Origin of the sequence: Atopostipes suicloacalis DSM 15692 (assembly GCF_900129085.1) — a bacterium.
Taxonomy (GTDB): Bacteria; Bacillota; Bacilli; order Lactobacillales; family Carnobacteriaceae_A; genus Atopostipes; species Atopostipes suicloacalis.
Genome location: NZ_FQUF01000009.1, coordinates 1 through 57671 on the forward strand (window position 1 = coordinate 1; position 57671 = coordinate 57671).

The window sequence follows — 57671 nt, forward strand, 5'->3', positions numbered from 1 at the left end:
AACCAGCGTTAATCACATTGTCTACTATTTTACACAAGATTATGGACTTGACACGAGTATTTACATACTAAACTATAATAAGAATATTAAAAGAAAATAGGAGGACTTATTATGCCAAATAAAGACAAGATAAAAGGGAAATTCAATGAAGTGGTTGGAAAAGTAACGGATGATAAATCTAAAGAATTAAAAGGTAAAGCCCAACAAAAAGCTGGAGAAGCAAAAGAAAAAGGAAAAGATATTGCCGATAATGTTGCTAAAGATGTTAACAATCGGTTTGAAGATAACAAAGAAGATAAAACAAAATAATGTTTTTGATTTAATTAAATACTTAAGAAAAAAGAGCGGCTTTTTAGCTGCTCTTTTTCCGTGTCCAAAATATTATCTTTTCATATATTTTTGTACAAATTCCCGTACAAATTCTCGTACAAAAATCGTCAATTTAAGTGACTATACCCCTTAGAAACACTATCATCAAGCTATTTATAGCTTTTTACCCTACAGACCCTTCCAGCAAAAGGTTAGCTTTTTTAAGAGCTTCTGACAAGCTCTAATCATTGGTATATCAGCATTCTACTTTTTCAATGAATACTGCGAAATTCCAGTAATTTTTGTCAATTGTAGTTAGTTTTGATTTAGTTTCAAACTGTTTTAACTAGAAAAAATATGGATATTTTGAATTATTTTTTGTAAGAAAATTGTGAGCTAGAACGAATACTAAAAAATGGATAGAACAGTTCTATTCATTTTTTTATTTCATTTTAAAATACAGAAATTAGCTGTTTAAACTTGCTAGCTTTTATTTTCTTTGCCATAACAATCGGCCTACTCTCATCTAAAAGATAGTCAATAGTTTCAGTGACTCTCTCACTTGCAAGAGGTGTCCTAATAATTTGAAGTATCTCTTTCAAATTATTTGTACGAACTTCGGAATATAAATTATTCACTATAATATCATCTTCTAATTCAGTTAACAGTATCTCTAATTGATCGTTGTTTAGCATAGATAGAAAATTATCGTAATAAGCTTTCGCTCCTGGTGAAACACCTGAGTTATAGGTCACTCCGTTACCAATTCGACATCTTAGTATAGTTTTGATTAGATGTTCTTGTCTATCAATAGGAATATCATTAGACGTATTAAAATAAGACATAATCTTTTTTATTACAGGTCTCTCATGATAAAAATTATCCCAACCATTATGTTTTGCAATCAACTCTTCACAAAGTAAAGTTAGTTCTAGGCTTTTTCTAGAATTGACTTTATAACTATTACCATTACATTCATCAAAAAATGATTCACCCAAACGTTGCTTTTCTTGTTCCAAGTTAACAATATAGCTCTCTATGTTATTCCCCAAGTCAAACTTAATGTTTTCTGGAGAGGCTTGCCAAACCAGAGAAGCAATTGAAAGAATATTCTGTTTTGTAATATTATCTATTTTTGGATCTGTATACATCCCAAAAATAGTTCTTAAAATATTCCCAGCCAATGTAGTTGATAAAAGCTTCAAAGATTCTCCAATTGATTGAATTTCACCACTGGAAAACAAATTGTCTTTTGTCCTTAAGTTTTTGATAAATTGTTGTACTTTTATCGCACCTTCAGAGGGATTATCAGATATTACTTCATTAACACAAATTTGAAGCCAACCTAAAAGTTCAAAACTATTAATTTGTCCAGCATTTGGATGAGAACCACCAATATTATTTCTCATATCTAAAATATATGTTAATTTTTGATGGACTATATTTGAAATTATTTCGAGTTTCAAACAAGTATCAAGTAGAACCCTATCTTTAATTGCTGGAAGATCATCTTCCGAAGTGTATAAATCTCTAATATTTTCTCCAACAGCCGCATCAAAAAAAATATCAAGTCCATAAAGACATACTTTATTTCTTAAATTAAGTACTACTTCATTCCAAAGATCATTAAGAGCAGAATCATACCTACCTATTGCTACACTCGAAACAAATTTTGATAAATAAGTTGCATTTTTCCTTAAAGATTCAGGTATTTGCATTATTACATTAGGAATATTTAACGCCATTTGTTGTTTCTCATGAACTGGAGCTAAAATATTCTGTGATGGAAGTCCCAATTCAATTAAATATGATTCAAAGTTACTATTTGAAACAATACTTAGTTGGTTATCAATCTGTTCAGTATTTAATACATCCCCATTCACAAAAAAACCTCCGTACTATTTATTTAATATACTAACTACCCGTGGTGCTAGTTAATTTTTTCCTAGAGGAAAATGTCTAAACATGTTGGTAAATCAACAAAAAAACGCTTATAGTAGTCTCAAAACTCCCAAGAAATGAGGACTACATATGCGTTCATCAAAATATACTGAACATTATACAGATACTTTTATAACATTCAAGGAAATTATGAGAACTGTTTCTAACATATACCACAATTGTGTACCAGATAAGATTAAAAACCGAAGAAATACTGATCAACTGAAGCAACGCGATACAGTGATTATTGCTTGTGTTATATGGGGTATAATTAATGGCTATACTAGCCAAAGAGCCACGTATAGAGCGGTTTGTTCCGTCTTATTTCCTAATGGTGACTTTCCTAGTAGGAGTCGATTCACTCGCTTAAGTTCAAACTTAGCTTACACTATCAAGATTATTCGATACTTTTTCATCAAGAAGCTCACCAAAGGTGAACTAGTCGGAATTATAGATAGTTTTCCTAGTCCATTATGTAAACCAGTTAGAAATAGACAAGCAAAACTATTGAATCAAATAGCCAAAGTTGGCTATAACTCAACAAAAAAATCTTATTTTTATGGTCTTAAAATTCATATGATCGTTACTAAGACTGGCTTTCCGATTACTTACTCAATCACGAATCCAGGTGTCCATGACGTGAAAGTGTTAGAGACTTTATCGGAAGAAGCGAATCTTCCCAATATCCTAGGGGACAAAGGATATATTAGCCATAAAATCCATGAAAAGCTTGCCCTTAAGGGCATTACTATATCCGTTCCTCCACGTAAAAACATGGATAAATCAGAAAAACTAGACCACAGCTTACTTGGAAAACAAAGAAAAACAGTTGAGACTGTTTTTTCTTCCTTAGAAAAATTAGGTTGTCAAAATTTCAACTCACGTTCTGTTAAAGGGCTAGAGAGTAGATTTGAAAGCATATTACTGGCTTACAGTGTTCTATTAAGTCGAGCACAACGACGTTTTGGAGGAACTTTGAGATATTCTTTAGGATATTAAAATTAACTAGCACCACGGGTACTAACTATATTATACAATAGAATATTTTATTGTAAATCTTTGGATTGATATTGCCTAAATTAAAAAGTTTAGAAAAAGGAGTTGAACCACCCCAGTTGTTCCCATCAATCAGAAGTCCCTCTCCTAACCTAAAAAAACAAAAATAACTCAAGGAGGAAAAGAAACAATGACAATTAAATATAAAAAGCACAAACTAGCCAGCTATCTTGCATTGATAGTAATGATGGCTAGTTTTTTTTTTACTCCTATCACTGCTCTTGCTGCTACCGTCAACTACACAAGAATTGCTGATTACGTTTCTACTTGGTATTTAGCGAATCCTGCTGGTCTTCACTGGACAGACGACGGTGTTCACATGATTAAAGCAGAGGGCGAACCTGCCTTCTGTATTGAACATGGTACCATTTTAAATGGCGGTTCTGGTTTTGATCCATCAGAACTTACAATTGCTGAAAAAGATCGATTGTCTCTGATTGCCTATTATGGCTATAAAACGAATCCTACAAGTGAAAACTATGGAATCACTCAAAATATGATTTGGGAGTCGTTTGGCGATCAGCTACTGTCTACCAACCTTCCCAACTATCAAAATCGGAAAAATGAAATCCTAGCAAAAGTGAATGCGCACAATACCAAACCTTCATTCAATAATCAGACGATCACATTAAATGTTGGCGATACAATCACACTTAATGATACAAACGGTGTTTTAAGTAAGTATGGCAATTTAGCAAGCAATTCTGCTAATTTACAACTAAATAAATCTGGAAACCAATTGAAGTTAACCGCAACCAGTTCATCGAAAGAAACAGGAAAATTACAGTACAATATCGCAAATGCGAATGATGTTGGTACAAGTTTTGTTTTCAACAAACCCAATGAACAAAAAGTAGCTACTTTCAAATTATCTAATGCCGGCTCCTTTCAGCTAAATATCAAAGTCAATTTAAACGGTAATGTCAAATTGAAAAAAGTAGATGAGGATACCGGACAGCCTGTCCCCAATACAAAAATGAAATTTGAGTTTAACGGACAATCCAAAGAAATTGTCACTGATACGAATGGTTTAGCTCAAATAAATGACTTAAAAGCTGGTACCAAAATAAAAATCACCGAAGTAACGGCCAACAATGGCTTTGTAAATAAAGGCGAATCTAAAGAAATTACGATTGAACCCAATAAAACAATTGAAGTGGTGTTTGGAAATAAAGCCCAACAAGGATTGCTTCACCTAAAGAAAACAGGGCAAAAAGCTTCTAGTGTTACAACCAAAGATTCAAAATATGGAAAGCTACATGAAATCACTTTCGATTATGTTCCTCTGGCGGATGTAACTTTCACCATCAAAGCTCGTGAAGATATTAAAGTAGGCAACTATGTTCATGCAAAAAAAGGAAGTGTAGTTGCCACTGTTCAAACAGATAACAATGGTGAACTAATGAATATGCCAAAACTTTATCTCGGAAAATACGAAGCCATTGAAACAGCTGCGCCTGCTGGCTATTTGATGAATACCACCCCGCTTCCTTTTGAATTCACCTATGAAGGACAAAATGTTGAACTTGTATCTCAATCTATTGAAGCAAAAAACGATTTTCAACAACTAAAGATCACTCTCCATAAAAATGAAGAACAGATTCAGGAGTGGAAAGAAAATAAACCAATTGTAGAAGAAATCAAAGCCAACGACAAAATATTCGGTCTGTTCACTAATCAAGAATTTACAATGACAGATAAAACAGTGTTGCCTGCTGATTCTCTACTAGGATTTGGCACAGTAAAAGATGGTGAGCTTACGTTCCCTACGCAACAATTAATGGAAGGAAACTATTATATTAAAGAATTAGATGCTGGTGAAAATCATGATATTGACACTAGCCATCATGAATTTGAGTTTACAGCTGCTGACCACGAATCCGAAAAAGTAATCGACATTTATGCTGCGAAAGAAAACTCGGAGGATAAATCTGTACCACTTCTAAATAAGCTTCACTTCAACCAATTCTTACTAAAAAAAGTGAATGAAGAAGCCACTTTAAAAGAAAGAAGTGGCTATGATTTTGCTTTCACAGGGAATGGAAAAGGTACTATTTTCACTTTAGAAAATGAGGAAAAAGAAGTGATTCAAACGGTCACTGTAGATGAACAATCTCTTGCTACCTTTACCAATATCCCTATGGGAACATTCTATTTGAAAGAAAAACAACCAGCTTCTGAACAGTATGCCCTATCTCCTGAGACCTATCAAATTATCTCTACTCTAAAAGGAATTCAAGCCTATGACAGTAAAGGAACTTTGCTTAGTGAAATCCTTAATGAAGAGAAGCAAGAAGAAAATACACACAAGCAACTAACGAATGAAACTACCCCAACTGAGGAACCACAAACCGATCAAGAGCCACTTCTATTGCTGGAGATTAAAAATCATTTAGTCAAAGGGATTGCTGAACTAACCAAAACGGACATGTCCAATGGAAAAGAGCTGCCAGATACAGGCGTTCGTATTCTTGATAAAGATAAAAAAATCATCATTGAAGGAAAGACGGATCATCAAGGTCGTTTTAGTTTTGAAAACTTACCACGAGGAGTTTACTATTTCCAAGAATATGAAGCCCCTACTGGCTATCAAATAGACGAAACGCCGATTAAGTTTGAAATTCAAGAGGATGGTGAGGTTGTCAAATGTAACATGACAAATAAAATGATTCCAAGTAAAAAAGAAACTTCTGTAACAGGAAGCTTACCACAAACGGGTGAAGTTGTTTCTTTTGCAGGAATTATTTTAGGGAGCTTATTGTTAACTGGAGTTGCTGGTTATTACCTCTACAACAAAAAGAAAAAGCATCACAACGATAATTAAAAAAAACGGAGGCAGTCCTATGTCTCTTTTTTTATTAAAAAAAGAAAGAAGGAAAAAAGATGTCCAATCGTGTCACAAGCATTGTCTTAAAGGACAATCAATTAGGAAATAAAATCAAAGCAACCGTTAAAGAAGAACGAGAAGTTTATGTAGAGGGAAAAAGAATCCCTTGTCGCATTTTTACAGCCTCCTCTGCTCTTCATCCTGACTTTGAAATCATCGTTCCAAATTTACGAAACTCCCTACGTTTTGAAGGTCGTAAAGAAGTCGAGCTGCGTGAAGTTACACTTGTTCCTAGTGCCAAACGAAATAATATTGGAACAGTTAGTCGATCACTTGAATTACAAATTTTTGCTAAACAACTGCTGACACTGAACTAGAAAAGGAGAAAAATGATGAGTTTAAAATTTGAAGACAACATTGTGAAAGATTTTGATACACGTAGAACATTTGGAAAATTATTCTATTTGAATAGCCAAAAAATTTATGAAACAGATACAGAAGGCAACCGAACAGATTTTGTTCGTGAACAACGCATTACTGTCTATTCCGAAGCTAAAAATGACCAAATTGATATTACTGTTCCAGAAACTGTTGACACTACAGCGTTCTCTTATGATGATGAAGTAGTGCTTACAGGAGAAGTCACTGCACTTGCTTGGCTTTCTTCTTATACTGGTTATAACGATTCGATTCAGTCAGAACAAGCCTTCAAAATCCGAGCAGAATCCCTAAAAAAAGTAGAATCAGTTAATGTAAAGCAAGCTAGAGGGGACCAAAATCTGAAAAACTAATTGAATGGAGGCAACTATGAACACTTTCTTTCATTATCGTGGACGTAGAATTCGTCCTCTACATCTATCTGTTTATCGTACCTACATTCTACTGGCTTGGTTTCCTTTTTTATTATTTGCTGGTTACTACAGCTACCTTTTTATCTATCCGTTAATACAGATAATGCAACAAAGACAAATAATTGATTTGGTTGCCCTCTTAGTTCCCATTGGAGGGCTTTTTTTAATACTCTTCTTGCCGTTGTTAGTTTTGCTCATGATTCGCAGAGTTTCTTTTTTAAAAGGTGGTTTCTTCTATCGAGTCTACCAACGACAAATGTTAGCTCGTCTCTTGAAAAGCAATGGATTGTATGAGAAGAAGGAACGAAAATCAAAAGAACAGGCTACTGAAAAAATGGTTTTTCCAAAAGTTTATTACCGTAATACCAAGGAAATTCTTTATTTAACCGTTCCCACAGATGGGATGAAATGGCATGATCGCTTTCAAAAAATTGCAAAAACTTTTGAAGAAATGTACATTGCTGACTTCATTGAGGAACAAAAGGAAATGGGCTTTACCACCTATTTATTAATGATTGATGTGATCAGTAAGCGGATTGGAATTGAAGATTGTATCGTAACAAATGGACAAGTCAAACTCATGGATGGCGTTGTATGGGACTATGCCGAAGTGCCTCACATGTTAGTAACTGGAGGCACAGGGGGTGGCAAGTCCTACTTTCTGCTCACCTTAATCCATGCGCTTATTCAGGTTGGAACAGTTGATGTATGTGATCCAAAAGAAGCAGATTTAAAAGATTTAGAAAGTCTACATTTATTCAAAAATCACGTATTTTACGGAACAAAATGGATCACGAAATGCTTAAAGAATGCTGTAGAAGAAATGAATCGACGTTATGTTTATATGAAGGCTCTCCCTAACTATACAACAGGGAAAAACTTTGCATACTATGGTATTCCTCCCTACTTTATTATTATTGATGAGTGGGCAGCCTTTTTTGGCACCTTAACCTATAAAGAACAGGACGAAATTCTGCGATACGTAAAGGAACTTGTTCTAAAAGCACGACAAGCAGGTGTTTTTCTAATATTAGCAACCCAACGTCCTGATGCAGATAACTTTGGTGGCGGTGTACGTGATAATCTTTTATTTCGAGTTAGCTTGGGAAAGCTATCAGAACAGGGCTATTACATGACTTTTGGATCGGATCAAAAAGGAAAAGCGTTCATCAATAAACGAATGAAAGGCAGAGGCTATTGTGATAGTGGTTCAGGAGTTCCACGTGAATTCTATGCCCCTCTTGTGCCTAGAAAATATGACTTTCTAGCAGCTCTTCAACAAATTGGTTCTATGCAAACGTTAAATATAAAAGAGCTTTTACAAGAAATGACTACTGAGGAAATTAATGAAGCACATTCAGCTTTTGGACTTTCACAGAAAAAGTTAAAGTGAGATCCCCCCACTATATCAATGAAAAAAGGGAAAGGAAAAGTTTTATCTTTCGTTGCCCTTTTTTCGTTGCCTCAGCGGATAGAAGAAGCTGATACTAACCGCTTCGTTTTATGAACAAGGTTTCCTTGTGAAAGCCGCACACTTTGGTGTGTGGCGGTAGAACGAAAAGGAATAGGCAGGTTTCCTGCCTATGACTGTGCGTGGTTAGGGCGAGCAACGCTCGCTCTAACCTGTTACCCCCGCTTAATAACATGGGGGTAACTTTTTGCAAGAAAGACAAAACGGTTATCAAAATCCCTTATTGATAAAGCTTTTCTTTAAGAATAAAGCTGTAAACAATTTTCATTTATTTTGTGAACAACAAGGCAGGTGACCCATGAATAATCAAGAAATAAAAATTTTACGAAAGCGACTACAATTAACACAACAGCAATTTGCCGAAAAGCTTGATTGGAGTAAATCATACCTCTCTATGATTGAAACTGGTAAACGAACGATCACAAAAAAATCCATAGAAAAAATACGCAAAACATTCCATTTGGACGGTGGCTTTCTACCCATGGAAGCAAAAATTGATTTTCTTCGTGTTCGATTCAAAATCCACTCCCCTTCTCAAGTAATTGAGAAAATATTACAAATGAATCCAGATGTATTCATTTACAAAAACTATGGATTTAATCATTATACAGAAAGCTATTGTTTTAGTGACATCTTTGTTTTCTCAAATCCAGAAAACCTAGATATGGGAGTGATGATTGAACTGCGTGGACAAGGCTGTCGAGAATATGAACTGGTACTAGAAGAACAAGAAGAAACTTGGACGACATTCTTTTGGCGGCTTTATCAATCGAATATTTTTGGTGAAGGTCTAATAATTGACACCAAAATTACGCGAATTGATTTGGCTCTGGATGAACATCTCTCTCTTCTTTATCCCAATTATGATTTATTTGAATTGAAAGAAAAAGTTGAACAAGGATTAGTCGATACCACTTTTCGCAATTTTGATTTTACAGGAGGAATTGTTGTTAAGAGTGGGCAGCGGCTCAACAAAGGACTCTCTCTTTATTTTGGTTCCAGACAATCGCCGTTTTATTTAAACTTTTACCAAAAAGATTACGAACTAGCAAAAAAAGAAGAAATATCTGTTGAAATGGCTCGTCAGAAATATGGTATTAAAAATCGTTATGAAATCCGTTTAGCTGACGAAAAAGCCTATCTCTTTGTTGAGTATTTACTTTCTACAGGAGAAACAATTGAATGGATCGTCAAAGAATTAATTGATACTGCCATCAAAGTATATGATTGCGACTCAAATGGACTGCGCACTCATTACAGCCAAAATTGGCGCATGGTCATTGAAAGCATGCAAGAATTGCGATTGACCATGAAGGGTGAAAAACCAAATTATGATAAAGCGTTACGCTGGCTCTCAAACTATCTTGCTCCTACGCTAAAGAAAATTTGGATTATGGATCAAACATTTGGCAGAAATGAGTTAATGTCTAGAATTCAACAAGCAGAGCTAAAAGAAAAAGATCAAGAAGAGCTGGCAAAACTTACAACAACAATAAAAGAATTATTGATACAAGAAGAAACTCAAACAACTACTTCCTCTTCTGTAACTGTTCCACAAGAAGAAGTTGAACAACTATTAGCACAATTTTTATTTAATTGAGAGGTGAAACACATGATTGAATTATATATCGAAAATCTTCATACCAATAAAGGGCGATGGTTTGAACTACCGATTGATTGGGAAGAAGTCAAAGATAAAATTGAATTAGATGATGGACAGGAACATTTAATAACAGACTACATGGCACCATTTACCCTTTCTCACTATGAGAATTTTAATGAAATGAATGAAGTTGCAGAACAACTGGATGAGCATACTGGACACCCAGCAATCCACTATTTAGGGGAACTTGTTGAATACGGATTTTTCAACGATATTTTAGATGCATTTGAACAAATTGATGAAATTCAAGTCTACTCTGACTGTTATTCTTATAAAGACTATGCAGAACAATTAGTGGATGATCTTGGCTATTTATCTGGTGTTCCTGATTTAATCAAGTGGAATGTTGACTATGAGGGAATTGGTGAAGATTTACGCCAAGATGGACGCCTCTATCAAGCAAACGACAATACTATTATTGAGGTATTATCATGAATCAGAAATATCTCAAAGAAGAACTCAAAAAATATGGCTTTTTCTATTTAGAAGGACAAATTCCCGAAAGACAAGCTCGGCAATTTCTCACTGTAAAAAAACTAACTCAACGAGAAAATCTGGTTTTTATTCCTAAAAAAGAAGTCTGTTTTGAACGAATTCTTTCTAAACACACCAGTCTTTATATTGAAGGACTAGAACGTTATAGCGATTCCGGCGTTTATCTTGGTTATTCGTATGATTTTTACAAAGCTACCTATCTATTCAATTCTCAGCCTAGTCGTTTAAAAATTTATGGTACGCAACTTTCTGCAAAGGAACTCCTTTATTTGGTAAAGGGGTTCCTTTTTTTAATAATCGCAAAGGAGTAATTCAATGAAATTTATCAAAGAGAAAAAGAATCATCCCCCAGCTTTACCAAAAGAAGAAAAAGCCGCTAGTATCCGAACGACTCGTACCTTCTTTCTAATCCTAACGCTTTTGTTAATCAGCAGTGGTCCCTTTGCCTTTGTTAAATCTACCCAAATGCAAAGTCTTATTCGCAAAGAACAAACCACATTAACTGAAACGATTCACAAAGAATTAGCAAAAAATACAGATACAGCTGTTACATCAGAATTGTATAAACAGTTTCTACAGCCTTTCATCACAGCTTACATTAATATTCCTACCGAGCAGCAAGCATTTGAAAAACGCTTTAATTCACTCCAAGAGACCTATTTCATGATCACTTTAGATGAAGAAAAGAATACAGGGACTGAACGAAAACTACTCTCTTCTGATTTTTATAATCTAGTCAATGAAAATGGACAGTTAGTGGCTCAATACCGTATTGCTTATGAAATCAATGCTCCAGTTACAAAAGAACGTGATGTAAAGAAAAAGGAAGGTGATAAAGAAGTCATTATCAAAGAAAAATATATTGATTACGAAAAAATTGAAAATCGTGTGTTGTTAAATATCCCTTTTGTGCAATTAAAAAATCAATCGTTTAAAGTGACTGCATATCCTTATTTTACTCTTGAACCTTCACTAACTTCAAAAACTGAGCAAGCAAAAATGCCTGATATTTCTCAGTACCAACAAGTCGATAACAAAGAAGAAAAAGCGGTTATCAGTTTCATCCAGTCATTCCTTGATAAATATGTATCTGCTTCATTGGAAGATATGGCATATATAATGAAAGAACCAGAAATTCTAACAGGTAATTATCAGATAGGCAATAGCCAAATTAACCCCTTCTTCAAGGACGAACAACTCTTTGCTTTTGTTACGTTTGATGTTATTGATGGCGAAACAAAAATAGGACACAAAGAAACCATGACTTTATTGTTGAAACAACGAGAAAACACTTATTTTATTGAAACCATTCATCATTATTTAGGAGGAATTTAAATGAAACAAAAGAAAATAGTCCGATCTCCTCAGCAAAGACAACTACTAACTGTCAAACTAACAACACTACTCAGCAGCCTTTTATTCTTTTTCTCTCTATCTCCTGTCGCTTATGCTGATGCAAATGCTAAAGAAGCCAGTAACTATATCTTAAATGACTGGATTGCACCGATTTTTGGAGTAGTCGTTGTTTATTTAGTCATCAAAGAATTTCTAAATTCAAAATGGATTCAAGGTTTTGCAATCCTCTTTTTTGGCGGTATCATTTACGCTGTTATCAAAGACCCTACAGGCGTTCTTAATTCACTTTCTAATCTAAAAAGCTACTTTGGGTTATAGTCATGAATATAGAAAAACAGATATTAGACTATAGAGAGCCCTTCAATGCTCCCTATATGATCAGAGAAATTGCCAAAAATGTCCACTTACCTTTTGTCGTTTATGCACAAGACTTCACTGTTGCGACAGTCAGTTTTGCGATTGTGTTTAGTGCCCTCTTGATACTTTTTGGAATGAACCAATTAGTTGTCATTGTTTCTCTGGCTATACCTTATGGATTAGTACAACTATTTAACCGAGTTGAGCCAGATGGAAAGAGAGCGGATATTTTTTTGAAAGATTATTTTCTCTATCTTCTGACCTTTGTATTTAGGAATAAATCACTGTATCATGAGCAACTTCACTCATTTCAACAAGAAAAAGTAATTTATCATCGTTGTTCTGTTGAACAGCTTTCCATAAAAAAAGAAGGAGAAGCAAAAATGAATACATTAGATGTTGACCAATTGAAGCAAGAAATAAAAGATAGTGTTGTTCCAGAACTAATTCATGAATTTGAATCCTTAAAGGCAAGAGAAGAAGGTTTCTATGAATTGTTTGAAACAGATGATGAAGTAATACTAATGAAGAAAACACTCTTTCGGCAATTTGCAGACGGAGTTATACCGATGTCAGAAATTCCTAAATTAAAGGAACAATATCAGTCATTAATCAAGCAATCCATTCGTAAACGAATCACTAGATTATTATAGAAAGGTGGAAAAAAATGAAGTTTAAACAGCCATTTCATAAGGTTTATCATAATTTATTGCTTACTACAGAAAATGAAGTTTGGGCATATTTTACTTGCCCTAGCGACTATGTTATTGGTCAAAATAAAGAAATTCAAGAAAAGCACAAACAAAAATGGAATCAATTTTTACAAAGCTTACGCCGTTTTGAAGACTTTGAATTATTTCTAAATCCTCATTCTTACAATCTTGGTGAGCGACTAGCAGCTTTCTCCGAAAATTTTGATAAACAAGCAAAATTAATGGGTGATAGTTTAGTTGATCGAACACTTTCCGAATTAGAAAATCAACTTCGAGTTCTCACAACGGAAAAATTTTATATTGGGGTTAAACTTTCTAGTTTATCTTCTGCAACAACCGTAAAAGGAAAAGCGATGGAAGTCGTTGACTATTACGCTGGAAAACTATTATCCCTGAACCACTATCACCTAGCTGTTGATGAAGATTTTTTAAAACGATACCGTTCAATAGAATCAGAAATTTTTCAACTTGTTGGAACGGTTAATGGGCGTAGACTTACTGAACAAGAAGTGCTACAAGCCTGTCGTTATCCCTATGTACGTGGAATGAAGACTTCCTTTGATCTTGATTTTGTTGAAAATAGCAGCTATTCATTAACAGATACTATTCTTGATCCTACAGAAGAACAAGGCTTATTAAAGCTAAGAAGCTCGGAAGGAACTAGCTACATTGCTCTGCTTCCTATTCATAAATTCGCCCCCAACTTGTCATTTAATCATATAGCAGAAGTGGTGCAAAGTCTCCCCTTTCCAGTAGAATTCCGACTCAAAGGGCATTTTGAACCATTAAAAGGTGGTAGAGGATTAAAAGGAAAGTCCTCTCGTGCTGCCAAACGATTAAAAAATAGTGCAAAAGAGACAGTTTCTATGGGCGATTCCGAAATGAAATCCAGTCGCTTTAATCGTTATGCTTTGACCGACCTAAACAATAAAATAGACTTAAGAGTCCCTGTCATTAAATGGCTGGGACTTTTTGGTGTCTTTGGACAAACACCAGAGGAATGTCGTAGTCGGATTCGTACCGTCATTTCTTTATGCCAATCTCGAAATGTTGAAATAGTCAAAGGCTTAGCCGATCAAGTGTTTCTCTTCCATCAATTTTTAGCTGGTAACAAACTAGGTCCTGAAAAAAATTGGCTTCACTACACCACAGTTGAGGGAATTAGTGAAATGTTGTTGAGTGTTGAAAATCGGATTGGTGATAACGTAGGAATTCCTATTGGTATGGTCTCGGAATTGAAAAACACTCGAAACTTAACACCAAAAGAAGTGGCAAAAACGAGCCGAAAACCCATTTTCTTTAACCCATCTATTGGGAACCAAAACGATATCGCCGATAAAAAAGCCAATAGTCCGCACATTGCCATCACTGGTCCCACTGGAAATGGAAAATCCTACTTGGCAAAGTTTATTTTCTTCCTTTCAGTTTTAATGAATGGAAAAGGATTGTACGTTGACCCTAAATCTGAGTTCTTCGATTGGATTATGGAGGTTATCAATCATCCACTTTATCAAGAAAAGTATCCCGACACTTGTGCTTTCATTCAACAGCACTTCCACCAAGTGAGACTTGATCCAAATAAAACCAGTAACAAAGGCGTTCTTGATCCCTTCTGCTTTATTCCTAATCGAGTAGCTGCAAAAGATATGGCACAAGACTTATTTGAAGAGCTTTATGATTTCACTAGTGCTAGAGAGAAAAAATCAAGATTGGCAATGCTAGAAGGAATCGAAACTGTATTAAAAAGAAGAGATCAAGGCGAACGAATAGGCTTACTTCATGTAGTTGACTTCATGCTGGAAAGTCCACATGAGGAGGTACGAGATACAGCCAGCTTAATCAAGAAATCAGTACAAGGTTCTATTTTAGAATTAGCTTTTAGTTATGGCGAAAATGAAGGACTAAATCTTACGAATAAGGTGACTATCTTAGAAGTTTTGGGGTTAGAAATGCCTCGTGCAGAAACGCTTAGCAGTGATTACAGTGCTACACAAAGAAAATCTGTCATGTTGATGATGTCTATTGGAAAATTCTGTGAACTTTTCGGCTTACGTGACCGAGAAGAAAGCACCGTTGTTCTATTTGATGAAAGTTGGATCTTTAATTCTTCTAAAAACGGTCGTGCGATTATCAAATCCATGCGCAGAGTTGGTCGAAGTTTTAACAATACCCTAATTATTGTCACTCAATCGGTTAAAGATACAGCCGAAGAAGATGACACAGGCAACTTTGGACGAATTTTTGCTTACGATGACAAAGATGAACGAGAAGATATTCTTCGTCATTTAGGATTAGAGATCACTAATGAGAATATTGAGTGGTTAAAAAACCTACCAAAATATCATTGCCTTTATTTAGATTTACGAGGACGTGTTGGCAAAATGCTTGTCTACTGTCCTTATGAAGAAATCCATCAAATGCTGCAAACGGTCAAAAAAAATACAAGTGCAGATGCGGAAACGACCTTTAGCGCTTAGAAAGGAGCTGCTATGTTACTAAAAGATTTATTTGATATTGACAGTTTCCAATCCTTTTTTGAAAAAGGCGGCTGGTTTAGCATCAATGAAAATTTACAAAGTGTGCTAAATGCGTTGCTCAATATTGCCTTTGGCTTAATCAAATACCTTGTTCTGGCATTAGATTATGTGATAGACAAACTCTTTAGTTTAAATTTATTAGAAGGCGTATTACCAGATTTATTCTCCACTACTGGTGCTATTTACAACAAATTATTCAGTGTTGTAGGGATTCTCCTTTTTACATTTGTGATTGTCATTTCAGTGAAGGATTTTTTTGAAAAAGGAATCAGCAAGGCATTAATCCGTTTTGGTATTTTCACCTTAATCTATGTGGGCAGTATGACATTTTTCGCTGATGGTGCCAACAAAGTTCAAGAAGTGAATACCCTCTCTCAAAATGTACAAGGACAGTTAGTTGATTTAACAAGTGGTAGTCTAACCAAAAACACTGGCAATATCTCAGAAAATTTACTTGGATCAAATCAACAACTAGACGGAACAAGTAATATCCGAAATCTCATTTTTGATGAATTTGTTATTAAACCTTATGCTCTACTCAACTTTGGAAAAACAGACGTATCAAAAGAGCAATTTGAATCCTATCTAGTTAAAAGTGGTGAAACATTTGACCAAAAAAAGACTGATGAGATTGCTGATAAAATAAAAAAAGACTCCGAAAAAAATTCTTATCTCACCTCAGATCGTATGACCGAAAAAGTTGCTGTTTTATTAAATACCTTCATCATGCTAATCGTGATTGGAACGGCTGTACTAATTATCGGAGTTGCAAACATTTTAATCCAGTTATTAATTTACGGCATCCTCTTTCTCTTTCCTTCACTACTATTTTTAGCTTTGACTCCAAATATGCACCATCTGTTAAAAAATGGCTTCATGTTACTAGGGACATTGTTTGCTTCAAAAATAGGGATTGGATTCGGTTTTGGTCTCTTGTTTTCTATTTTAAATTTGTTAGATACTTTTTTTGTTGTCACAAACATTGTCACTATGATTGTGGGACTGTTTGTCAAAGTTTTGTTGGGGCTATTCATCTGGAAGAATAAAGGTCAGATTGTTCGTTCATTGACGAAAGGCAAAGCAGAATTAAAAGACTTTTCTTTCAATCCCAAGCAAGCTATTCAAGAAAGGCAACAACAACGAGCACAAAAAGAAGATCAGCAAAATCGCTATGCTGAACAAGACTATAAAACACAAACCGCAGAAAATGATTACCTTCGTTCTGGAGTAGAATTGGATCATGCTTATCGTCAAAATGAACTACAGGATAATTTATTAGTTCAAGCTGGTGAGGAAGAAACTTCTCTTGATGAAACAGTAATACCTTTTGATGAACAACCAATGGAGTCCAAAGAAGAACCACTCCCTACCGATACTTTTGATGTAAACGACTCAGAAGAATCATTTAACTATCCTATTGAGAACACTTCTGATTCTGTCTCAAATACAGAGCCATTACTCGCTGAAACCGCATTACCTACAGAAGAGGTTGATGATCATTTGCTGAGTCGAAATGCTTTGACAGAAGAAACAGAAATACCTGTTGAATCAGTCATTGAAACAAGCAATGTAAAGGACGACTCATCAGAAACAGAGCCACACCTCCCTTCTCCAGTTACAGAACAAGAAGCTCAGCAACTGGAAAAAGAAATCAGTCATCTAAGGCAAGAAACCTATACTACGCCAGAATTTAGTGAGGAACAAGCCTATGAAAATGCGTAAGTTATTTCCCTTGCTTTTTTTGGGCTTCTTTTTCGTTTTTTTTATGCTCATTGCTGGCAGTAGTTCTTCTACTACACACACAGCCTCCGAAGAAGGACAAAACCTGCCAGAAGCAGTGCTTCGTTGGAAAGATAAAGTCACAAAAGAAGCTACTAAAAATGAAATTCCAGAAGCGGTTCCTTACTTATTAGGAATCATTATGGCAGAATCAGGTGGAAATTCAGAAAAATATCCCGATATCATGCAATGTTCCGAAAGCCAAGGAAAACCACCAAATTCAATTCAAGATCCAAACGAATCTATTGAGGTTGGCGTAAAATATTTTGCAGATATGTGGAAAGGACATCGTGATTACGATGTTTTAAATATTGTACAAGCCTATAATTTTGGTGGTGGCTTTCTAAGTCATTCAGGTAAGAGCTACTCTCTGGATAATGCGATTCAATTCTCAAAAACTCAAGCAGGTGGAAAAACAGTCACTTACACTAATCCTGTAGCTGTCAGCTTAGGCTATGATTATCGTTATGCGTACGGCAATATGTTTTATGCTCAAATTGTTAAGCAATACATCACGTCTACTTCCAACAACAATAGTCAAGGGAATTCAACTATTGTAAAAGCAGCTCTTAAAGAATTAGATGAAGGAACTCATGATGGTGGGGAAAAATATTGGCGTTGGTATGGCTTCAATGGACGTGTTGAATGGTGTGCTATTTTTGTTTCATATAATGCTGAAAAAGCTGGGGTTAAAATGGAACGGTTCGCTTATTGCCCAACAGGTATTGAAAATTTTAAAGCTAAAAATCAGTGGTTGGGAAAAGGTAATTTGCCTAAAAGTGGTAATATCATCTTTTTTGACTGGGATGGTGATTCTGTTAGCGACCATGTAGGAATTATTGAGAAAGTAGAAAATAACATTGTTTACACAATTGAAGGTAATTCAGGAGACAAAATTGCTAAACTAAGTTATGAAAAAAACAGTCCTTATATCATGGGATATGGGACACCATAATCAAATTCTTTGATACATTAAAATACAATCTTCATGAAATAAAATAAAAAAGCTCTTATCTCCACAAATATGTTAGAGGTAAGAGCTAATTCTAATAACTGTCTTTTAATTATTAACTTCTTAATCCCTTTCCTTTATCTACTAAATAATAACAAATTGCATAAAGAACGATGATAAAAAGGATTAATATTGTAATTGAAACCATAATTGGTACATCTGTCGTTCCAAGAAATCCATAACGAAATCCTGAAATCATATAAACAATTGGATTAATTTTCGATACTGCCTGCCAGAATGGCGGCAACATTGAAATGGCGTAAAATACACCACCTAAATAAGTTAATGGCTGTAAAACAAATGTTGGTACAATTGAAACATCATCATAAGATTGTGCAAAAACACCATTAATTAAGCCTGCTAATGAAAATAAAATTGCAGTCATCAATAATGTAATCACCACAATAAACCATGAATAAACATGAAGTGGAACAAAAAATAGAGAAATGACTGTAACCAATGTCCCAACTAAGATACTCCTACCCAGTCCACCAATAACAAATCCCCAAATAATAACATGTGTGGGTACAGGTGCAACTAATAGCTCTTCAATATTCTTTTGGAATTTTTGAGAAAAGAAAGATGAAGAAACATTTGCGTAAGAACTTGTGATTGCAGACATCATAATTAAACCTGGTACAATAAATTCCATATAGGAGAAGCCGCCCATATCACCAATACGACCACCAATCATTTTTCCAAAAATAACAAAATATAATGAGGTCGTAATAACAGGAGGCACTAAAGTTTGTACCCATATCCGTAGGTAACGGTTGGTTTCCTTAACTGCTAAGCTTTTAAGTGCTGTAAAGTAGATACTAAACATTTTTCTCCTCCTTTTGATGTTTGTCTTCGGTAATTTTTAAGAACAACTCTTCCAATCTATTTGATTTATTGCGCATAGAAAGAACCTTGATATTTTGCTGATTGAGCTGCTCAAAAATATTATTAACTCCCTGATTTCGTTCAACTTCTATAGCAAGTGTTAGATCATCTTCAAAAAAGTGCTTATAACCTTTTATCACAGGCTTTTTGTCGTAGCTATCTAAATCAAAAATGAAAGTCTCATATTGTAGTTTTGATAGAAGTGCTTTCATACTTGTATTCTCAATTAGCTCACCTGATTGAATAATTCCAATGTTACGACAAAGCATCTCTGCTTCTTCTAAATAATGAGTTGTAAGAATGATTGTTGTGCCACTTTCATTTAACTCTTTTAAAAATGCCCACATTTCTCTTCTAAGCTCAATGTCCACTCCAGCAGTTGGTTCATCAAGAATTAGCAGACGTGGCTCGTGCATTAATGCTCGAGCTATCATAAGTCTTCGTTTCATCCCTCCAGATAACATACGGGCACGAACGTTTCTTTTCTCCCATAAATTGGACTGCTTCAAATACTTTTCACTACGTTTCAGTGCCTCTTTTCTTGAGACACCATAATATCCTGCTTGATTTACTACAATTTGTTGAACCGTTTCAAACGGATTAAAATTAAATTCCTGCGGCACAAGACCAATCTGTTGCTTTGCTCGCTCTAAATCATTATCAATATCATAATCAAAAACCTTTACTTGACCAGCAGTCTTATTAACAAGTGAGGTAATAATTCCAATTGTTGTTGATTTTCCAGCACCGTTTGGACCTAGCAGTGCATAAAAATCTCCTTCTTCTACAGTTAAATCAATACCACGCAGCGCCTCAACACCGGTCGCATATACTTTTTTTAAGCCTTTTAAATCTAGTGCATAGCTCATTTACTCATTACCTCCTTACTCATATTTCTTTTGTCAAAAAACAAATGCAGTCAAGGTGCAACTGCATTTGCGACAAACTATTTTCTGTCTTCTTTAGCTTTAGATTCTCTTTTTTTAGCTAAAACATATAGAACCACAACAATTATAACAAAATTTACAAATATACTAACATTTATTTGATAGTTTAATAGTTTGGCAGCGAGGAAAGCTCCCAAGATACCAGCAAGTCTTGCCAGCGCTCTTTTTTCTTCTGTCATCTATTTAATCCCTTCATCATTAAATCAGTTAGAGGCGAGCATTTGGGCAATTATCTGGTAATTTTTATTTCCTCCAGATAAATTATAGACTTCTTTAAATCCTTCGTTTAACAGGATATTTTGAGCAGCATTTCCAGTTACGCCCTTATTACAATACGTGATTGTTGTTACATTTTTATCTAGCTCCGCCACTCTATCACGTATTTCTGCTAATGGAATATGGATAGCCCCTTTAACACAAGAAATTTCATATTGTTTTTTGGAACGAGTATCAATAATTTGCAGTTGTTCTCCACTTGCTTGTCGCTCAATCAATTCAGTTGGGGTCATTAAAGGTGTTCCATTGCTTATTGCATTATCTAACGCCATTCCAGTATAAAGAACGGGGTCTTTCGTTGTCGCAAATGGTGGTGCATAAGCAAGGTCTAAATGGAACAAATCTTCTGCTACTGCACCAAATGAAATTGCAGTGGCAATTACGTCAATTCGTTTATCTACACCTTGCTCTCCAATAATCTGAGCTCCAAGAATTCTCCCGCTACTTTTATCTGCTAAAGCTTTGATTGTCAGCTCTTTTCCACCTAAGTAGTCCGCATGATCTGGCTTAATATTATAAAGAATAGCTGTCTCTAATCCTTCTAATTTAGCTTCTTTTTCTGTTAAACCAGTATATGCAACCGCTAAATCAAAAACTCGAACAATACCAGTTCCTAAAATACCACGATGTTCCAGTGTTCCTCCTGTGATGATATCACCAGCAATTCTACCCATCTTATTAGCAGTTGATCCAAGTGGACGATATATTGGTTTATCTGTAATGACAGAATAGCTCTCAGCAACATCTCCTACCGCATAAATATGTGGTACCGTTGTCTGCATTTTCTTATTCACTTTAATCGCACCAGATTTTCCCAATTGAATAGTTGTCGATTGAATAAGTGAAGTATTCGGAGTAACACCAGCTGCAAGAATGACTAAATCCGATTTGATTGTTTGCTCTTGATTGGTTGCTAATTCAGTAATATAGCCATCCTTCTCTATTACTTTTGTGATTGTTGTATTCAGTTGGAGCTTAACATGATTCTTTTCAAGCTCCTTTTGGACACGATAAGCCATATCAGCATCCATTTGTTTCATGACTTGATTGCCACGTTGAATAATAGTTACCTCTATTCCTTTATGAACCAATTGCTCTGCCATTTCTAATCCAATAAAGCCTGCACCAATAATAGTAGCTTGTTGTGGCTTTTCTTTTTCAATAAATGAGTGAATGGCAGCAGCATCTTGAATAGTACGAACATGAAAAAGATTTCTATTAGCTTGCTTTGCTTTAAAAATCTCTGGCACAATCGGTTTGGCTCCTGTTGCTAAAACCAATTCATCATAGGATTCGGTTTTCTTCTCCTTTGTTTGAAGATTCTCAACCTCAAGCGTTTGAGTTTCAGGATGAATCGCTGTCACTCGATGCTCTGTAAAAATATCTACATTATAACGCTTTTTAAACCATGCAGCATTTCTAGGGGTCAACTTATCTAACTCTTCAACTTCATCTCCTATATAATAAGGAATCCCGCAAATTGAATAGGAAATATCCTTGTCTTGGTCGTAGACAACAATCTCTGCTTCCTCTGTATTTCGTCTAGCCTTTGCAGCCACACTTGTCCCAGCTGCTACTGAACCAATAATCACAATTTTCATAAAGATGCCTCATTCCTTTTTTAAGTTTGCTTAAAATATTTTTGCTTAAATTTCAATGCTACATTTACTAAACCAATCAAAACCGGAACTTCCACTAGTGGACCAATTACTGCTGCAAAGGCTTCCCCTGAATTAATACCAAATACGCCAACTGCTCATAGGCTTTAGTTTCTTCGTTTTAGCAACATCCAGATGATGGAGAGCAGCAACTATTTGATTGTTCTTCTTTCTTATCCTCTGAGAAATTAACACCAGTATAGACACTAAACTCCTCATTTGACGGATAACCAGCCATTTTCACAATTTCACCATCTAATAAAACAACTGGTAGTATGTCGGCTCCTTTAGACTGTAACAACTCCCCAATTTTTTCATTTTCTACGAATGCCGCAGGATTACCTGTTAAATTAAAACGCTCTACTTCTACACCATCGGCTTTTTCCAATGTTTGAATAATAGAGGAAACTCGAAGCAATTCTGTATCTACTCCGGGACCACAAACTCCTGTGTCACAACACATTGCTGGTTCATACAACGATACTTTACTCATTTTACATAACTCCTTCTTTTTGTTTTATATTCAATATCTGATGTATTAATTCTTGAAATTCTTCAATGTTCTCTGTTACCAGAGAATAATATTGCCATTTGCCTTCCTTACGTGCGGTTACTACTCCCGCCTCAATTAAAACCTTCATATGATGTGATAGTGTCGGCTGAGTAAAATCAAAATTATCCAAAATATCACATGCACACTTTTCACCAGTTGAAATCATATCTAATATTTGAAGTCTATTAGGCTCTGCAATTGCCTTCATAATTTTTGATAATCCTAAATAATCCATATTCTCACCTCCATATAGATGTTCATCTATATTTAATATAGAACTTTATCTATGTTTTGTCAATGAGTAAAATATGAGTTATCTCGTAAATTATAAAATATCTCTTAAAGCATCTCCTGAAATATCCTCAGCTTTCCATTCAATCACTGCGTAATGATTGTTAGACAGCTCTGCTACCTTATCAATCCAAACTTCTTCATTTTGTGCTCTTGCTAAAAGCATTGGGTTCGTTGTTCCGCTAGAAAGCATGCTATTGTTCACTACCCACCAAGTACGAGCGATTCCCGCTCTCTCCAAGTCATCTTTTAATCGAATTGATTCATAAACAGGTGTTGCTTCGGGTAATGTGACCATTACTACTTCTGTTTCATCCCCATTTTGTAACTTAGGCAGTAGCTTTTGAACAGACTCGGGTATATCTCCAGAAGAACGTTCAATCTCTTTGTGGTAGCTTTGTGTTGAATCTAATAGCAATAGTGTATGACCTGTTGGTGCGGTATCAATCACAACAACATCACTATCTGCTCCTTCAACTATTTCCGCAAACTTTCTAAAAACAGCAATCTCTTGTGTGCAAGGGGAACGTAAGTCTTCTTCAACATATGCCACATCTTCTTCTGACATTGTTTCACGAGCTTTTGTTAATATCTCAGACTGATAATCTGCTAGTTCTTTTTCTTCATCAATATGACTCACGCTAATTTTGTCAGTTTCTGAAATAACAAATTGAAGATGTGCTGCTGGATCAGTCGTTGCTAAATGAACTTTTTTCCCTTTATCCGCTAATGCCATTGCAATTGCTGCGGCTATCGTCGTCTTCCCTACGCCACCTTTACCCATTGTAAAAATAACTTTTTTATCCGTTTTATATAAATTATCCACAATGGCTTGTAAGTGGGGAAATTCTTTTGGTTTAATTGATCCCGTCAATAGTTCTTCTTGATGTTCATTCAATAATTTTCTAATATTTTCAATTCCAGTTAAATTATATGGACGTAATGGTACAAAATATTCTGGATACTTAGCTAAACTTGCTGGCATCTGTTTTAATGCTTCCTGTTGAATAGCATAAAATTCCTCAGAGACTTTATCTGTTGCTTCTTCCAGTACCCCATTAATAATTAATGCTTGATTTTTAATCCCCATTTCTTCCAATTCTTTTGACGCTCTATCTGCTTCTAATAAAGACGTTTTTTGCGGTCTCGTTACCAACATCAACGTCGTTTTCTGACCGTCAATTAAGGTTTTAACAGCTAGATCATACATTTCTTTTTTGTCTACAGCACCTGATAATTGTCCTAAAGGAGCAGTTGCGGTCTCATTCTCATCTAAATAATTATTCCAAGCAGAAGGTAATTGAAGCATTCTCAGAGTATGACCTGTTGGGGCAGTATCAAAAATAATATGATCAAATTTTGTAGAGGCTTCTTTATCCGTTAAAAAATTGGCAAATTCATTAAATGAGGCTATCTCTACAGTACAAGAGCCTGACAATTGTTCTTCCATATTTTCCAAAACTGAATCTGGCAATTTACCACGATAAGGTCCTACAATACTTTCTTTATAGTCATTAGCCGCCTCCACAGGGTCAAAGTTGGCGACAACTAAACCTTCTACATTAGGAATTTTAGTCCCTTTATTTGAGAGTTCTAATTCAAAGACATCCTGCAAATTGCTTGCTGGGTCGGTACTAACCAACATGACTTGTTTCCCTTTGTCAGCTAGATAAGTTGCTGTAGCACTAGCTGTAGAAGTTTTCCCAACGCCTCCTTTACCTGTGAAAAATAGATATTTCGTTAAATGAATTGCCTCTGGTTGATACATTTCCATGATATTTCCTCCTAAATTTTTATTCATTTACACCTGTAAAATTTTCAAATTCTTTTAATGAGGGATAGGCACCAAACTTTTTTACCTCTCCATCCACAATGGTTATCGGTAAGACACTAATGCCATTTTTATCTATTAATGATTTGACTTCCTCATTTTCCAAAAATACATTTGGTTCAATTGTTAAGCTATGACGCTCCACTTCGTAATTTGTTTCTCGTTGAATTTTCTGTAATGTTGGGCTCAAATATAATAGATTTTTATTTACTTCTGCTCCTGTCATCTTGATACCACAACACATCTCTGACTCAAATAAAACTAATGATTTCATTTTATCCCTTCCTCAACCACATAGATGCACATCTATGTGATGCTCAAAAAAATAAGGAGATTGTCTCCCTTAAGACTACTGTTTATTTTTATACTTTTTTGATATCAACTAAGTCTTTTCATTTCAATACGCCTCACCCTTTCATATAGACGGACATCTATGTATAATATAGATGAGAATCTATGTGTTGTCAATATATAATATTTGTTGCTTTTTCCATTAGGTATTTCAATTTATTGTTGAATACCTAATTTGAAAGGAGAAAACATGAATATTTCAGAAGAAAAAAAAGTCATTTACCATCTTATGCAAGCAGTTATGACTGAAAGACGACAACTAACTGAACAATATTTTGACTTAAAAGAGCGATTAAATGAGCTTAGTCAAACTAACACGAATGTTCACGAAAATAATGAATATTCGACAATGAGACAAAATCATATTAAAAAAGAAGATATTGAGAACGCTAAGTACTTATTAGCAAAAAAAGAAGGAAAATCCTACCTTCCTTACTCAAAAATAGCATTACAAATTTCTCATCTTCTTAAAAGTCATGGTGTGCCACTAAGTAATAAACAAATATATGAAAAATTGATTAATGATTTTCAACTATCTATCAACTACTCAAATTTGACGAACAATATTTTACCAAGAATGAATTCAGATTCTTCTATAAACGTCGAGAAAGTGACTCGAGGTTACTGGCAGTATAAATTAAATAATTAGTAAAGGATGATTCAATCATGAAATCAGAAGTTGAAGTTAACTATTTATTTGTTAGTTATGTACAGCAATCTATTAAAAATTCTGCCAGTGCTTGCCTAAAAAAGAAACAAAAATATTCTCATACCTACTTTCCAACTGATTCATTAGAAGATATTATGAGAAGCAGTATATCCGAATCTTATTTATCTCTTGATTTTATCTCAGAATCTGAAATTATGAATCTAGAAAATTTCGCTGAGAACGAAGCGCTATCTAGGGCTATTGAACAACTAAACTTCAAAGAAAAAAAACTACTTTATGAAAAATATATTCAATGTAAAACAGATAGTGAAATTGCCCGAATTTTTGATATCAGCCGTCAAGGAGTCTCTATATTCAGAAAAAGATTATTAAAAAAACTTGAGGTATTTTTAAAAAGATAATCAATGGTGTAACAATCGTGCTCCCCCTTCCTTCTTTCACCTAACATTAAGGAAGGGGGGATATAATGAAAAATTTCTTACCACTAATTGAACAAGCCAAAAAAGGGGATGAACAAGCTATGGAATTGTTACTTAAAGATTTCAAGCCCTTGCTAATTAAAGAAGCATCCAGACAAGGCTATTTGGATGAAGATTGCTTTCAAAACTTAACTGAAACTTTTATAAAAATAGTCCGCAATTTTGATCCAGAAAAATACCTTGGTTAAATTAGAGAGACAGGCTACTTTGCCTGTCTCTTTTCTATCTTTTTTGAAAAAAATCAGAATTATGTTGCTTTTATTTCTTCTTTTTCCAATTTACTTATAGAAACATTGTTCTTTGATAATTGAATAATCTTCTATCAAATACGTTTTCTTTGTATTGAGCAACGCTTGAAAAGCGCCATGACCGTGTATTTTATTGCGAGCGATTTTTTTCAAGCAAAGTAGACTTGTCACCTACTGCCACGACATGCAAAGAATATAATGATACTTCTGTAAAGCTCGCCATAAACTGGGGAGAGGTGAAACTCCTATGATATCTTTTGACAAAAGATAATTTGATAGAAGAAAAGAGACAAATTTACAGATAACTATTTAAGATATTGAAGCTTAAACACATATTTATATTTATCCAATTTATAAAATCAAAACGATATTTGTAAGAAGTAAGATTTTAACTCATCAATATTTTTCTAGGAAATGGGAGCTGGAAGTCTTATAATCAATATACAGTATTTGCTTCTAGCTCGCATCCCTTGAAACATATACTATATCTGAAAGAAAGGTTGAATAAAATTTTATTGATTAATTTTGAATATTCTATTAGTCTCAGAAAGGAAATTGCCTATGAATACTCCTGATAAAGTACCTTTGATTCTTGGTAGATATGTGAACCAACAAACCTTAATGAAAGAGCTGCATATTGGTTTCGACACGTTAAAAATGCTTCATCTAAACGGTTTAGAAGCGGTTATTATCGGGAGACAACATTTATATGACCTAGAAGACTTAAAGAACGTTTTAAATCAATTAAAAAGCGCTGAACATCAATAGGGAATAAAAACGAATATTAAAATCTTACAAACAACAAAATATCCTAATCCAAATAATGAATTAGGAAGGAAGATTTTATATGTCAGTATCTTTTAAACAATACACTAAGTATAATCAAAAGCTTTGGAAATTCCAATGTTACCTTGGAAAAACGGAATTTGGTGAAGAAGTACGCACTACTAGAAGTGGTTTCCAAACAAAAAAAGAAGCCCAGCAAACTTATCGACAGTTACAACTTGATTTTGATAAAAATAAGTTAAAGATGAATGGTAATATTACGTTTAAAGAGCTTTATGAAGAATTTATTGAACAATATCGTTTAAAAGTAAAACCATCTACTATCATGATAACAAGAAGAGCAATTGAAGATCATGCACTTGAATACTTCGGAAATAAAATGCTTAAAGACATTTCAGTCCGATTTTGTACTCAAGTCAATCGTCGCTGGATAAGAGATGGTTATAAGCAAGCTTATTATTTCCGTAGGGCTGTTGCTCAAATTTTACAATATGGTGTTCAACAGGAATTGATTCTTGAAAATCCCATGCGTAAAACTGAACCAATCAAACGTCAAGAAATTGATGAACATTTAGTCGCTACAGAAACAATGACTGTTTATACACCAAAAGAATTAGCTATTTTCTTGGAGTCTTGTAAAAAGCATGGCAACATGAAAATCGAAACTTATTTTCGTGTTTTAGCCTATACTGGTGCAAGAAAATCTGAAATACTTGCCTTAGAATGGAACGATATTAATTTTGATAGTAACAAATTAACGATCAGTAAAACATTGGCAGAAGTTGAGTACGATCCAAAATCTAAAAAAACTAAAGTAGCCAGTCAAAGCGCCAAAACAAATGCCGGTAAAAGGACTATTTCAATTGATTTAGAAACGATGGCTATGTTACAGGAATGGCGAACTAGACAGCAGTTTGAGTTTAAGGTTTTGGGAATTAGAGCAACGAATAAGCATCAGCTAGTCTTCCCTAATAAAGATAATCATTTTTGTCGCCCCGGTCAGCCAAATGACTGGTATGATGTCATAGCGACTAAGTACAACTTAAAACGAATTACACTTCATGAATTTAGAAAAACACATGTCTCTCTTTGTGCAATGGCTGATATGAACTTAGAGGATATTATGTACCGAGTTGGTCATAAAGATTCTAAAATGACTCGTCAGGTCTATAACTACTTCTATCCTGAACGTGAAGAACGCAGTGCAGATCAATTCGCACAATTCATTGAAAAAGAGAAATATTTATTTTAATCGCTGTTGTAGTTAGTTTTGTAGTTAGTTTGCTTTTACGAAAAAAAGAAGCACCAGAAGCATTGATAAATCAACGTTTCTAGTGCTAAAATTGGCTTTAGCCAACACTGCCTTCCATTTGAAAACTGATGAGGCGATTTAATTCGACAGCATATTCCATTGGAAGTTCTTTTGAGATAGGTTCAACAAACCCCATAACAATCATTTCTGTAGCTTCTTGTTCAGTTAGTCCTCGACTCATTAGATAATACAATTGCTCTTCTGATATTTTTGAAACTTTTGCTTCGTGTTCTAAATTTACGTGCGAGTTATGAATTTCATTATAAGGAATAGTATCGGATGTTGATTTACCATCTAAAATAATAGTGTCACATTCAATATGAGAATCGGAATATTTCGCATTTTCAGCCACGTATACTTGCCCTCGATAATCTACAGCTCCTCCTTCGCGTGCAATTGATTTTGAAACAATGGTACTAGAGGTATTGGGAGCTAAATGATATATTTTTGTTCCTGTATCTTGTATTTGTCCAGATCCTGCCATGGCCATAGTCGTTACAGTACCTTTTGAGCCTTCTCCTTTTAAAAAGATGCTTGGGTATTTCATCGTCGTTTTTGCACCAATATTTCCATCTACCCATTCAACTGTAGCACCTTCTTCAGCCACTGCTCGTTTCGTTACTAAGTTGTAGACATTGTCCGACCAATTTTGAATCGTTGTGTATCTACAATAGGCATCCTTTTTCACAATAATTTCTACTGTTGCAGCGTGCAATGAGCTTGCAGAAAACGTTGGTGCTGTACAACCTTCAACGTAATGAACACTTGCTCCTTCATCCACTACAATTAATGTCCGTTCGAATTGTCCCATCGCTTCTTCATTAATACGGAAATACATTTGAATAGGGACTTCAACTTTTACATTCTTAGGTACATAAATAAAAGTCCCGCCAGACCAAACAGCAGCATTTAAAGCTGCTAATTTATTATCCTCGTAAGGCACAACCGTTCCAAAATATTCTTTGAAAATCTCTGGATATTCTTGTAATGCGGTATCGGTATCCATAAAAATAATCCCAAGTTTTTCAAATTCCTTTTTCATATTATGGTATACAACTTCTGACTCGTACTGAGCTCCGGTCCCAGCAAGATAAGCACGTTCAGCTTCTGGGACTCCTAAACGATCAAAGGTTTCTTTTATTTGGTCAGGGACATCCTCCCAGGTACGAGCTGGCCCGTCTGATGTTGTTCGATAAAATGTATAATTGTCAAAATCAAGTTCTGATAAGTCTGCTCCCCAAGTAGGCATTGGGCGTTTTAAAAAATGTTCATAAGCTTTTAGGCGATATTCTAGCATCCATGTTGGTTCATTTTTTCTAGATGAAATATCTCGTACAATTTCTTCCGTTAATCCCTTACCTGTATCGTACAAAGATTTTACATCATCATGAAACCCGTATTGATATTCACCTCTGGTTGGTACATTTTCATGCATATTCTTTTGCCTCTCCTTCTATTAAAAACTAGGTTTTATTCCTTAATTAAAAAAGTTCATTCATATTCTTCCAACCCTTGCTCTAGCGCGTGCCAAGAAAGGGTCGCACAACGAATTCTTGTTGGAAATTTTGAGACGCCTTCTAAATAGACTGCATCTTTCAAGGATTCTGTATCAATGTCTTCATTTCCTTGAACTAATTGATAAAATGTTTCTATTAAATTATTTACTTCGTTCAATGTTTTCCCCTGCATGAGTTCCGACATCATGCTAGCGCTGGCCATTGAGATTGCACAGCCTTGGCCTTCAAAACAGACTTCTGTAAGGATATCACCATCTAGTTTAAATTGAACAACAATCAAATCACCACAGGAAGGATTAAAAAGTTCAATTTCTCCTGTCGCATCCGCTAAGCTTTTTTTGTTACTTGGGTTATTGGAATGTTCCTTAATCAATGTTTTATAAAGCATCTCTAATCGTTTACTTCTCATGAGATAAAAAACTCCTTTGCTTTTTCTAAAGCTTGGATTAATTGATCTACTTCTTCTTTTGTATTATAAAAATATAAACTGATTCGAGAAGTGGCTACGACATCTAACTGACGCATTAATAACTGTCCACAATGGTGTCCTGCTCGGATAGCAATGCCTTCTAAATCAAGTGCTGTCGCTAAATCATGCGGATGGATTCCCTGTAAATTAAAGGAAACAACACCGGAATGATCTTGTAAATTTCTTGGCCCATAAATTTCCAATCCATCAATTTTTATTAACTTTTTATAGAGATAAACCAATAAATCTTCTTCATGCTTTTTAATGTTTTCCATCCCAATGGCTTCCAAATAATCAATTGCTGCACCCAATCCAATAGCTCCTGATATATCTGGCGTACCTGCTTCAAATTTATTCGGTAAACTAGCCCAAGTGCTTTCTTCTTCTTTGACCAGTTCAATCATTTCACCACCAAATTCTGCAGGTTCTAATTTTTCTAGCCACTCTTTTTTTCCATACAGTACTCCTATCCCTGTCGGACCTAACATTTTATGGCCTGAGAATGCATAATAATCGACATTTAATTCTTGCATGTTTACTGGAAAGTGAGGGACAGCTTGTGCTCCATCAACGATTACAATAGCCTTCTTTTCATGTGCTAATTTTGTCATCTCTTGGACGGGATTTATCGTACCTAAAATATTTGAAACATGGGTAAAAGATACAATTTTTGTCTTTTTGTTTAATTTATTTTTGTAATCCTCTAAATTTATTTTTCCATCATCTGTTATATCTACATAAACTAATTTTGCTTTCACTTTCTGAGCTAATTGTTGCCAGGGAATGATATTTGAATGATGTTCCATGTAAGTTAGCAAAATCTCATCGCCTGCTGCTACTTCAGAAGCTAGCATTTGTGCTAAGTGATTTATACTAGCTGTAGTCCCTTTAGTGAAAATAATTTCTTCTTTTTGCCTTGCATGAATGAAATTTGCAACTTTTTGACGAGAGTCTTCATAAACTTGCGTAGCTTCTCCTGAAAGAGTGTGTACACCCCGGTAAACATTCGAGTTGTAATTTTCATAAAAATGACTAATGGCTTGAATGACTTGCTTAGGTTTTTGTGTAGTTGCTGCATTATCCATATAAATTAAGGGCTGATCGTTAACTGTACGATTTAAAATGGGAAAGTCTATGCGTATTTTTTCCCAGTTAGTTGTCATATTGCGCTAACTTCCTTTCAATTGTATCGATTAATTCTTGACGGACTTCTGAAAGAGAGATTTCTTTTAAGACATTTCCTAAAAAGCCTCGGATAATTAATTTCTCCGCTTGTTTCCTTTCAAGTCCTCTACTCATTAAATAATAAAGTTGTTCTTGATTGACTCGACTGATAGAAGCTGCATGACCGGCTTGAACTTCATATTCATCAATCAATAATATCGGATTGGCATCTGCTCGTGCATTATCCGATAGCATGAGAATTCGTGATTCTTGTTGAGCGTCACTATTTTTTGAATTTTTTAATATATGTCCGATTCCATTGAAGGTCAATGTGGATTCATCCAAAGTAACTCCATGTTGAAAAATATTTCCAAGACTATAGCTACCTATATTAGTGACGTTAACATTCACCCCTTGTACTTGATCACCATGGGTTATTGCTACAGTCTTAACATCGGAAGTAGAACCTTGTCCCTCTAAATTAACATGAATATCTTCTATAACATCCCCATTATTCATTACTCCTAAAGCCCAATGAATCTCTGCGTCTCTCCCCGTTCTGCCTGTTCTTTGGATAAACGCTTGTGTGTTCTCTCCAAACTGATCTAGAGAAGAATATTGAACTTTTGCTCCATCTTCAGCAATTACTTGTATCTGTATATTGGCAATCGCTTCTTTATCATTTTCTATACTGGAATACTTGTCCATAATTTCTACAGAAGAGTTCGCTCCTGCATAAATCAATACTTGTCGATTGATTGTCTTTTCTAATTGGTTATTTTGTAAAAAAGATAGTTCCAAAGGTTCTTTCACTTGAATGTTGTCTGGAATATATACAAAGAGACCATCCGTTAAAAAAGCCATTGTAAAAGCATCAAATAAATGCTCAAAATGAATAAAATTAGTTTTTTGATAAATTGTTTTAAATAATTCTGGTTGTTCTAAAAAAGCTTGTTTAAAATCTAAGACTAAAACATCTTTCTCATTAACCGAATGACTAGGACTGTTTGATACCGTTTGTGACTGAATAGTTGGGACTTGCCATAAATTCCAGGCTGCATAGTTTAAACGTTCTATTTTCGGAGGTTCTAGTTTATCTGTTGATTGAAGAGCTTCAAATCGATAATTAAGAAACCATTCTGGTTCATTTAAATTTTGAGAGAGGTGTTTGACTGTATTTCGGTATGGACTAAAAGAATCAGTTTTTCTCATTTTCTCTCTCCTATTCATTAATCTCAATATCCAATTCTAGTTCTTGAATTAGACCTTTGTACCCTTCTTTTTCAAGTTGCTTTGCCAAAGAGGCATCTCCACTCTTTACAATATGACCATCCATGACAATATGCACAAAATCTGGGGTAACGAAATTTAATAATCTTTGATAATGTGTAATGATAATGGAACCAAAGTCCTCTCCACGCATCGCGTTAATGCCATTTGAAACAACTTGCAAAGCATCAATATCTAATCCTGAATCAATTTCATCTAAGATAGCCATTTTTGGCTCAATCATTAACAGCTGAAGAATTTCATTCCGTTTTTTCTCTCCACCAGAAAAGCCTTCATTTAAATATCGTTCAGCCATTTCTTCTGGCATATCTAAAAGAGCCATTTTTTCATCAAGCTTTTCAATAAAATCTCGAATTCCTATCTTATCATGTTCTTCGCGTTGGGCATTGATAGCTGCTCTTAAAAACTCTACGTTGGTTATACCAGGAATTTCACTTGGATATTGAACAGCTAGAAATAAGCCAGCACGCGCTCTTTCATCCACATCTAAATCTAAAATATTTAAATCATCAAGCCAAATTTCTCCTTCTGTGATTTCGTATGAAGGATGGCCCATTACTGCTGCTGCTAAAGTAGATTTCCCTGTTCCGTTTGGCCCCATAATGGCATGGATTTCGCCTGTATTTACTGTTAAGTTAAATCCTTTTAATATTTCTTTATCCTCAATCGATACATGTAAATTACTTATTTTTAATGTTGTCACTATTCATCCCTCTTATTCTATTTAAATAAATGATTTTCCAATTATAGGTTATTCAAATGCGGTTCCAACGTCTGTAATCATTTGTCGATAAGCCTGTACACCACCATTGCTTAAATACCAAGCATCAGGCGTTAAGTAAATGATTTGGTGATTTTTATAAGCTTTTGTTTCTTCGATTAATGGATTTTCTTCAAAGCTTGAAGAAGGAATCGAAGTGTCTGTATTATCTGAGATAGCTGCTGTGCGATCTAAAACAAAAATAACGTCTGGATTTTTTTGTATTAAATATTCATAAGAAATTTCCATCCCATGTTTTGAAGCTTCAATGGAATCATCCGCAGGTTCAAATCCAAAGTCCTCATAAACATGATTAAATCTCGAATCCTTGCCAAACACAGATAAAGATCCTTCGTTATACATCAGCATTAAAGCTGTCAGTTCAGATTTTTCAGCCGTTTGTGCTAATTTATTTTTCTCGTTTTCTATTTCATCTAAAATAATCTGTGCTTCTTTTTCTTTCTCAAATATTTTCGATAATTCTAAAAAGTTATAAGTTATAGATTCAAAAGTAGAAGTTTTTGTTAGTGAAAAATCTAAAGTAGGAATAAATTTTACTAATTCTTCGAAGCTCGAAGCAGATCGTGTAGCTACTATTGCTAACTCTGGTTCAGTGGCCATCGCAACTTCTAAATCTATTTCGTGTAAGGTGCCTGCAACGTCAATCTCACTATATTTATTTAAATATTGAGGTAGATGAGAAGATGCGGTCGCAATGACTCTATCCCCTAATTCTAAGGCATCCATATTATCAATTTGTGCAGGATCAAAAACAGCGACTTTTTGAGGATTGTGTGGAACCTTTACAGTATGCGCTGCTGCATCCATTATTTCAATTGTCTTTTTATTTTCATCCCCTGCTTTGCTCCCCGCAGTATTTGTACAACCTGCTGTTATTGTAAAAATAAGGATTAAACTTATGATTCCTTTTATTTTTCTCAATTTTTCACTCCTATAACCTTATTGATTGACCGCTTTTTTGACTTCATTTAGTTCATGAACCTTGTGGTTAAAGAACTGTTTTCGATCTTGATAATAAAGACAATAATTTTGTTGATTATGTTTGATAATCTCTACATCCATATCAAACAACTCATCAATAACTGGTTTTTGGATAACTTGAGTACTTACGTCATCTATAAATTTTTCTCCATCCTTAAAACCAACAATTCGATCGGCATAGGCTGCTGCAAAATTAATATCATGTAAAACGATAATAACGGTACGTCCCATTTCATCGACTAAATCTCTTAAAATATTCATAATCTGAACTCCATACTTCATATCCAGATTATTTAATGGCTCATCTAATAAAATATAATCTGTATCTTGACATAATACCATCCCAATAAAATCTCGCTGTAGCTGACCACCTGACAAATCGTTTAAATAGGTGTATTCATATTCTTCCATTCCTAAATACTTTAAAGAATGTTTGATTAATTGCTTACACTTTGGACCAATTTTTCCTTTCATATGAGGAAAGCGACCGAAAGCTAAGAGCTCACGAACAGTAATTTGAGCGGTCATTGTATTTTTTTGCTTTAAAATAGCCAATCTTTTAGCTAAATCATTTCGGTTCCAATGAGATAAATCTTTGCCATCAATTAAAATTTTACCTCCATCAACAGGAGTTAAACGACCAATCATGTTCAAAAAAGTCGTTTTCCCTGCACCATTGGGACCGATGAGTGCCGTTAACTTCCCCTTCTCTATAGTTAATGAGAGATCTTTGATTATGGGAGTATTCCCATAATTTTTATGTACATGCTCAACTTGAATCATCTTCTCAAGCCCTTTCTTTCATTAGTAAAAAGACAAAATATAAACCGCCTATAAAATCAATAACCACCCCTAATGTCGTCTGTGTTTGAAAAATATGTTCTACAATCGTTTGCCCACTGACGATAAATAAAAAAGTTATCAAACTTGAACCCACGAATAAAACACGATGCTTATAAGTAGAAAATAAACGATAGGAGACATTTGCACCTAAAAAGCCTAAAAAAACTAACAGGACCTACTAAAGAAGTTGAAATAGCTGTTAAAATACTAATCATCACAAAAAATTTAAGATACTCTTGATCCACTTCAATTCCTAGACTTCTTGCATAATCACGTCCTAAATGAATGACATCTAACACTTTACTCTTTGCAAACAAGTAAAGAATACAAGGAGTAGCCACGAAAAATGTTAAGCCAATTAAATGAACATTAATTTGATTGAAGCTCGTTAAGGTTCTAGATAAGACAACCGTATATTCATTTGGATCAATCACAACTTGTAAAAATTGATTCAAACTATTAACCAAAGTTCCTAACGTCACCCCAAATAACAACATAAGATAAATTTGGTTGGGGAATTTTTTAAAAAACAGGTAAAAGAGTCCTATACTTGCTCCAAGTACTAAAACGGTACTTACAATAAAATTGACTATTGAGTTCGTGTTTATGATGGAGTGGCTGCTAAAATAAAAGACTGAAGCTGTTTGAAAAAAAGTGTATAAAGAATCAATACCAATAATATTCGGTGACAACAAGTGGTTTTCTGTCATCGTTTGAAAAGGAATTGTCGCAAAACTAATACAAATGGCAACGATAAAAAAGGCCATTAATTTTGGGAGACGAAGGTAAAGGGCAAATTCCCAATTTCCTCGAATATTAATGAATAAGTAAAGTGCTCCGCTAATAATACTTAAAAAGATTAGGAGTCCTAAATATAGACTATTTTTCTTTTTATTTGTCATGCCATTCACCCTTCAATAAGAGGTAAATGAACAACGCACTACCAATAATTCCTACGATAACACTTACTGGAATTTCATAAGGGTAAATAATTACTCTGGCTAGAATATCGCTTATTAGTAAAAAAACTGCACCATATACGGTAACGTCCATGATATTCCTTCTGAAATAATCGCCTTTATGTAAGGAAATTAAATTGGGTACCACCAGCCCTATAAAAGGAATATTCCCAACAGTTAATAAGACAACAGCTGTTCCTAAAGAAATGAATAGTATTCCAATCAAAAGAATTCTTTCATAAGCCGCACCTAATTGAATGGCTATATTTTCACCCAAACCAACAATTGAAAAATAATGAGCCCCAATAATCATTCCTAGCATGGAGAGTAAGGATACAAAGATTAATTGATAATTCGCTGAATGAATTAATGAAAAGCTTCCTTGCAACCAGGCATTAACGCTTTGAACAATATCCCACTGCAAGGAAAAATATGTCCCTAAGGAAGATATAATATTTCCAAGCATAATCCCTACTATGGGAACGAGAATTGAATGATTCGCTCGAATGACACGCAATAAACCCAAAAAGATGAAAGTCCCTATTATCGCAAATCCAAAAGAAAATAACGCCGATTAAATATTGATGCTTTGGGAAAAAATAATAAAGAAAGAATAAGACCCAAGCGAGCACTCTGCATAGTTCCTACCGTTGAGGGAGACGTAAATTTATTTTGAGTGAGCTGCTGCATCAATAATCCTGACAGCGATAATGTCGCTCCTGCGATGACTATACTAATCGTTCTAGGTACACGTGTTGTGACCAAGACCTTCCATTCTATAGATTCAGTTTGAAAAAGATGCGAAGGAGATAATTCACTCACTCCCACAAAGATAGAAAATAGACTACCTATTAAAAGAACGATAATTAATATGGCCCATTTTATAAAATATCTTTTCTCTATTTGCTCTTTTCTCTGCACTTTAAAAGTCACCTTTTCATTCTCAATCGATTCTCAATAAGATTATACATCAATTCACAAGGTTTTTGAACTTATTTCTCAATCTTTCTATTAATCTCTAAAGAATTAAGTTTTAATGTTCTTATTAACGTTGCTATAGTCGCGTTGTTATATAAATGTTTTTCATTATTTTATTATTATTTTGTGTAAAACATAACAAATATGTGGACGCTGTTATGATTTACATAGTAAAATTGCTTTTTATTTTTTAACAAAACTGAAAACAACTTAATTAATTAATGAAAAGTTTTTTTCTTTGCTCTTTTTCGATATAATAGATTTTATAAAGTTTTATATGTGGGAGAAATGGAGATGAGAAAATGAATCAAATACAAAAAGTTTTAGTCGCTAATCGTGGAGAAATTGCTATTCGTATTATGCGAGCTTGTCACGAATTAGGAATCAAAACCGTTGGGATTTATTCTAAGGAAGATATAGGAACCTTGCATCGACAGAAAGCAGATGAATCTTACATAATTGGGGAAGGAAAAAGCCCAACCCAAGCTTATCTAGATATTGAAGGAATTATTGAACTAGCTAAAGAAAAAAATGTGGATGCTATTCACCCTGGCTATGGTTTTTTGAGTGAAAATGAACAATTTGCAAGACGTTGTAAAGAAGAAGGCATTCTTTTTATTGGTCCAGAATTAAAACATTTAGACATGTTTGGCAATAAAACTAGAGCTCGTGAAACTGCTATAGATGCCGGCCTAAATGTTATTCCTGGGACAGACGGAGAAATTTCATCCGTAGAAGATGTCCTTCAATTTGGTCATGAATATGGCTATCCTATCATCATCAAAGCCGTAAGTGGTGGTGGTGGAAAAGGAATGCGTATAGTTCATAACAAAGGTGAAGTGGAAGAGGCCTATGACCGAACGAAGTCTGAGGCCGTCAATTCTTTTGGAAATGATGCCCTCTATGTTGAAAAATATATTGATCAACCTAAACATATTGAAGTTCAAATTTTAGGGGATCAACATGGAAATGTGGTTCATCTTTATGAACGTGACTGCTCTGTTCAAAGACGACATCAAAAAGTCATTGAGGTTGCTCCAGCATATGCCTTATCGAATGCAATGCGCAAAAAATTATGCGATGCAGCTTTACAGTTGATGAAACATGTGGACTATGTGAATGCAGGAACTGTCGAGTTTTTAGTTTCTGGAGATACTTTTTATTTTATTGAAGTGAATCCTCGCGTCCAGGTGGAACATACGATTACTGAAAAAGTAACTGATATAGATATTGTTAAAACACAAATCCTAATTGCAGATGGTGAAAATCTATTTGGAGATACTATCCGCATGCCTGCTCAAGAAGACATTCGTGTAAATGGCTATGCTATTCAGTCTCGGATTACGACGGAGGATCCTTTAAATGATTTTGCTCCAGATACTGGAAAGGTGATTGGTTATCAATCCCCTGGTGGACCTGGTTTGCGTTTAGATGCAGGAAATGCTTTTAGAGGAGCCGTTATTTCCCCCTATTACGATTCTTTATTAGTAAAAATTACGGCAAGTGGTTCGACTATTGATGAAACGATTTCAAAAATGGAGCGAGCCCTTGATGAATTGAAGGTTGCCGGTGTCACTACAAATATTAGTTTCTTGAAAAATATTATACAACACCCTAAATTTTATACAGGGGATTATAATACGACTTTTATTCAAGATTACCCAGAATTATTTGATTTTGTACCACCACGTGATCGTGGGCTTAAGATATTAAAATATATTGCGGATGTTACGGTCAATGGTTTTCCAAGTATAGAATCAAAACAAAAGCCGAAGTTTGAAACCAGAGAGGTTCCAAGTGTAAAAGTCACCAATAAAAAGATAGAGGTTGCACGCAAGCAAACGTTTAAACATCTTTTAGATCAAGAAGGCCCTGATGCTGTATCTAAAGCTGTATTAGAAACTTCAAATGCTCTACTAACCGATACAACTTTGAGAGATGCCCATCAATCTTTATTAACAACGAGATTACGGACTCAAGATATGGTCAAACTTGCGCCTTATATGAACGAAACAATGAAAGACTATTTTTCATTAGAACTTTGGGGCGGTGCGACCTTTGATGTGGCTTATAATTTTTTAAGAGAAAGCCCATGGCACCGATTGGAGGAATTACGTAAACTCATTCCTAATATTCCTTTTCAAATGTTATTGCGTGCTTCCAATGCAGTAGGATATAAAAATTATCCAGATAATGTCATTAAAAAATTCATTCAGACAAGTGCTGAAACAGGAATTGATGTATTTAGAATTTTTGACTCCTTAAACTGGTTAGAAACAATGAAATTACCTATTGAAGAAGCTTTAAAAACTGGAAAAATAGTTGAAGGAACTTTTTGTTATACAGGAGATATTCTAAATCCAGAGCGTTCAGAGATTTATACGCTAGATTATTATGTGAATTTAGCAAAGGAAATTCAAGCACAAGGTGTCCATTTCTTAGGAATTAAAGATATGTCCGGTATATTAAAACCTGAAGCGGCCTACCTTTTGATTAAAGCTTTAAAAGAAGAAATTGATATTCCTATTCATTTGCATTCACATGACACTAGTGGAAATGCTCTTTCTATGTATTCAAGAGCGATTGATGCAGGAGTGGACATTGTAGATACCGCAAATGCTGCGTTAGCCGGTCAAAATGCGCAACCTGATGCGAATGCCTTATATTATACTCGTCAAGGAACTGAGCGTACAGTTGAAGTTGATCTCAAGGCGAATGATAACATGGCTGAGTACTGGAAGCCTACTCGTCAATATTATGCTCCATTTGAAACAGATTTAAAGACCTCTTTTACAGAAGTCTATAATTATGAAATCCCCGGAGGTCAATATAGTAACTTACGTGCGCAAGCAAAATCATTAGGATTAGGCAATCGTTTTGATGAAGTGTTGGATATGTACCGTCGCGTTAATTTATTGTTCGGTGATATTGTTAAAGTTACACCCTCTTCTAAAATTGTTGGAGATATGGCACTCTTCATGGTTCAAAATGACTTAGATGAAAAAGACATTCTTGAAGATGGTATGAAGTTAGATTTCCCAAAATCCGTTCTTTCATTTTTCCAAGGACAAATTGGTCAGCCTGTGGGTGGAATGGATAAAAACCTACAAAAGATCGTCTTAAAAGGACGTGATTTTATTACGGACCGTCCAGGTAATCATATTGAGCCTTATGATTTTGAGCAGGCAGAAGAAGAATTAGAACAATTCGTGCCTAAAAGAGATATTGATGATCAAGTCCTTCTCAGTTATGCATTGTATCCTAAAGTTTATAAAGACTATCTCCGATTTTATGAAGAATACAATAAAATACAGGTGATTGATACTCCTAGCTTTTTCTATGGTTTAGAGCCAAATGAAAAAATTATGATAGAAATCGAGCCCGGAAAATCACTGTTAGTCGAATTAACGAGTGTTGGTCCACTAAGAGAAGGTGGCTTTCGAACGGTTTACTTTGACTTAAATGGTTTACCACAAGAAATTGAAGTAGAAGATCGTAATGTTGAAGGTACCGTTATGGTTCGACAAAAAGCAGACAAAGCAAACCCTAAGCAAGTGGGCGCACAGATGCCTGGTACAGTCGTCAGTATTTCTGTTAAACCAGGTGATCAAGTCAAGCAAAATGATACACTAATCATCACTGAAGCAATGAAAATGGAATCAGCGATCCAAGCGCCTATTGAAGGTATCGTAAAAGCTGTCCATGTCACTGAACAAGAACAAGTTAAAGGAAATGACTTACTGATCGAATTTGAATAGTTTTTTAAAAAATTAGTTTAACGATATACTTGTGTTATAAAAATAAGCTCATATCCAAAAAGGATAGAGCTTATTTTTATTCTATATTTTTTTCAACTATTGCAATACACTCTTCATGATCATGTTTTCTTGCAGGACATTGATAGCGTCCAAAGAAAATTAATCGGTGATGAGCAATTGACCACAATTCTTTTGGCAATTTTTCCATTAATGTGTTTTCCACTTGTATTACAGAAGCTGTTTCATCTACCATTTTAAACTTTTTAGCAATTCGTTCAACGTGTGTATCTACCGCGATCGCCGGTTCATTAAATGCTACACTTCTAACGACATTGGCTGTTTTTCGTCCGACACCCGGTAAGCTTTCTAATTCTTTTCGACTCATAGGCACTTCCCCGTTAAATTCTTCAACGAGCTTAGTTGCCGTATTTTTTATAAATTTTGCTTTATTTCGATATAAACCAATTGTTTTAATCTTATCTTCAATATCTAAAAGATCTGCTTGCATCATAAGTTCTGGAGTGGGATATGCTTCGAAAAGTTTTGGTGTTGCTTTATTCACACCAACATCCGTAGTCTGAGCACTTAAAATAACTGCAATCAATAATTCAAACGTATTTTTATGATTTAACTCTGCTTTAGCTTCTGGAAATATTCTTCCCATTGCTTCGATGACTTTTGTCGTTTCAACAGTATCTAATAATTCTTTCGTTTCTTTAACCAAATGATTACCTCAAATTCTAATTATTATCATTATTATCTTTTAGCCAATTAATCATAGGGACCGGGCCAGAATCCTGTTGATCTTCATCTTTAATGTCATTTGTTTTAGGGGCATCACGATATTTTTTAATCTCTTTATCAACTTGTTCTTTGGTACGAATATTTTTCTTCTCCCAATTAAGTAAAATACGATCAATATATTTAAAGTTATAAACTTGGCTGAGTACAGCTTCTCTTAAAGCTAACTGAATGAGTTCTGGTGAATAGCGATCATTTTCTATCCAAGCCACTAATGTCTCTATTTCTATTGGAGACAAAGGACGACCAAACTCAGATTCAAACATTGAATAAAGATTTTTTTCCTCTATTTCCTCTTTTTCAATAGCTTGATCTGATTTTTCTTGTTTCATTAATATAATGATTCTTTCCCATAACATATTTAATGAGTAAGCATCTTGACTCATACCCTGTTCATCATTAGTTGTTTCAATCGTTAATACTTTCTTTTGAATTAGTTGATGAACTGCTTTGAAAACATTCTGTTCCGTCATATTCATATGTTCTGCTATGTCTTCCATTTTAGGAAAATAATTTCCTTGATCCATATACGATTTTAATTGTAAGATCAAAACGAGTTCATCATTGGATAAATTTAATCTTCGATAATACCTTAATAAGAGTGTCGGCAATACTGTCTGACCTGCATTAATCCAATCTATCGTAAGTTCATTTTCCATAAATGACACTCTACTTTCTTCTATATTTTACCTAGTGTATCCGGCTCTTAATTTACAAAGACACCCTAGTAGATATAAGGTGTCTTTTAATTTTAAATTTATTTGGTTTTGTTATGGCGTTAATCGATTTAATAATCTTGGGAATGGAATAGATTCACGAATGTGTTTGGTTCCAGTAATCCAAGTGACCGCACGTTCTAAACCTAAACCAAATCCTGAAGTTGAAACCGAACCATAACGTCGTAAGTCTAAGTACCACTCATAATCTTTAACATCTAATCCAAAATCGATGATATTTTGTCGTAACGTTTCATAGTCTGACTCACGTTCAGATCCTCCAATAATTTCACCGTATCCTTCAGGTGCAATTAAATCAGCACATAATACAATGTCTTCTCGTTCTGGATGAGTTGGCATATAAAATGGTTTGATTTCTTTTGGATAATTTACGATAAAGACAGGTTGTTCGTATTGATTGGCGATAAATGTTTCTTCTGGAGAACCAAAGTCCACGCCCCATTCCACATCAAAATCATTCTTCTGTAACAATTCAACCGCTTCGTCATAAGAAATTCGTGGATAAGGTAATTTTGTGTATTTTTCTAATGTTTCGCGATCTCGATCTAAAACATCTAAAGCATAATCACAATGATCTAGGACACTTTGAACGAGATAAGAGACATATTCTTCTTGAATCTTTAAAGATTCCTCTTGATGCACAAAAGCCATTTCTGGTTCAACCATCCAAAACTCGGTTAAATGACGACGTGTTTTGGACTTTTCAGCTCGAAAAGTTGGCCCAAAAGTAAAGACATTTCCAAAAGCCATTGCTCCAGCTTCTGCGTGTAATTGTCCGGTTTGTGCTAAATAAGCATCTTCATCAAAATAATCAATATGGAATAAATCTGTAGTGTTTTCTCCAGCAACAGCTGTTAAAATAGGCGAATCAATATTGACAAATCCTTTATCATTAAAGAACTCATATGTTGCACGAATTAATTCATTTCTAACTAACATAATTGCATGTTGTTTAGAAGATCGTAGCCATAAATGACGGTGATCCATTAAAAAATCGGTTCCATGTTCTTTTGGTGTTATCGGATAATCCTCAGATGTTCCAAGGACTTCTATTCCGGTTACATGAATTTCATAACCAAATTTTGATCGTGTATCTTCTTGAATGGTCCCTGTAATTACAACAGAAGTTTCTTGGTTTAAATGAATCGCTTGATCAAATAATTCATCGCCCACTTCATTTTTTAAAACAACACCCTGAAAAAATGCTGAGCCATCTCTAAGTTCTAAGAAAGCAATTTTTCCACTTGAACGTTTATTTGCTACCCAACCTTTAATTTGCACTTCTTGATCAACGTAATGCTTTGAATCAATAATTGAAATTTGTTCCATTATTTGGTAACCCCTATCTTTTCATTTATTTAATGATACTTAAATATTTTTGATGGTTTGAATCCATTCCCCTGAAGTTAAGGAGAAAAAAGAATACCCTGTTTGGTCATTTTCGAGTTGAAAACTTACTTCCCATACCGGTTGGTCTTTATGCATACCAATTCTTGCTTCAAGGATTTTTTTAGGATTCTCTCGATTATCTGTTGCTACAATCACTTCATGTTTAGTTACAACCTCATCTTGGTTGAATACTTCAATGGCACCACCATCTTGCTGAACAACTACAATAATCGATGAACCTTCCCTATTTTTACCGGTAACCGTAAAGAAAGTTTCGTCTCCATTATACCAATAAAAATCTTCAGCTTCGGTTAAGTCTGCTCTTCTTTTAGCTAACTCAATCGTTTCAGCCCTCGCTTGTTTATAAGGTGACAAGGAATGAGTAATCAAACTACTAACACCTATAATAAAGAGTAGCATAGAGACTAAAGCTATCCCTAATTTTTTATTCATTTGGCCCATTCCTTTCATTTAAATTCAACTCATTCATTATAGCAAACTATTAAGCTAATTTAAATAACGGATCTTATGATTTTATCAATTGAACACGTTATTTAAGAGCTAATTTCCGAGAAATTTCTGAATCTCTTTTCCTAATTGTTCATTTGGATAGATCTCCATAGAAACACCTTTTGGTAGAGCATCAATAAACGATTTTGCATAACTAGCAGATATAATTCGGTCATCTAAAACCACCATAACCCCGTGATCTGTTTCATTCCGAATTAAGCGACCAAAAGCTTGTTTATATTTTAAAATTGCTTGTGGCAAAAGTTCTCCAATAAACGGATGAATTCCTTGCTGTTTTAAATAGCCAATTTTAGAACGATTTAAAGGCGTGTTAGGTGAAGGAAAAGGCAATCTAGTTAAAATAACAAGTTCTAATTCTTCATCCGGCAAATCAATTCCCTCAAAGAAACTATCCGCCCCCAAAATAACGGCCGGTTTATTGCGTTTAAAATTTTTCAAAATACGATTCCGCGTACCTGATATCGACTGAGCAAGAAATAAATAATCAAACAACTGCTTATCTTCAATAAGGATTGCATATACATCTTGCAAAACCTCTAAAGAACGAAAAAGGATAATCGTATTAACTTTTGTATCCATTAAAATTTCACGAATACTTTTAGCTAATTGTTTTGCATACTCAGTTTTTTGGGTTTCTTTTGGATGGATTCGCTGTTCGGGCACCATTAACTTCACTTGTTTACCATAATCAAAAGGACTTTCAAGCGGGTGAAATTGCATCGGCAAATTCTTTAATTGACCTGAAAAATATTGTTCCGAATCTTGAAAAGATAACGTGCTACTTGTAAACACTACTTTTGAATGAGTCGCTAGATAATCTACCAATGAATTACTCTCACCCCATTTTAAAACATGCAATTCAAAAGTGCGTGTTAAATCATCAGGTAAAAAACTTACCCAACGTAAAGCTTTGGGAGAATTTTTATCAAAGGTCAGCGTATGTTTTAAGCGATCATACCAGTCTTTAATATAGGTAGTTAAATTCCCTAACTCAATTAATAACAATTGATATTCAACCGATAATTTATCAAAAGACTCATAGGCTTTTTTTATAATTTTTTGGCTCGTTAGAATAAATTCTTCAGCATTATATAAAATATTTTTACGCCATTTTTTTTGTTTGAGTGTCAGGAAATCTAATTCATATTCATCTTCAATAAAATTAGAATCTTTCCTCTGCATTAAATCTTGCTGACTAAAATACAAAATAAGTTCTTCATACAAATTATTCCATGTTTCATGAAAGGCACTTGTTGTTCGTGCAAGAATTTGCATATCATATTTCTTAATAATATTTTGTTCACTCAAATAATAAATCAGCTTAAAAATTCCTGTTTCATTTGTTAAAGATCCCATTTTTTCTAAATGGGTCGTTATTTCCGTTCCTTTTAAAGAAATCGTATTACTTTGAGTAGCTACATCCGCAAAATGATGAGCCTCATCAATTATTAAATTTTCTATGTTCGAAAGAACAGGTTCTTTATTTTTCCAATCATAGGCTAAGAAGTGATGATTCGTAATAATAATTTCACTGTCTTTGCTGGTTGCTTTAATCCGCTCATAGAAATCGTAATCCTTCCAATAATCGTCTGTATATTGATTCTTCGTGGCACGTATATCATGCCAAAAAGATAGATCTAAATGACTTCCAGCATTTATTTCAGACAAATCGCCAGTCGTTGTTTCCGTTAACCACACTAAAATACGCATGGACAGATACGCTTCAGAGTCCTCTGCTGTAATTTGTTTTAGCCAACGTTCAAAAACACTTAAGGATAAATAATGTTCACTACTTTTAACTAGAGTTGTTTTTATTTTCCGATGGAGCATCTTTTCTAAAACAGGAAGCGTCTCATCGATTAACTGATTTTGTAATACTGTAGTATATGTACTAATAACTATTGGTTTTTTTGGAGTCGCTATGAAAGCTGCTGGAAATAAATAACCCAAAGACTTTCCAACTCCTGGTGGGACCTCAATCGCTAATTTTTCAAGAGATAAATCAGCATTTAAATAATTATAAATTAGGTCCATCATCTCCGCTTGGACTTCACGAAAAGAATAATCAGAAGGCAGATACTTTTCCTTTTCTTCTTTTGAAAATGGATAGCTAGTTTTTTCTGATTGGGTCTCATGAACAGTCAAATGTTCAGGATTTTTCATCGCAAGTTGATTCACTACAACTAAATCCTCTGCCAATGGAGCTTTAAAATTTCTGGCATAGCTTAAAGCTTCCCTAAAGAATAAAAAAGTCTCATGGGTCGTACTGGAAGAAAGTTTTTCTAGTTTTTCCAAGGTCACTAGAGGAAGCTTCGTTACTTTTTTAAAGAGTTCTTTAAAAACATAAACTGTCGCTTTTGCGTCAGCTAAAGCATTATGAGCATTCAGTAGATCGTACCCTAATGACGAAGCAATATCTTCCAATTGAAAACTATCCAAAGTTGGATAAATGATTTGCGTTAACTCAACGGTATCAATGGCAGGGATATCAAGCATTAGAAAATCATGAAGTCGTAATTGTTCATTTAAAAAACGAAAATCAAACCCTACATTATGGGCGACAAAAACGGTATCCTCCAGTAAACGGATGATGATAGGCGCAACTTCTTCAAAATAAGGCGCTCTTCTAACCTCTTTATTTGAAATACCTGTTAGTTGTTTAATATTATAGGGAATATTTCTCCCTGGATTTACATAAGTTTCAAAGGTATGAATTACTTCGCCATTTTGTAGCAAAACACAAGCAAACTGAATAATTCGCTCATCAGCCCCTACACTTCCGCCAGTCGCTTCTATATCTACAATTGCGTATATTTGTTCAGGTCGCAAAACATTTACACCTCATTTCCATTCCGATTACTCTGTATCTTTTATATAAGGAATTTTATTTTCTGTATCTAACCATTGTAAGATGGCTTCTTTTTCATTTTGTACGTCTCCGTTTACAACTGCTTTTAGTGCTGTATCTAAAGCTTCACTCATCCATTTTCCAGGCTTTTTTGTCGTTTTTTTCATTAGATCATAACCAGTAAGTGCTAATTCTTCTTTCTTATGAATAGGTAAATTCTCATAAATATGATTAACTTGGTCGTGTTTTGGAACCTGGTCTAAATGAGCCAATAGTGATTCAACATCTAAAGCCGCCTCAATTCCTAAATTGAAAATTTCCCAAGTGTTTAATTCTTGATTCTCAGCTCGCTTTTTCAGACCTTGATAGAGAGTTAATGTATTTTGGATCATCTTGTTCGATAACTTCCATTTTTTCAAAAAATGGATAGGACTGAATACTTGATTCGATGAATAACGATCTATGTTATACAGTAAAAAGGCCCAGGCTGATTCCGCATTTTCAAAGGAAATTTGATCAGAAATTAATGAATAAAGAGCTTCTTTTTTATCCTCTAATTCAGGGCAGTACTTAAAAAGTTGAGAATCAATCATAGCCTGTAAACCTTTTGAGCGCCATGAACTAATTAATAATTTCTCAAATTCTATTTGAATACGTTCAACTGCAATATTTTGCAGTAAGGAAGCATTCTCTGCTATTGAAATTTGGGTTTCTTCTTCGATTTCAAAATTTAGTTGTGCCGCAAAACGCACTGCGCGCATCATACGTAAAGCATCCTCTTGAAATCTTTCATGAGGATTTCCAACAGCTCGTATAATCCCTGCCTTTAAATCTTTCATTCCTTGATACGGGTCAAAAATATGCCCTTTTGTGTCAACCGCAATGGCGTTCATTGTAAAGTCTCTTCTTCGAAGATCTTCTCTTAATGATCGCACAAAAGTAACCGAATCTGGACGTCTAAAATCTTTATACGTAGATTCGGTTCGAAAGGTTGTAATTTCATAACTCTCATTATTGTATAAGACAAGCACTGTTCCGTGCTCTATGCCCACATCTACTGTTCTATTAAAAATTTTCTTTACTTCATAAGGAAGTGCACTAGTAGCAATGTCTACATCATTTACTTCATGATTCAATAAATGATCTCGAACACTTCCTCCTACAAAATAAGCTTCAAAACCTGCATCTATTATTTTTTCAAGAATAGGTACAGTTTCTTCAAATATTCCATCAATCACTAATTTATTTTTCATTTAAATACAACCTTTTATTCAGAAGTTTCTTCGTCAACTCGTTCAAAACGATATTTATCTCGTGTTTCAAATTTACGCATGGTTTGTTCAAATGCTTCGGTTAAATCAATATCTAAAGAATTAGCCATTGTAATTATAATAAATAAAACGTCTGCTAGTTCTTCTTCTATTTCTTTTTCGTCTTCCGAACTTTTCTTTTGTTTTTCTCCATAATAGTGATTAATTTCTCGAGCAAGTTCTCCAACTTCTTCCGTCACTCGAGCCATCATAGCCAATGGTGAGAAATAACCGACTTTAAACTGACGAATATAATCATCAACGACTTGTTGCATTTCTTCCATTTCCACAAGCATAACCCTTTCATTTGTTTTTCTGTTAAGTGTAAAATGAATCAAAATTATACAATTGATTGGTCAATTTTACGCTCTATATCTTTTAAGACTTTCGTAAGATCTGCAAAACTATCTTTTTGCCCTTCAATTAAACTTTCATCAATTTTATTTAGCAGTTCATGACGAGCAATCAATAATGTTTCATAGGTTAATGCCTCATCCATTTGTTCCATAGTTTCTTTTGGAATGTTATCATTCCAACGAGCATATGGATTATCTTCTAGAACGGCTAGGTATTCGGGTGTTTGCCATGCATTTTCAAAGTCAATTTCAAGATATAATTTGGAGCTCCAATTTAATCGTATTTCATGAAAGGCCTGCATAGCATCTTTAAATGTGTGACCATTTTTATAGAACCGAAAAGTTGGATGGTGGTTATCTTTGGCTGACATGTAAATTCCTCGCGGAGATTGATCGACAGATTCTACAAAGTATGTTTTTTCTAACATAATATCATGGTTATATAAATAATCTAAGATCCAAAGTGATTCTCGACGGTTCAATGTATGTCTTTTCGTAAACCATTTCAAAAAATGTTTCTTTTTTTCATTAGTAATGGATGTATTCATGTTCTCACCTCTCACCCATCAAGGCATTATTAATATAGATAATCTTCCTTCAAAGATGCGATCTCTTCGTCATATTCAGGATTTATACTGGTATATCTCTCTAATACTTCATGCATTTTCTCTCTTTGACCATCTTCGCGTAGGAAAAAGGCATAGTCCTTTAAAAAGTCTAAATGATCATTTAATTCATTGTAGGCTTGATCGAAGTAATCTCGAGCCTGATCATATTCATCGAGTTCATTGTTTGTAGTCGCTAATAACCATAATGCTTCTGGTAATGATCGAACAGATTCAGGAGCTTTTTCAAATAATTCAATTATTTCTTCATACTGATCGAGATGATTTAAAAATTCAGCATATCTTAATAAAATTCGCTCATTTTCAGGTTCAATATCTAAAGCTTCATGATAAAAGTTACTTGCTTTTTCATTAATATTGAGTTTTCCAGCGTATTCTGCTGCTTTTAAATACAACTCAATATTCATCTCATTCACTGTAAGTCCTTCTTCAATCGTTTGTAGGGATTGTTCTAAGTCGTTGAGTTGTTGATAAGCTTCAGCTAAAAGGATATAGACCGAAATTAAACTAGGATCCATTTCTTTTGCCTGCTTTAGTGTATCAATTGCTTGATAGAATTCTTCTTTTTGAATATACGCAAATCCTAATTGATAATAGACTTCGGGATCATCTTTGAACGATAAAGCTTCGTTTAAATTCTCAATGGCTTTTTCATAATTACCTAACATGAGATAAGCATTTCCTAAACGAGCATTAATTAACGTTCCTGCTATTTCCTCAAGACCTTCTTCTATTAAGAACTCATAATAATTTACGGCCAATTGATATTCTGCTATTGTGAAATAAACCTCAGCAAGCGCAAATTTAATTACGGGCTCTTGCGGGATTAATTCTTCAGCTTCTTCTAATTTTTGAATACTTACTTCAGGTAGGCCATTTAGATGATAGTAATCAGCTTGTACGAGTAGAGATTGTGTATAAGATGAGCTGGTATTCTCAATGGAATGTAATAACTCAAGAGCTTCTAACTCATTTCCCTCTTCAATTTCTATTTCAGCTAAGTAAATTTTCAACTCATCATCTTGCGGATTAATATCAATTAAGTGATTGTAAACTTTCTTTGTCTCTTCTAAAAAGCCAAGTTGGTATAAAGAATTTCCAAGTAGATATAACGTTTCTTCATCATCTTCATCCAATGCTAGTTGAATCCATTCATCGACTTCTTCTAAATTTCCAGATTGAATCGCTTGAATTACTTTTTCTGAATTTGTCATATACTTACCTTCCATTTTTCCATTTGTATTAATCATATTTTAACACATGTTTTATCTTTTTTCATTGGTTTAAAACAACTGCCAATATAGCCTTAGAAAGTCTTCCCAAAATTAAAACACCTCTAATTTTGAAAACAGAGGTGTTTTAACTCATTTTTCAGCTTTATTCCGCTGAAAATTCATCTAACCATTCTTGTTCTTTTGTTGTTAATTCCATTTCGTCAATTAAATCAGGACGACGTTGTAAAGTTCTTCGAAGGGATTCTTTATGGCGCCATTCTTTAATGTTTCCATGATGGCCGCTTGTCAGTACAGCAGGTACTTCCATTCCTTTATAAACAGCTGGGCGAGTATAGTGCGGATGTTCAAGTAATCCTGTTGAATGTGAATCTTCAACGACAGAAGCTTCATTTCCTACAACCCCTGGTAGCAAACGTACGGTAGCATCTATCATAACCATTGCAGCTAATTCACCACCGGTTAAAACATAATCGCCCAAGGATACTTCATCTGTTACCAGTGTTCGAATACGTTCATCATACCCTTCATAATGCCCACATATAAAAACGAGATGCTCTTCTTTTGAAAAATCTTCTGCCATCGCTTGATTGAAAGGTTTACCGGCTGGATCCATCAAGATAATTCTTTTTTTACTAGCAGAAGTTTGTTTATCAATCTCATCAATCGCTTCAAAGATAGGCTCCGGTTTTAATAACATCCCTGCTCCCCCACCATAAGGAGTGTCATCCACCATTTGATGCTTTCCTACTCCATACTGCCGAAAATTTATGGGTTGAATCTCCACTTGTCCGCCATCAATGGCACGTTTAACCATTGAATAATTAAACGGACTTTCAAACATTTCAGGAAAGAGCGTTAAAATATCAATCTTCATCACTATCTAACCCCTCTAAAACACGAACCATAATCTCTTTGTTTTGGGTATCTACCTTTAAGATAACCGATTCAATAAAAGGCAATAAAAGATCCTTTTTACCCGGACGTTTAACAACCCAAACATCATTAGCAGGCATAAATAAGATTTCTTTCAGACGTCCAATTTCATTTTTTTGTTCATCAAATACCTTTGAGTCAATAATGTCATTTTCATAATAAACGCCTTCTTCTAATTCAGGAAGTAGTTCTTCATCGATTTGGAGCATTTTATTTTTAAATTTTTCAACATCATTGATTGAAGTAAATTCTTCAAACATTAAAAGATCAAAATTTTTATGCACGCGATGTGATCTCACGGTTACTGGGAATTGCTCATTTTTATTCATTTCAATGACCAATTTTGAGCCTGCTTGATAGCGTTCTTCTGGATGTTCTGTAATGGATTGAACACGAACCTCACCTTTAATGCCATGTGTATTGACAATTTTACCTACATTTAAATAAGTCGTCATATTTTTCTCCTATTTTGTAAAATATATTTATGAAACATTTCTTCTTGTGTAATCTATTATACAAAAAAGATCTACACAATTCAGTGAATTCTGTAGATCTTTTATAAAAGTCCTTTTTAACGTTACTTCGTTAGACCATTAAAGATAACATCTAAATTGTATTCCAAAAAATCAGTATATGAATCGCCTTCTTCACCAGGCTTACCAATCTCATCAGAGAAAATTGGACGTTCATAAATTTCAACGCCTGTTTCTGTCGATACGGTTTGCATTGGTCTTCTATCTACATTCGATTCAACAAATAAGACGTTCGGTTGGTTTTCATTGACAAATTCAACAGCATTTCTTATTTGCTCCGGTGTTCCATTTTCATCTGTATCTATTGCCCAAATGTATCCTTCTTTTAATCCATATTCAGCAGTCATGTACTGAAAGGCTTGCTCACTTGCAATAAAGGCACGATCTTCTTCAGGAATACTATCTATTTTTTCAGTGTAGTCTGCATCAATCTTTTCTAGATGTTCTAAATATTCTTTGGCTTGCTGTTCAAAGTATTCTTCATTTTCTGGCATCGCTTGAATAAGAGCCTTACGGATATTTTCAGTCATTTGTATTCCAACTTTAGGAGATATATAAGCATGAGGGTTAACTTCTTGCTTTCCTTCTTCATCCGCTAGATACATTGGTTCAACACCTTCAGAAGCTTCGAATATATTTTCTTCGGCTTGTCCAACAGAATTTATTAATCTAAAGAACCAACCTTTTTCTCCACCTTCAAGATTTAATCCATTGTAAAATAATAAATCTGCATCTGTTGCAGCTTTAATATCTTCAGGGAGTGGTTCATAATCATGAGGATCAGTACCAATTGGAACGAGGTTATGCACTTGAACATAATCTCCCCCAATTTTCTCAACCATATCGCTCAAAATAGAAAAACTACTGATAACATGCAGGGTATCTTCGCCATCATTGTTACTTTCCTCAGGTGTATCTGTTCCATTTCCGCAAGCGACAAGAAATATTGCCATTAAAGCAAATGTGAGGTTTTTTAAAATACTTTTCATTTTTATATTTTTCATTAATAAAATCTCCTTTTTCCAATTAATTATTATTATTATAATTTAACTTTTGCCACACTAGCCCCTGTTTGGGAGAAAATAATAAAGCCATCACAAACATCACAGCGGCTACGATTACAATAACAGCACCAGATGGAAGGTTATATGAAAAGCTAAAGTATAAACCTACAGTTGCTGAAATTGCTCCTAATAAAGCACTAATTCCAATCATTTTAGTTAAGCTACTTGTTAGTAAATAAGCTGTAGAAGCTGGGGTAATTAACAAAGCCACAACCAATATAACACCGACTGTTTGTAAAGAGGCAACAGAAACTAAGGTTAATAAAATCATAATCCCATAATTAATTTTATCTACGGGTAGTCCATATGCTCTTGCCATGGTAGGATCAAAGGTTGTAATGAATAATTCTTTGTAAAATAGAAAAACTACTAAAATAACAAGGAGACCAACAGCCATCGTAATATATCGGTCCGAGTTACTTACCGTTAAAATATTTCCGAATAAAATTGATGTTAAATCAATAGCACTCTGAGCTTTCCCCATTAAAATAACACCCAATGCAAAGAAAGCAGAAAAGACTATACCAATCGCCGAATCAGATTTTATACGGCTTTTTTGATCGACATAATTAATACCTAGAGCAGTTAATAAACCAGAAACAACAGCTCCATAAAAGAAATTAATACCTAGCATATAAGAAATTGCTACTCCAGGGAGTACCGCGTGAGAGATTGCATCTCCCATTAAAGACATTCCTTTTAATGTGATAAAACTACCGATGACTCCACAGGTCACCCCTACAATAATTGCAGTAATTAATGCGTTTTGTAAGAAACCATAATTCATTAAATCACTTATAAATTGTCCAAACATCTTTAATTACCTCCTATATCTGTGAAGGCACCTTCGCCAAATACCTTAGCAAGGTTATCATGCGTCATAACTTCATCGACTTCGCCGCTTGCAACTAAACGTTTGTTTAGTAAAATTAGTCCGTCAAAATACTTACCAACTTTTGTTAAGTCATGGTGAACAATTAAAATTGTTTTTCCTTGATCACGCAACTTAAACAGTTGGTCCATAATAATTCCTTCACTCTTAATATCAATTCCCACAAAGGGTTCGTCTAGGAATATTAAAACAGCATCCTGAGCAAGCGTTCTTGCGAGTAATACGCGTTGAAACTGACCACCAGATAGTTCACTAATTTGGCGATTCGCAAATTCTTCCATACCAACTCGCTTTAAAGCATCCATAGAAATTTCTTTCTCTTGTTTCCCTGGTCGTTTAAACCATCCTAATTTAGGAAAAGTCCCTAATAGCACACATTGTAAAACAGTAATCGGGAAGTCCATATCTAAGTTTCCTTTTTGTTCCACATAAGCAATTCGTTGTTGAATTTTTTCGATTGGTTCTCCCTCAAAGGCTACACTTCCTGAGCGATTAACCATCCCTAACGCACCTTTTAATAAGGTCGATTTTCCTGCTCCATTTGGTCCAATAACGCCCACTAGTTTTCCAGATGGAATAGAAACCGTGACATCCTCTAATGCTTTTACGTTATTTGGATAAGTTACGGAGAGATTTTTAATTTCTAGCATGTATTCTTTCATCTCCTATTTCTAAAAACAATTTTTATTTGAATCAATTTAAATTGTAAGATTTATTGTTTTTAGTATAGGCTAAACTTTTAATGAAGTCAAACTAAAAATACTATTATATTAGCTTTTAGATATTTGAAATTTTATACAGATCTTACTTAGTTTTTTAAAGGTAAATAAAAAAATAGCTTTCTAAGATATCTAATAAAAGATATTTCAGAAAGCTATTATTACGGACGAGCTTTAGTCGACAATTGTTAAACGAACACGTTTTGGTCCATCATATTGAACACTATAAACAATTGAACGAATTGCTTTTGCAATACGTCCGCGTTTACCGATCACACGTCCTACATCATCTGGATTCACAGATAATAAATATTCATGGAAATCATCTGTTTCTTGAAGTTCTAATTTTAGATCTTCAGGATGACTAAGAAGTGCTGTGACAATAGTCGTAATTAAATTTCTCATTTCTTGGTCTGTCATGTTCTCATCCTTATACTTTGAAAAAGAATGATTATATTGTCATCCTTTTTCAATTATTCATAAATAAAATTACTTATTTTTTCTATTTTCTAATTTTTCGTTGTGGTATTGTTCCATTAATCCACGATCAGAGAATAATTTACGAACGGTATCAGATGGTTTTGCACCTTCATGCATCCATTTTAAAGCAAGTTCATTATCAATTTCAACTTCTTTTGGTTCTGCGATTGGATTGTAAGTTCCAATTGATTCAATAATACGTCCTGAAATAGGTGCACGAGAATCTGCTACAACTACACGGTAAAATGGACGTTTTTTAGATCCCATTCTTTTTAAACGAATTTTTACTGCCATTTATATTTCCTCCTAATATTTATTCAATAGTTAAAAATTTTAACTATTATAGGGAGTTCAGAATTTTCTGTTAAGTATATTTACTTGACTTGTTCTAACTCACGAAAACTATAATAACATGGATCAATAAACATGTAAAGCTTTTTTTCTTTACACTAAAGAAAAATGCAATAAAAAAGAGTATCTGCAAATTGAGATACTCTTTTAGACTCTTATTTTCTGCGCTTAATCTTTTTACGTTTTTTACGGTTTCTATTTGATTTTGGAGCTCCTCCACCAAGTCCTTGGAGTGGATTTCCGCCACCACCAAAGCCTTTCTTACCGCCAAACATTTGTCCCAATCCTTTAGGCATTTTACCACCGGACATACCCGCCATCATTTCACGAGATTGCTTAAATTGTTTAATTAAACGGTTCACTTCATTTAAAGAGCGTGCTGAACCTTCTGCCACCCGACGACGACGACTCTGATTCAATAAGTCTGGGTCTTCTCGTTCAGCAGGAGTCATGGACATAACAATTGCTTTCATATAGTCTAACTCTTTTTCATCCATTTCAAACTCATCCATGCCTGGAATATTTCCGACCCCTGGAATCATCTTTAATAAATCCTCTAAAGGACCCATATTGCGCATCTGATCCATTTGCTCAATGAAGTCATTAAAATCATAACGATTTTCTGCCATTTTTTGAGCAAGCTCTTCAGCTCTTTTTTCATCCACTTCTTCTTGAGCACGCTCAATTAAAGTAAGCAAGTCCCCCATACCCAAAATACGGTTGGCCATTCGATCAGGATAAAACGGTTCTAAAGCATCTAGTTTTTCCCCTGTACCCGTAAATTTAATTGGTTTACCTGTAACTTTTCGAATAGATAAAGCTGCACCACCACGTGTGTCACCATCTAGCTTCGTTAAAATTACACTTGAAATATCTAATTGGTCGTTGAATGAATCTGCTACGTTTACTGCGTCCTGTCCAGTCATAGCATCTACGACTAAGAAAATTTCTTCAGGATCTACTGCGGTTTTGATTTCTTTTAATTCGGTCATTAAGACTTCATCAATATGCAAACGTCCAGCCGTATCAATAATTACTAAATCACGATTTTGCGCTTTAGCTTCTTCTAAACCTTTTTTCGCAATTTCTACCGGACTGACTTGGTCTCCCATAGAAAAGACAGGAATATTTAACTGTTCACCAATCGTTTGTAGCTGGTCAATTGCTGCAGGACGATAAATATCTGCTGCAATCAACATAGGTTTCATATTCTTACTTTTTCTTAAAAAGTTTGCAAGCTTACCAGCAGTTGTCGTTTTACCGGCACCTTGTAAACCTGTCATCATATAAACAGTCGGTGGAATATAAGAAGTAACTACTTCCGCTTGTTCTCCACCCATCAATTCAGATAGCTCATCGTAAACAATTTTTACAACTTGCTGTCCTCCATTAAGACTTTCAAGTACCTCTTCTCCGATTGCTTTCTCTCGAACACTATTAACAAATTCTCTTACTACTTTATAGTTTACGTC

General features: G+C 34.5%; 56 protein-coding genes and 2 pseudogenes (1 of these 58 running past the window's edge). 21 read left to right on the forward strand and 37 right to left on the reverse strand.

Translation table 11 applies throughout. The features are described 5' to 3' along the window. The first annotated feature begins 111 nt into the window (after window positions 1–111). Window positions 112–309 (forward strand): CsbD family protein, encoded by a 198-nt coding sequence (locus BUB96_RS03510; RefSeq protein WP_073296539.1) that lies wholly within the window; start codon window positions 112–114, stop codon window positions 307–309. Window positions 310–761: 452 nt separating this feature from the next. Here the strand turns inward: BUB96_RS03510 and BUB96_RS03515 are convergent, their stop codons facing one another. Next, window positions 762–2192, reverse strand: coding sequence for a hypothetical protein (locus BUB96_RS03515; RefSeq protein WP_073296542.1), 1431 nt, complete (start codon window positions 2190–2192; stop codon window positions 762–764). 148 nt (window positions 2193–2340) lie between these two features. Between BUB96_RS03515 and BUB96_RS03520 the strand changes: the two genes are divergently transcribed. The 14 genes from BUB96_RS03520 (at window position 2341) to BUB96_RS03585 (ending at window position 18310) form a co-directional block, all read left to right on the forward strand. Further along, window positions 2341–3249 carry an IS982-like element ISEfm1 family transposase gene (locus BUB96_RS03520; protein ID WP_002324522.1) on the forward strand — a complete coding sequence of 303 codons (909 nt, stop codon included), beginning with the start codon at window positions 2341–2343 and terminating at the stop codon, window positions 3247–3249. 187 nt (window positions 3250–3436) lie between these two features. Further along, window positions 3437–6130 (forward strand): SpaA isopeptide-forming pilin-related protein, encoded by a 2694-nt coding sequence (locus BUB96_RS03525; RefSeq protein ID WP_073296545.1) that lies wholly within the window; start codon window positions 3437–3439, stop codon window positions 6128–6130. A 59-nt stretch (window positions 6131–6189) separates the two neighbouring features. Then, a complete protein-coding gene (locus tag BUB96_RS03530) occupies window positions 6190–6510 on the forward strand; it encodes a hypothetical protein (RefSeq protein ID WP_073296550.1) in 321 nt (106 codons plus the stop codon). Window positions 6511–6525: 15 nt separating this feature from the next. Continuing rightward, entirely contained in the window at window positions 6526–6924 is a 399-nt protein-coding gene (locus BUB96_RS03535) for a DUF961 family protein (RefSeq protein WP_073296555.1), read from the forward strand. 16 nt (window positions 6925–6940) lie between these two features. Beyond that, window positions 6941–8377: an FtsK/SpoIIIE domain-containing protein gene (locus BUB96_RS03540; RefSeq protein ID WP_073296557.1), complete on the forward strand. Its 1437-nt coding sequence runs from the start codon at window positions 6941–6943 to the stop codon at window positions 8375–8377. 376 nt (window positions 8378–8753) lie between these two features. Next, window positions 8754–10055 (forward strand): XRE family transcriptional regulator, encoded by a 1302-nt coding sequence (locus BUB96_RS03545; protein ID WP_073296560.1) that lies wholly within the window; start codon window positions 8754–8756, stop codon window positions 10053–10055. Between the two features lie 12 nt (window positions 10056–10067). Further along, window positions 10068–10553, forward strand: coding sequence for an antirestriction protein ArdA (locus BUB96_RS03550; protein ID WP_073296563.1), 486 nt, complete (start codon window positions 10068–10070; stop codon window positions 10551–10553). Next, window positions 10550–10924 (forward strand): hypothetical protein, encoded by a 375-nt coding sequence (locus tag BUB96_RS03555; protein WP_073296566.1) that lies wholly within the window; start codon window positions 10550–10552, stop codon window positions 10922–10924. The genes BUB96_RS03550 and BUB96_RS03555 overlap by 4 nt, the downstream gene beginning before the upstream one ends. Before the next feature lie 4 nt (window positions 10925–10928). Continuing rightward, window positions 10929–11948 carry a conjugal transfer protein gene (locus BUB96_RS03560; RefSeq protein ID WP_073296569.1) on the forward strand — a complete coding sequence of 340 codons (1020 nt, stop codon included), beginning with the start codon at window positions 10929–10931 and terminating at the stop codon, window positions 11946–11948. Continuing rightward, window positions 11949–12287 carry a TcpD family membrane protein gene (locus BUB96_RS03565; protein WP_073296573.1) on the forward strand — a complete coding sequence of 113 codons (339 nt, stop codon included), beginning with the start codon at window positions 11949–11951 and terminating at the stop codon, window positions 12285–12287. Between the two features lie 2 nt (window positions 12288–12289). Continuing rightward, a complete protein-coding gene (locus BUB96_RS03570; RefSeq protein WP_073296575.1) occupies window positions 12290–12979 on the forward strand; it encodes a TcpE family conjugal transfer membrane protein in 690 nt (229 codons plus the stop codon). A gap of 14 nt (window positions 12980–12993) precedes the next feature. Beyond that, window positions 12994–15516 carry an ATP-binding protein gene (locus tag BUB96_RS03575; protein ID WP_073296578.1) on the forward strand — a complete coding sequence of 841 codons (2523 nt, stop codon included), beginning with the start codon at window positions 12994–12996 and terminating at the stop codon, window positions 15514–15516. 12 nt (window positions 15517–15528) lie between these two features. Then, window positions 15529–17298, forward strand: a complete 1770-nt coding sequence (locus BUB96_RS03580; protein WP_073296581.1) for a CD3337/EF1877 family mobilome membrane protein — start codon at window positions 15529–15531, stop codon at window positions 17296–17298. Then, the gene (locus tag BUB96_RS03585; RefSeq protein ID WP_073296585.1) at window positions 17285–18310 is read left to right on the forward strand and encodes a lysozyme family protein; all 1026 of its coding nucleotides are present in this window, start codon (window positions 17285–17287) and stop codon (window positions 18308–18310) included. Before BUB96_RS03580 ends, BUB96_RS03585 begins: the two co-directional genes overlap by 14 nt. A gap of 112 nt (window positions 18311–18422) precedes the next feature. Here the strand turns inward: BUB96_RS03585 and BUB96_RS03590 are convergent, their stop codons facing one another. From BUB96_RS03590 to arsD2, 9 genes and pseudogenes are all read right to left on the reverse strand, one after another. Then, on the reverse strand, window positions 18423–19193 hold the full coding sequence (locus BUB96_RS03590) for an ABC transporter permease (RefSeq protein WP_002415744.1): 771 nt from the start codon (window positions 19191–19193) through the stop codon (window positions 18423–18425). Continuing rightward, the gene (locus tag BUB96_RS03595) at window positions 19186–20121 is read right to left on the reverse strand and encodes an ABC transporter ATP-binding protein (RefSeq protein ID WP_002372158.1); all 936 of its coding nucleotides are present in this window, start codon (window positions 20119–20121) and stop codon (window positions 19186–19188) included. The genes BUB96_RS03590 and BUB96_RS03595 overlap by 8 nt, the downstream gene beginning before the upstream one ends. A 77-nt stretch (window positions 20122–20198) precedes the next feature. Further along, window positions 20199–20378 (reverse strand): hypothetical protein, encoded by a 180-nt coding sequence (locus BUB96_RS03600; protein ID WP_003744454.1) that lies wholly within the window; start codon window positions 20376–20378, stop codon window positions 20199–20201. 24 nt (window positions 20379–20402) lie between these two features. After that, a complete protein-coding gene (locus BUB96_RS03605; RefSeq protein WP_073296589.1) occupies window positions 20403–22076 on the reverse strand; it encodes an FAD-dependent oxidoreductase in 1674 nt (557 codons plus the stop codon). Between the two features lie 20 nt (window positions 22077–22096). Then, a pseudogene (locus tag BUB96_RS03610) lies at window positions 22097–22231 on the reverse strand (arsenical-resistance protein); the annotation flags it as partial. Between the two features lie 23 nt (window positions 22232–22254). Continuing rightward, window positions 22255–22626: an arsenite efflux transporter metallochaperone ArsD gene (gene arsD / locus BUB96_RS03615; protein ID WP_000049327.1), complete on the reverse strand. Its 372-nt coding sequence runs from the start codon at window positions 22624–22626 to the stop codon at window positions 22255–22257. Window position 22627: 1 nt separating this feature from the next. After that, window positions 22628–22921, reverse strand: coding sequence for an As(III)-sensing metalloregulatory transcriptional repressor ArsR (locus BUB96_RS03620; protein ID WP_002333381.1), 294 nt, complete (start codon window positions 22919–22921; stop codon window positions 22628–22630). 90 nt (window positions 22922–23011) lie between these two features. After that, window positions 23012–24751 carry an arsenite efflux transporter ATPase subunit ArsA gene (gene arsA, locus BUB96_RS03625; RefSeq protein ID WP_003744432.1) on the reverse strand — a complete coding sequence of 580 codons (1740 nt, stop codon included), beginning with the start codon at window positions 24749–24751 and terminating at the stop codon, window positions 23012–23014. A gap of 19 nt (window positions 24752–24770) precedes the next feature. Continuing rightward, window positions 24771–25082, reverse strand: a complete 312-nt coding sequence (gene arsD2 / locus BUB96_RS03630) for an arsenite efflux transporter metallochaperone ArsD-related protein (protein WP_003744430.1) — start codon at window positions 25080–25082, stop codon at window positions 24771–24773. Between the two features lie 267 nt (window positions 25083–25349). Here arsD2 and BUB96_RS03635 point away from each other — a divergent pair, with 267 nt between their 5' ends. From BUB96_RS03635 to BUB96_RS03655, 5 genes are all read left to right on the forward strand, one after another. Next, window positions 25350–25808: a hypothetical protein gene (locus tag BUB96_RS03635; RefSeq protein ID WP_073296592.1), complete on the forward strand. Its 459-nt coding sequence runs from the start codon at window positions 25350–25352 to the stop codon at window positions 25806–25808. Window positions 25809–25825: 17 nt separating this feature from the next. Then, complete coding sequence (locus tag BUB96_RS03640; RefSeq protein WP_002415733.1) at window positions 25826–26230, forward strand: sigma-70 family RNA polymerase sigma factor; 405 nt, start codon at window positions 25826–25828, stop codon at window positions 26228–26230. Between the two features lie 65 nt (window positions 26231–26295). Continuing rightward, complete coding sequence (locus BUB96_RS03645) at window positions 26296–26496, forward strand: helix-turn-helix domain-containing protein (RefSeq protein ID WP_002372173.1); 201 nt, start codon at window positions 26296–26298, stop codon at window positions 26494–26496. A gap of 621 nt (window positions 26497–27117) precedes the next feature. Continuing rightward, window positions 27118–27324: a hypothetical protein gene (locus BUB96_RS03650; RefSeq protein ID WP_002367045.1), complete on the forward strand. Its 207-nt coding sequence runs from the start codon at window positions 27118–27120 to the stop codon at window positions 27322–27324. 79 nt (window positions 27325–27403) lie between these two features. Further along, window positions 27404–28594 carry a site-specific integrase gene (locus tag BUB96_RS03655; protein ID WP_010783803.1) on the forward strand — a complete coding sequence of 397 codons (1191 nt, stop codon included), beginning with the start codon at window positions 27404–27406 and terminating at the stop codon, window positions 28592–28594. A 97-nt stretch (window positions 28595–28691) separates the two neighbouring features. Here BUB96_RS03655 and sufB read toward each other — a convergent pair whose 3' ends face one another. The 10 genes and pseudogenes from sufB to BUB96_RS10660 all read right to left on the reverse strand — a co-directional run bounded on the left by sufB (window position 28692) and on the right by BUB96_RS10660 (window position 37591). Further along, the gene (gene sufB, locus BUB96_RS03660; protein ID WP_073296595.1) at window positions 28692–30089 is read right to left on the reverse strand and encodes a Fe-S cluster assembly protein SufB; all 1398 of its coding nucleotides are present in this window, start codon (window positions 30087–30089) and stop codon (window positions 28692–28694) included. A 56-nt stretch (window positions 30090–30145) separates the two neighbouring features. Beyond that, complete coding sequence (gene sufU / locus BUB96_RS03665) at window positions 30146–30580, reverse strand: Fe-S cluster assembly sulfur transfer protein SufU (protein ID WP_073296599.1); 435 nt, start codon at window positions 30578–30580, stop codon at window positions 30146–30148. Next, entirely contained in the window at window positions 30577–31803 is a 1227-nt protein-coding gene (locus tag BUB96_RS03670) for a cysteine desulfurase (protein ID WP_073296602.1), read from the reverse strand. Before BUB96_RS03670 ends, sufU begins: the two co-directional genes overlap by 4 nt. Next, window positions 31793–33016: a Fe-S cluster assembly protein SufD gene (sufD, locus tag BUB96_RS03675; protein WP_073296605.1), complete on the reverse strand. Its 1224-nt coding sequence runs from the start codon at window positions 33014–33016 to the stop codon at window positions 31793–31795. Before sufD ends, BUB96_RS03670 begins: the two co-directional genes overlap by 11 nt. A 10-nt stretch (window positions 33017–33026) precedes the next feature. Beyond that, a complete protein-coding gene (gene sufC / locus BUB96_RS03680; protein WP_073296609.1) occupies window positions 33027–33797 on the reverse strand; it encodes a Fe-S cluster assembly ATPase SufC in 771 nt (256 codons plus the stop codon). A 48-nt stretch (window positions 33798–33845) separates the two neighbouring features. Next, entirely contained in the window at window positions 33846–34796 is a 951-nt protein-coding gene (locus tag BUB96_RS03685; RefSeq protein WP_073296611.1) for a siderophore ABC transporter substrate-binding protein, read from the reverse strand. Between the two features lie 18 nt (window positions 34797–34814). Beyond that, entirely contained in the window at window positions 34815–35639 is an 825-nt protein-coding gene (locus BUB96_RS03690) for an iron ABC transporter ATP-binding protein (protein WP_073296613.1), read from the reverse strand. 4 nt (window positions 35640–35643) lie between these two features. Continuing rightward, entirely contained in the window at window positions 35644–35871 is a 228-nt protein-coding gene (locus BUB96_RS10525) for an iron chelate uptake ABC transporter family permease subunit (protein ID WP_234945791.1), read from the reverse strand. Beyond that, window positions 35810–36601 carry an iron chelate uptake ABC transporter family permease subunit gene (locus BUB96_RS03695; RefSeq protein WP_234945789.1) on the reverse strand — a complete coding sequence of 264 codons (792 nt, stop codon included), beginning with the start codon at window positions 36599–36601 and terminating at the stop codon, window positions 35810–35812. Before BUB96_RS03695 ends, BUB96_RS10525 begins: the two co-directional genes overlap by 62 nt. Next, window positions 36591–37591: pseudogene (locus BUB96_RS10660) on the reverse strand (ABC transporter permease). Before BUB96_RS10660 ends, BUB96_RS03695 begins: the two are co-directional and overlap by 11 nt. A 347-nt stretch (window positions 37592–37938) precedes the next feature. Between BUB96_RS10660 and BUB96_RS03705 the strand changes: the two are divergent. Beyond that, on the forward strand, window positions 37939–41394 hold the full coding sequence (locus tag BUB96_RS03705; RefSeq protein WP_073296615.1) for a pyruvate carboxylase: 3456 nt from the start codon (window positions 37939–37941) through the stop codon (window positions 41392–41394). Window positions 41395–41470: 76 nt separating this feature from the next. Here the strand turns inward: BUB96_RS03705 and nth are convergent, their stop codons facing one another. The 17 genes from nth to ffh form a co-directional block, all read right to left on the reverse strand. Beyond that, complete coding sequence (gene nth / locus BUB96_RS03710) at window positions 41471–42118, reverse strand: endonuclease III (RefSeq protein ID WP_073296617.1); 648 nt, start codon at window positions 42116–42118, stop codon at window positions 41471–41473. Window positions 42119–42134: 16 nt separating this feature from the next. Next, window positions 42135–42854 carry a DnaD domain-containing protein gene (locus BUB96_RS03715; protein ID WP_073296620.1) on the reverse strand — a complete coding sequence of 240 codons (720 nt, stop codon included), beginning with the start codon at window positions 42852–42854 and terminating at the stop codon, window positions 42135–42137. 111 nt (window positions 42855–42965) lie between these two features. Beyond that, window positions 42966–44261, reverse strand: coding sequence for an asparagine--tRNA ligase (gene asnS, locus BUB96_RS03720; RefSeq protein WP_073296623.1), 1296 nt, complete (start codon window positions 44259–44261; stop codon window positions 42966–42968). Window positions 44262–44300: 39 nt separating this feature from the next. After that, entirely contained in the window at window positions 44301–44774 is a 474-nt protein-coding gene (locus BUB96_RS03725) for a cell wall elongation regulator TseB-like domain-containing protein (protein ID WP_073296714.1), read from the reverse strand. 108 nt (window positions 44775–44882) lie between these two features. Next, window positions 44883–47681, reverse strand: a complete 2799-nt coding sequence (locus tag BUB96_RS03730) for a helicase C-terminal domain-containing protein (RefSeq protein WP_073296626.1) — start codon at window positions 47679–47681, stop codon at window positions 44883–44885. Window positions 47682–47708: 27 nt separating this feature from the next. Next, window positions 47709–48953: a CCA tRNA nucleotidyltransferase gene (locus BUB96_RS03735; protein ID WP_073296629.1), complete on the reverse strand. Its 1245-nt coding sequence runs from the start codon at window positions 48951–48953 to the stop codon at window positions 47709–47711. Between the two features lie 14 nt (window positions 48954–48967). Continuing rightward, window positions 48968–49294, reverse strand: a complete 327-nt coding sequence (locus BUB96_RS03740; RefSeq protein ID WP_407639285.1) for a nucleotide pyrophosphohydrolase — start codon at window positions 49292–49294, stop codon at window positions 48968–48970. Between the two features lie 56 nt (window positions 49295–49350). Then, window positions 49351–49914, reverse strand: a complete 564-nt coding sequence (locus tag BUB96_RS03745; RefSeq protein WP_073296640.1) for a YpiB family protein — start codon at window positions 49912–49914, stop codon at window positions 49351–49353. Between the two features lie 29 nt (window positions 49915–49943). Further along, on the reverse strand, window positions 49944–51206 hold the full coding sequence (locus BUB96_RS03750) for a tetratricopeptide repeat protein (RefSeq protein ID WP_073296717.1): 1263 nt from the start codon (window positions 51204–51206) through the stop codon (window positions 49944–49946). 163 nt (window positions 51207–51369) lie between these two features. Beyond that, window positions 51370–52101, reverse strand: coding sequence for a tRNA (guanosine(37)-N1)-methyltransferase TrmD (gene trmD, locus BUB96_RS03755; RefSeq protein WP_073296643.1), 732 nt, complete (start codon window positions 52099–52101; stop codon window positions 51370–51372). After that, window positions 52091–52615 carry a ribosome maturation factor RimM gene (gene rimM / locus BUB96_RS03760; protein WP_073296646.1) on the reverse strand — a complete coding sequence of 175 codons (525 nt, stop codon included), beginning with the start codon at window positions 52613–52615 and terminating at the stop codon, window positions 52091–52093. Before rimM ends, trmD begins: the two co-directional genes overlap by 11 nt. Before the next feature lie 122 nt (window positions 52616–52737). Further along, complete coding sequence (locus tag BUB96_RS03765; protein WP_200789027.1) at window positions 52738–53697, reverse strand: metal ABC transporter solute-binding protein, Zn/Mn family; 960 nt, start codon at window positions 53695–53697, stop codon at window positions 52738–52740. Between the two features lie 22 nt (window positions 53698–53719). Then, complete coding sequence (locus tag BUB96_RS03770; protein WP_073296651.1) at window positions 53720–54571, reverse strand: metal ABC transporter permease; 852 nt, start codon at window positions 54569–54571, stop codon at window positions 53720–53722. Window positions 54572–54573: 2 nt separating this feature from the next. Next, complete coding sequence (locus BUB96_RS03775) at window positions 54574–55299, reverse strand: metal ABC transporter ATP-binding protein (protein WP_073296655.1); 726 nt, start codon at window positions 55297–55299, stop codon at window positions 54574–54576. A gap of 243 nt (window positions 55300–55542) precedes the next feature. Next, a complete protein-coding gene (locus tag BUB96_RS03780) occupies window positions 55543–55788 on the reverse strand; it encodes a KH domain-containing protein (protein ID WP_073296659.1) in 246 nt (81 codons plus the stop codon). Between the two features lie 69 nt (window positions 55789–55857). After that, window positions 55858–56142, reverse strand: coding sequence for a 30S ribosomal protein S16 (gene rpsP / locus BUB96_RS03785; RefSeq protein WP_073296662.1), 285 nt, complete (start codon window positions 56140–56142; stop codon window positions 55858–55860). A 212-nt stretch (window positions 56143–56354) separates the two neighbouring features. Beyond that, on the reverse strand, window positions 56355–57671 hold the 3' portion of the coding sequence (gene ffh / locus BUB96_RS03790) for a signal recognition particle protein (RefSeq protein ID WP_073296665.1). It continues 126 nt past the right edge of the window; 1317 of the gene's 1443 nt are visible here — the last part of the coding sequence; the start codon falls outside the window, past its right edge; its stop codon occupies window positions 56355–56357.

Excerpts from the sequence above, each read along its gene's own strand:
- BUB96_RS03510 (WP_073296539.1), top strand. The coding sequence starts at position 112 with ATGCCAAATAAAGACAAGATAAAAGGGAAATTCAATGAAGTGGTTGGA.
- BUB96_RS03520 (WP_002324522.1), top strand. The coding sequence starts at position 2,341 with ATGCGTTCATCAAAATATACTGAACATTATACAGATACTTTTATAACA.
- BUB96_RS03525 (WP_073296545.1), top strand. The coding sequence starts at position 3,437 with ATGACAATTAAATATAAAAAGCACAAACTAGCCAGCTATCTTGCATTG.
- BUB96_RS03530 (WP_073296550.1), top strand. The coding sequence starts at position 6,190 with ATGTCCAATCGTGTCACAAGCATTGTCTTAAAGGACAATCAATTAGGA.
- BUB96_RS03535 (WP_073296555.1), top strand. The coding sequence starts at position 6,526 with ATGAGTTTAAAATTTGAAGACAACATTGTGAAAGATTTTGATACACGT.
- BUB96_RS03540 (WP_073296557.1), top strand. The coding sequence starts at position 6,941 with ATGAACACTTTCTTTCATTATCGTGGACGTAGAATTCGTCCTCTACAT.
- BUB96_RS03545 (WP_073296560.1), top strand. The coding sequence starts at position 8,754 with ATGAATAATCAAGAAATAAAAATTTTACGAAAGCGACTACAATTAACA.
- BUB96_RS03550 (WP_073296563.1), top strand. The coding sequence starts at position 10,068 with ATGATTGAATTATATATCGAAAATCTTCATACCAATAAAGGGCGATGG.
- BUB96_RS03555 (WP_073296566.1), top strand. The coding sequence starts at position 10,550 with ATGAATCAGAAATATCTCAAAGAAGAACTCAAAAAATATGGCTTTTTC.
- BUB96_RS03560 (WP_073296569.1), top strand. The coding sequence starts at position 10,929 with ATGAAATTTATCAAAGAGAAAAAGAATCATCCCCCAGCTTTACCAAAA.
- BUB96_RS03565 (WP_073296573.1), top strand. The coding sequence starts at position 11,949 with ATGAAACAAAAGAAAATAGTCCGATCTCCTCAGCAAAGACAACTACTA.
- BUB96_RS03570 (WP_073296575.1), top strand. The coding sequence starts at position 12,290 with ATGAATATAGAAAAACAGATATTAGACTATAGAGAGCCCTTCAATGCT.
- BUB96_RS03575 (WP_073296578.1), top strand. The coding sequence starts at position 12,994 with ATGAAGTTTAAACAGCCATTTCATAAGGTTTATCATAATTTATTGCTT.
- BUB96_RS03580 (WP_073296581.1), top strand. The coding sequence starts at position 15,529 with ATGTTACTAAAAGATTTATTTGATATTGACAGTTTCCAATCCTTTTTT.
- BUB96_RS03585 (WP_073296585.1), top strand. The coding sequence starts at position 17,285 with ATGAAAATGCGTAAGTTATTTCCCTTGCTTTTTTTGGGCTTCTTTTTC.
- BUB96_RS03590 (WP_002415744.1), bottom strand. The coding sequence starts at position 19,193 with ATGTTTAGTATCTACTTTACAGCACTTAAAAGCTTAGCAGTTAAGGAA.
- BUB96_RS03595 (WP_002372158.1), bottom strand. The coding sequence starts at position 20,121 with ATGAGCTATGCACTAGATTTAAAAGGCTTAAAAAAAGTATATGCGACC.
- BUB96_RS03600 (WP_003744454.1), bottom strand. The coding sequence starts at position 20,378 with ATGACAGAAGAAAAAAGAGCGCTGGCAAGACTTGCTGGTATCTTGGGA.
- BUB96_RS03605 (WP_073296589.1), bottom strand. The coding sequence starts at position 22,076 with ATGAAAATTGTGATTATTGGTTCAGTAGCAGCTGGGACAAGTGTGGCT.
- arsD (WP_000049327.1), bottom strand. The coding sequence starts at position 22,626 with ATGAGTAAAGTATCGTTGTATGAACCAGCAATGTGTTGTGACACAGGA.
- BUB96_RS03620 (WP_002333381.1), bottom strand. The coding sequence starts at position 22,921 with ATGGATTATTTAGGATTATCAAAAATTATGAAGGCAATTGCAGAGCCT.
- arsA (WP_003744432.1), bottom strand. The coding sequence starts at position 24,751 with ATGGAAATGTATCAACCAGAGGCAATTCATTTAACGAAATATCTATTT.
- arsD2 (WP_003744430.1), bottom strand. The coding sequence starts at position 25,082 with ATGAAATCATTAGTTTTATTTGAGTCAGAGATGTGTTGTGGTATCAAG.
- BUB96_RS03635 (WP_073296592.1), top strand. The coding sequence starts at position 25,350 with ATGAATATTTCAGAAGAAAAAAAAGTCATTTACCATCTTATGCAAGCA.
- BUB96_RS03640 (WP_002415733.1), top strand. The coding sequence starts at position 25,826 with ATGAAATCAGAAGTTGAAGTTAACTATTTATTTGTTAGTTATGTACAG.
- BUB96_RS03645 (WP_002372173.1), top strand. The coding sequence starts at position 26,296 with ATGAAAAATTTCTTACCACTAATTGAACAAGCCAAAAAAGGGGATGAA.
- BUB96_RS03650 (WP_002367045.1), top strand. The coding sequence starts at position 27,118 with ATGAATACTCCTGATAAAGTACCTTTGATTCTTGGTAGATATGTGAAC.
- BUB96_RS03655 (WP_010783803.1), top strand. The coding sequence starts at position 27,404 with ATGTCAGTATCTTTTAAACAATACACTAAGTATAATCAAAAGCTTTGG.
- sufB (WP_073296595.1), bottom strand. The coding sequence starts at position 30,089 with ATGCATGAAAATGTACCAACCAGAGGTGAATATCAATACGGGTTTCAT.
- sufU (WP_073296599.1), bottom strand. The coding sequence starts at position 30,580 with ATGAGAAGTAAACGATTAGAGATGCTTTATAAAACATTGATTAAGGAA.
- BUB96_RS03670 (WP_073296602.1), bottom strand. The coding sequence starts at position 31,803 with ATGACAACTAACTGGGAAAAAATACGCATAGACTTTCCCATTTTAAAT.
- sufD (WP_073296605.1), bottom strand. The coding sequence starts at position 33,016 with ATGAGAAAAACTGATTCTTTTAGTCCATACCGAAATACAGTCAAACAC.
- BUB96_RS03690 (WP_073296613.1), bottom strand. The coding sequence starts at position 35,639 with ATGATTCAAGTTGAGCATGTACATAAAAATTATGGGAATACTCCCATA.
- BUB96_RS03695 (WP_234945789.1), bottom strand. The coding sequence starts at position 36,601 with ATGACAAATAAAAAGAAAAATAGTCTATATTTAGGACTCCTAATCTTT.
- BUB96_RS03705 (WP_073296615.1), top strand. The coding sequence starts at position 37,939 with ATGAATCAAATACAAAAAGTTTTAGTCGCTAATCGTGGAGAAATTGCT.
- BUB96_RS03715 (WP_073296620.1), bottom strand. The coding sequence starts at position 42,854 with ATGGAAAATGAACTTACGATAGATTGGATTAATGCAGGTCAGACAGTA.
- asnS (WP_073296623.1), bottom strand. The coding sequence starts at position 44,261 with ATGGAACAAATTTCAATTATTGATTCAAAGCATTACGTTGATCAAGAA.
- BUB96_RS03725 (WP_073296714.1), bottom strand. The coding sequence starts at position 44,774 with ATGAATAAAAAATTAGGGATAGCTTTAGTCTCTATGCTACTCTTTATT.
- BUB96_RS03735 (WP_073296629.1), bottom strand. The coding sequence starts at position 48,953 with ATGAAAAATAAATTAGTGATTGATGGAATATTTGAAGAAACTGTACCT.
- BUB96_RS03740 (WP_407639285.1), bottom strand. The coding sequence starts at position 49,294 with ATGGAAGAAATGCAACAAGTCGTTGATGATTATATTCGTCAGTTTAAA.
- BUB96_RS03745 (WP_073296640.1), bottom strand. The coding sequence starts at position 49,914 with ATGAATACATCCATTACTAATGAAAAAAAGAAACATTTTTTGAAATGG.
- BUB96_RS03750 (WP_073296717.1), bottom strand. The coding sequence starts at position 51,206 with ATGACAAATTCAGAAAAAGTAATTCAAGCGATTCAATCTGGAAATTTA.
- trmD (WP_073296643.1), bottom strand. The coding sequence starts at position 52,101 with ATGAAGATTGATATTTTAACGCTCTTTCCTGAAATGTTTGAAAGTCCG.
- rimM (WP_073296646.1), bottom strand. The coding sequence starts at position 52,615 with ATGACGACTTATTTAAATGTAGGTAAAATTGTCAATACACATGGCATT.
- BUB96_RS03765 (WP_200789027.1), bottom strand. The coding sequence starts at position 53,697 with ATGAAAAATATAAAAATGAAAAGTATTTTAAAAAACCTCACATTTGCT.
- BUB96_RS03770 (WP_073296651.1), bottom strand. The coding sequence starts at position 54,571 with ATGTTTGGACAATTTATAAGTGATTTAATGAATTATGGTTTCTTACAA.
- BUB96_RS03775 (WP_073296655.1), bottom strand. The coding sequence starts at position 55,299 with ATGCTAGAAATTAAAAATCTCTCCGTAACTTATCCAAATAACGTAAAA.
- BUB96_RS03780 (WP_073296659.1), bottom strand. The coding sequence starts at position 55,788 with ATGACAGACCAAGAAATGAGAAATTTAATTACGACTATTGTCACAGCA.
- rpsP (WP_073296662.1), bottom strand. The coding sequence starts at position 56,142 with ATGGCAGTAAAAATTCGTTTAAAAAGAATGGGATCTAAAAAACGTCCA.